Below are 55,912 nucleotides of genomic sequence, written 5' to 3' on the forward strand. Positions count from 1 at the left end.
GGCTGAGAATTGACGGCGTCTGAACACCGCCATGATATGCCGCCCCTCAGGGCATCACCAACTTTCGCGCGTTACTCTTCGCCGGTCCAGTTCTGCTCGACCACGGCCTCCATCGAGACATAGCTCGAGGTGGCGTGGATGAAGGGCAGAGTGGAGATGCGTTCGGCCATGATCTGGCGGAAATGCACCATGTCGCGCGAGCGGACCTTCAAGAGGTAATCGAAGCCGCCCGCGATCATGTAGCATTCCTCGACCTCGGCGATCAGCCGCACGCCGGCGTTGAAACGGTCCAGCGCCACCTGACGCGTATCGCTCATCTTCACCTCGACATAGGTGACATGGGTGAGCCCCAGTTTCAGCGGCGACAGGATGGCGCGGTAGCCGGTGATCAGGCCGATCTCCTCCATCTGCCGCACCCGCTGCGCCACCGGCGTTTTCGACAGACCCACCCGCTCGGCCAACTCGCTGATCGGGATGCGGGCATTGGCGACCAGTTCGGCGAGGATCTTGCGGTTGATCGGATCGTCAATGTTCATTTCGGCAAGAATCCGGCGATGTTTCAGGCGTTTCGCCTAGCACATAGGCCATCATAAGTCACATCGTCTAGCGGGCTTTGGATATTGAGGCGACGAGCCGAGGAGATGCCCCATGCCCTATGACCAGTCGATCGCCTTCCCCGCCACCACCAAATTCCAGCCCGAACCGGCGCTGCTTGACCGTCTGGTCGCCGAGGCCGCGCTGAGCCCCGAACAACGCGCCCGCATCACCACGCGCGCCGCCGATCTGGTGCGCCGCATCCGCAGCCAGGCGCGGCCCTCGCTGATGGAGCATTTCCTGTCAGAATACGGCCTGTCGACCCGCGAGGGCGTGGCGCTGATGTGTCTGGCCGAGGCGATGCTGCGCGTTCCCGACAATGATACCATCGACGCGCTGATCGAGGACAAGATCGCCCCTTCGGACTGGGGCCGGCATCTGGGCGAAGCCTCGTCCTCGCTGGTCAATGCCTCGACCTGGGCGCTGATGTGGACGGGCCGGGTGCTTGACGCCGATCAGCCGGGCATTGCCGGAACCCTGCGCGGGCTGGTCAAGCGCATGGGCGAACCCTTCATCCGCACCGCCGTCGGCCGCGCCATGCGCGAGATGGGCCGGCAATTCGTGCTGGGCCAGACCATCGATGCTGCGCTGGACCGGGCGCGCACCCGCGAGGCGCAGGGCTTCACCTACAGCTATGACATGCTGGGCGAGGCGGCGATGACGGCGGGCGATGCCGCGCGCTATGCCGCCGAGTATCGCAAGGCCATCACCGCCATTGCCGGTGCCTGCACCAAGGGTTCGGTCGAAGCCAATCCCGGCATCTCGATCAAGCTTTCGGCGCTGCATCCGCGCTACGAAGTGGCGCAGGAGGCCCGGGTGATGGCCGAACTGGTGCCGGTGGTGCTGGATCTGGCGCGGCAGGCCAAGGCCGCCGGCATGGGCATGAACATCGATGCCGAGGAACAGGACCGGCTGGTCCTGTCGCTGAAGGTGATCGAGGCGGTGCTGTCTGACCCCTCGCTGGCCGGTTGGGACGGGTTCGGCGTCGTCGTGCAGGCCTATGGCAAGCGCGCCGGCGAGGTGATCGACTGGCTTCATGCGCTGACCCAGAGGCTGGACCGGCGGATCATGGTGCGGCTGGTCAAGGGCGCCTATTGGGACACCGAGATCAAGCGCGCGCAGGTCGAGGGCTTTGCGGATTTCCCGCTCTTCACCAGCAAGACCGCCACCGATGTCAGCTATATCGCAAATGCCAAGAAGCTGATCAGCTACGGCGACCGCATCTATCCGCAATTCGCCACCCACAACGCCCAGACCGTCGCCGCGATCCTCGATCTGGCGGGCGACACCCCCTTCGAATTCCAGCGCCTGCACGGCATGGGCGAGCGGCTGCATGACATCGTGCTGACCGATACGAAAGGCCGCTGCCGCATCTATGCCCCGGTCGGCGCGCATCGCGACCTTCTGGCCTATCTGGTCCGGCGTCTCTTGGAAAACGGGGCGAACTCCTCCTTCGTGAACCAGATCGTTGATGAATCGATCCGCCCCGAGGATGTGGCCCGCGATCCCTTCGAGGCTTTGGCCGAGGCGCAGGCACCGGCCTCGCTGAAGGCCCCGGCGGCAATCTTTGGCTCGGGTCGAGTGAACGCGGCAGGCTTTGACCTGAATGACGAGGCGGCGCTGGCGCGGATCGCGGTCGCACGTTCCGGCGTTCAGGTCGAGGCCAGGGCGCTGACCATCCGCCCGGCCACCGGAACCGACGCGCCGATCACCAACCCCGCCACCGGCGAGGTCATCGGCTTGGGGATCGAGGTCGACGCTGCCACCGTCACCCGCGCGATCGAGGATGCCCAACCTTGGGACGTCGCGCCCGCCGAGCGTGCCGCCGTGCTGCGCCACGCCGCCGATCTTTACGAGGAGAATTTCGGCCCGATCTTCGCCACGCTGACCCGTGAGGCCGGCAAGACCCTCGGCGATGCCGTGGGCGAGTTGCGCGAGGCGGTCGATTTCCTGCGCTACTACGCCGCCGAGGGCGAGGCCGCGAGCGGCAGCCCGCGCGGGATCATCGCCGCGATCAGCCCGTGGAACTTCCCGCTGGCCATCTTCACCGGCCAGATTGCCGCCGCGCTGATGGCCGGCAATGCCGTGCTGGCGAAGCCTGCCGAAACCACGCCGCAGATCGCCACGCTTGGCGTGCGGCTGCTGCATCAGGCCGGCCTGCCGCAGGCGGCGCTGCAACTGCTGCCCGGGCGCGGCGCGGTGGTCGGCACGGCGCTGGCCACGGACCCGCGCATCAAGGGCGTGGTCTTCACCGGCTCGACCGCCACCGCGCGGACCATCGCCCGCAACATGGCCGAGCATCTGGACCCCGGCACGCCGCTGATCGCGGAAACCGGCGGGCTGAACGCCATGATCGTCGATTCGACCGCGCTACCCGAACAGGCGGTGCGCGATATCGTCGCCTCGGCCTTCCGCTCGGCCGGTCAGCGGTGTTCGGCCCTGCGCTGTCTCTATGTGCAGGAAGACATCGCGCCCCACCTGATCGAGATGATAAAGGGCGCGATGGATCAGCAGGTCGTGGGCGACCCGTGGTTCCTCTCCACGGATATCGGCCCGGTCATCGATCGTCGCGCGCAGGCTGGCATTGCCGATTACCTGAGTGCGAAGCGCGGCAGCATCCTGCATCAGCTCGAGGTGCCGGGGCAGGGCAGTTTCATCGCGCCGACCCTGCTGAAGGTGAACGGCATCGAGGAAATGGATCGCGAGATTTTCGGCCCGGTCCTGCATGTCGCCGCCTTCAAGGGCCGGGATCTGCCGCGCGTGGTCGAGGCGATCAATGCCAAGGGCTTCGGCCTGACCTTCGGCTTGCACACCCGCATCGACACCCGCGTGCAGGAGATCAGCGAGGCGATCAAGGTCGGCAATATCTATGTGAACCGCAACCAGATCGGCGCGGTGGTGGGCAGCCAGCCCTTCGGCGGCGAGGGCCTGTCGGGAACCGGTCCCAAGGCGGGCGGTCCGCTGTATCTCGCGCGCTTCTTCGCGCCCGAGCCCGTGGCCGAGGCCTCGTCTGCCGCTGCGCAGCCCGCTGATCTTGTGCAGCTGCAGGCCGAGATCGCCAGCGCCCGCCCGCAGAAGATCAGCGAGCGGCTGATGCCCGGCCCGACGGGCGAACTGAACCGGCTGACGCTGCTCAGCCGTGGCCCGGTGCTGTGCCTTGGTCCGGGGGCCGAGGCCGAAGCCGCGCAGGTTCGGGCCGTTACCGCCCTGGGTGGTCTGGCGATCCCGGCGGGGGGCGAGGTCAGCCCGCAGGCGCTGGCGATGATCGAAGGGCTCTCGGCGGCGATCTGGTGGGGCGATGCCGAAACGGGTCGGGCCCATGCCCGTGCGCTGGCCGGGCGCGAGGGCGCGATCCTGCCGCTGCTGGTGGCGCGCCCCGATCAGGCCCATGTCGCGCATGAGCGCCATCTTTGCGTCGATACCACCGCCGCTGGCGGCAATGTCGGTCTGCTGGCGGGCTGATGCGGCGCGGGCAGGCTTGCGGATTTCCCTCACCCGTTGAGGGAAATCCCGCATTGCCCCCGCCGCCCCGGCATGGTCATCTGCCCCCCTGCGACAGATCATGACCGGAGAACCCGATGAGCAACCAGACCAGCGACGACAAGCGCCCGCAACCCGATCCGGCCGAGGATAATGCCTTCTTCCCCTCGCCCTATTCGCTGAGCCAGTTCACCTCGCCGAAATCCAACCTCTCCGGCGCGGACTATCCCCAGCCCTATAGCGGCGGGCGCTGGAAGATCCTGATGATCGGGGCGGATGAACGCTATCTGCTGACCGACAACGGCACCATGTTCTCGACCGGCAATCACCCGGTCGAAACCCTGCTGCCGATGTATCATCTGGACAAGGCGGGCTTCCAGTTCGACATCGCCACGGTGTCGGGCAACCCGGTGAAGTTCGAGATGTGGGCCATGCCCGCGCAGGATGAGGAGATTAAGGGCCTCTTTACCAAGTACCGCGATCAGATCAAGACGCCGCTGAAACTGGCCGATGTGGTGCGCGACGCGCTTGGCCCGGATTCGGACTATATCGGTGTCTTCATCCCCGGCGGGCATGGCGCGCTGATCGGCCTGCCCGAAAGCGAGGAGGTGAAGGCAGCGCTGGAATGGGCGCAGGCGAACGACAAGTTCGTCATCTCGCTGTGTCACGGGCCGGCGGCCTTCCTGGCAGTGGGCGAGGGCAGTGACCTCTTCCGCGGCTACAAGATCTGCGCCTTCCCCGATGCGCTGGACGCCCAGACCCCGGATATCGGCTATATGCCCGGCCATCTGACCTGGAAATTCGGCGAGAAGCTGAAGGCGCTCGGCTTCGAGATCGTGAATGACGATATCTCGGGCGCGGTGCAGAAGGACCGCAAGATGCTGACCGGCGACAGCCCGCTGGCCGGGAATGCCTTGGGTCTGCTTGCCGCGAAGGAACTGCTGGACGCGGCCAAAGGCTAAGGTGGCGCGGCGCGTGGTCAGCGCGCCGCCAGCCCCCGGATCAGATACGCCGTCATCTCGGTTGCAATCGCCTCGGGCGTCTTGCCGTCGGGGCGCGGGCGATACCAGTCGGGCACGGCGTTCAGCGCGCCAAGGATGGTGCGCCCGGCCAGCGGCACATCTGGCGCATTCAGCGTGCCATCGGCATTGCCCTCGGCCAGCACCCGGCGGAACAGCGCCTCGTAGCCGTCGCGCAGGCCCTGCAACTCCTGGAACACCTCGCGCTCATGCTCGGTCGTGGGGCCGCGCATCTGGATCTCCAGCCCCTGCTTGATGCCGCGCTGGAAGCTGAGCCGGGTGATCATCACCATCACATGCGCCTCGCACATGCGCGTCAGGCGCTCGATGGCGGGCAGGGGCAGGTCGATGATCGGGTCCGCCGCCTCGAAGCAATAGCGCATGGCCTCGCGGTAGACGGCGAAGAAGATCGCGTTCTTCGAGCGGAAGTGATGGTAGACCCGGCCCTTGGTGGCGCCAAGCGCATCGGCGATGTCGTCGATGGTGGTCTTGTCATAGCCCCGGCGCATGAAGCATTCCGCCGCCGCCTCGACGATCTCGAAGCGGCTGTCGGTGGGTTCGGTCGCGCTTGCCTTCACCGCAAACTCCTCGCTCTAGGCACCGGCGAGCCCCTCGGCACTGATGATCCGTCGCAGGTCCAGTTTCGAGACCTTGCCGGTCGCCGTCATCGGCAGGCTGTCGCGGAAAACGATATGCTGGGGGATCTGCCATTTGGCAAGGCTCGCGCCCAGATGGGCGGCAATCGCCGTGCCGGTGACGTCCGATCCGGCCTCGCGCACGATGACCAGAAGCGGGCGCTCGCCCCATTTCTCGTGGCTGATGCCGATGGCGGCAGCCTGCGCCACGCCCGGACAGCCGGTCGCGGCGTTTTCCAGATCGATCGAGGAAATCCATTCGCCGCCCGACTTGATCAGATCCTTGGTCCGGTCAACGATGGTCATGGCGCCCGTCCCATCGATGCGCGACACATCGCCGGTGCGGAACCAGCCGGTGTCGTCCAGTGCGCGGGCGCTGGCCTCGGCATCGTTGAAATAGCCGGCGATGACGTTGTTGCCGCGCACCGCCAGCTCGCCCACGGCCTGCCCGTCCTGCGCGCGCGGCTGGCCGTCATCGCCCATGATCCGCATCTCGACCCCGAAGAGCCGCTGGCCCTGTGACAGCTTGCTGGCGATGCGCTCCTCCAGCGGCAGGGCGGGGCGCGGGCGGGTGACGCTGCCAAGCGGGCTCAGTTCCGTCATGCCCCAGCCATGCAGCACCGCGATGCCGAACTCGGATTCCAGCGCCCTGATCTGTGCCTCGCTGACCGCCGATCCGCCGATCAGCAGGCTGTGCAATGCGCGTGGCTTCCGGCCTCGCGCCCGCATCTCGTCGATCAGGCCCGACCAGACCGTCGGGACGCCCCAGGCGGCAGTGACCGATTCCTCGTCCATCAGCTGAAACAGGCTCGCCCCGTCGAGGCGCGGCCCGGGCATGACCAGGTCGGTGCCAGAGAGAAGCGCCGAGAAGGGCAGGCCCCAGGCGTTCACATGGAACAACGGCACCGCCGGCAGCACCCGCTGATCCGTGCCGAAGGACGTGGGCACCGCCAGCACGGCGGCCATCGCGTGCAGCACGGTCGAGCGGTGGCTGTAAAGCGCGCCCTTGGGATTGCCGGTCGTGCCCGAGGTATAGCAGAGACCCGAGGCCGCGCGTTCGGGCAGCTCGGTCCAGCCGCTGGCCGGGGGGGCGTGCCCGGCGATCAGCGCCTCATAGGCCAGCGCACCGGGCAATGCGGCGGGCGGGGTCTCGCCAAGGCAGACGAGGCGGATCCGCTTGGGCAGTTGCGGTGCAAGATCGGCGACCAGCGGGGCAAGGTCGGCGTCGAAGAACAGCACGCGATCCTCGGCGTGGTTCGCGATCCATGAAATCTGCTCGGGAAAGAGGCGGGGATTGATCGTGTGGCAGACCGCGCCGATGCCGGCGATGGCGTAATAAAGCTCCAGATGGCGGTAGCCGTTCCACGCCAGCGTCGCCACCCGGTCGCCCGATTCGATGCCCATTCCCCGCAAGGCGGCGGCAAGGCGCAGCGCCCGTTCCCGGGTCGCAACAAAGCTCTGCCGGCGCAGATCGCCTTCGACCCGGGCCGAGACGATTTCCTGATCGCCGTGAATTTCGGAAGCGTAATCAAGGATCGAGGGCACCGAAAGCGGCCGATCCATCATCAGTCCTGACAGCATCTTGAAACCTCCCAAGGTGACGCCGCGGCGGGCGTCGTGACATTCGACTTGACGACATACTACTGAGTATGTTGTATTGTGGCAAGCTTGGAGATGTTGGAGGATGGTGATGGCGGACACAGTTGCAGGATTGATCTCGGCAGAGGGCAAGGTGGTTCTGGTCACTGGCGGCGCAACCGGCATCGGGCGGATGATCGCCACAGGCTTCGTCATGGCCGGGGCGCGGGTGCTGATCGCCTCGCGCAAGGCGGCAGCCTGCGAAGCGGTGGCCGAGGAACTGAACGCCGCCGGCCATCCGGGCCATGCCGAGGGCTTTGGCGGTGACGTCGGCTCGGCTGCGGGCGTGGCCGCGCTGGCCGCCGAACTGCGCCGCCGCACCGACCGTCTGGATGTGCTGGTGAACAATGCCGGGCGCAGCTGGGGCGCGGCTTACGAGGAGTTCCCCTTTGATGCCTGGGCCAAGGTGATGGACCTGAACGTCGCGGGCCTCTTTACCCTGACCCGCGACCTGACCGACCTGCTGCGCGCGGCCTCCAGCGAGACTTCGCCCGCCCGCGTCATCAATATCGGTTCGGTCATGGGCACCGCACCGCTTGGCGGCAGCGCCTGGTCCTATGCGGCCTCGAAGGCGGCGGTGCATCAACTGACCCGCATCCTGGCCAAGGAACTGGCGCCCATGGGCATCACCGTCAATGCCATCGCGCCGGGTCCGTTCCAGTCGAACATGACCGCCTTCGCTACCGAGAGCGAGGATGGCCGGCGCGAGACTGCCGCGACCATCCCCGCCGGCCGGATCGGCACGCCCGAGGACATGATGGGCACGGCGCTTTACCTCGCCGGGCGCGGCGGCGCCTTTACAACCGGCGCCATCATCCCGCTGGATGGGGGCCTGTCGGTGCAGACCGGCCCGGATCTTTTCGAACACGCCCGCTGAACCGGCGGCAAAGGAGGCACTCATGGACTTCACGATGCGACCGAAAGCGCAGGAAATCCTCGACAAGGTGCGCCGCATGGTGCGCGACGAGATCATCCCGCTGGACCATGAATTTCTGGCCGAGGTGGGCAAGGGCGCCGACCGTTTCGCGCGCACGCCGCGGCAGATCGAAATCCTCGAGGGGCTGAAGGCCAAGGCGCGGGAACAGGGCTTGTGGAACCTCTGGCGCACGAAAGCCCTGACCGGGGCCGGGCCGGATGCCTTGACCACGGTTGAATATGCGCAGCTGGCCGAGGAAATGGGCCGGTCGCATCTGGGGGCCGAGGTGTTCAACTGTTCCGCCCCCGATACCGGCAACATGGACGTGCTGGCGCGTTTCGGCACCGAGGCGCATCAGCGCCGCTGGCTCGATCCGCTGCTGGCGGGTGAAATCCGCTCGGCCTACCTGATGACCGAGCCGGAGGTGGCTTCGTCGGATGCCACCAATATCGCGCTGAGCGCGGTGCGGGACGGCGACCATTACGTGCTGAATGGCGAGAAATACTGGGCCTCGGGCGCAGGTGATACCCGCTGCGGCCTCTACATCGTCATGGTGCTGACCGATCCAGACGGCGACAAGCACCGCCGCCACAGCCAGATCCTCGTAGATCCCGGCACGCCCGGCATCGAGATCCTGCGGGCGATGGAAATTTTCGGCCATGACGACGCGCCGCACGGGCACATGCACATCCGCTTTACCAACGTCCGCGTGCCGGCCGACCAGCTGCTGCAGACCGAGGGCGACGGCTTCCTGATCGCGCAGGGGCGGCTGGGGCCGGGCCGTATCCACCATTGCATGCGGCTGATCGGGCAGGCGGAACGCGCGCTGGACCTGATGTGCGACCGCGCGCTGTCCCGCACCGCCTTCGGCAAGAAGCTGGCCGATCTGGGCGCGAACCATGACATCATCGCGGAAAGCCGCATTGCCATCGAGCAGGCCCGGCTTCTCTGCCTCAAGGCGGCCTGGATGATGGACACCGCCGGCCCGCGCGAGGTTGCCGTCTGGGTCAGCCAGATCAAGGTTGCCGCGCCACGCATGGCGCAGCAGGTGATCGACGAGGCGATGCAGATGTTCGGCGCGACCGGCATCAGCCAGGACACGCCCTTGGCACATATGTGGATGAACGCCCGGATGCTGCGTTTCGCCGATGGACCCGATGCGGTCCATCGCCGGGTCATCGGCCGCACCGAGCTGCGCAAGCACGAGGCGGGCTAGGCCATGGCGACGCTGGATCTGGACCGCCTGTCGGATTACCTCACCGCCCGGCTGCCGGACCTGCCGCGCCTGACCGGGGCGCAGCAGTTCAGCGGCGGGCAGTCGAACCCGACCTATCTGCTCAAGGCCGGGGATCGCCGCTTTGTGCTGCGCCGCAAGCCGGGCGGGCCGATCCTGCCCTCGGCCCATGCCATCGACCGCGAGTTCCGGCTGCTGACGGCGCTGGCACCAACCGATGTGCCGGTGGCACCGGCGCTGCACTACGCGACCGACGAGACGGTCATCGGCTCGGAATTCTACCTGATGGATTTCGTCGACGGCGTGGTCCACTGGAACCCGGCCTTGCCCGAGATGGCAACGCCGCAGCGCAAGCCCGTGACCTTCGCCATGGTCGATACGCTGGCGGCGCTGCACCGGGTCGACTGGCGCGCGGCAGGGCTGGCGGATTTCGGCAAGCCCACTGACTATGCCGCCCGCCAGATCGCCCGCTGGAGCCGCCAGTTCCGCGCGACCGAGGATGGCAGCTATCCCGACATGGAGCGGTTGATCGCGCAGCTTGAGGCCAGTCTGCCCGCCGATGATGGCCGCGCCACGCTGGTTCATGGCGATTTCCGCATCGACAACCTGATGTACCGCGCAGACAGCGACGAGGTGCTGGCGGTGCTGGACTGGGAACTGGCGACGATCGGCCACCCCTTCGCCGACCTGGCCTATATGCTGATGCATCACCGGCTGCCGAATGACAGCGTGTTCCACGGTCTGGGCGGCGTCGACCGCGCGGCCGAGGGACTGCCCGGCGAGGCCCAGATCATCGCCCGCTATGCCGACAGGATCGGCATGAGCGACGCCCCGCCGCTGGACTTCTGGATCAGCCTCTCGGCCTTCCGCCTTGCCGCGATCCTCGAGGGCGTGCGCGCCCGGATCGAGGAGGGCAATGCCTCGGACCCGGAACGTGGCCGCAAGCTGATCCGCGCCATTCCCGACCTGATCGCGCTGGGGCTGAACCCCGCCGCGCCCGCCTGACGAGGAGCCGATGATGACCCTTCCTGCCGAGATGACCGTGGTCGAAATTTCCGAACCCGGCGGCCCCGAGGTGCTGCGGCAGGCCCGCCGCCCGCTGCCGGTGCCGGCACCGGGTCAGGTGCTGATCCGCATCGCCTATGCCGGGGTGAACCGGCCCGACGTGGCGCAGCGCGCCGGCGTCTACCCGCCGCCGCCCGGCGCCTCGGACCTGCCGGGGCTGGAAGCCTCGGGCCATATTGCGGCACTGGGTGAGGGCGTGACCGGCTGGACCATTGGCGAGGCGGTGACGGCGCTCTTGCCCGGTGGCGGCTATGCTGAATATGCCGTGACCGACGCCCGCCATGTCCTGCCGGTGCCCGAGGGGATGTCGCTGCGCGATGCGGCGGGCCTCTGCGAGACGCTGTTCACCGTCTGGTCGAACGTCTTTCAGCGCGGCGGGCTGCAGCCGGGCGAAACCTTCCTGGTCCATGGCGGCACCAGCGGCATTGGCACGACGGCCATCCAGCTGGCCCATGCGAAAGGGGCGCGGGTGATTGCCACCGCCGGCTCGGCGTCGAAATGCCAGGCCTGTCTGGATCTGGGCGCCGATCTGGCGATCAATTACCGCGAGACCGATTTCGTCGCCGCCGTGCAGGCCGAGGGCGGGGCGGATGTGATCCTCGACATGGTCGGCGGTGCCTATCTGCCGCGCAATATCAAGGCGCTGAAGGAAGATGGCCGGCTGGTCGAGATCGCCTTTCTCGAAGGCACGCATGGCGAGCTGGATATCCTCAGCCTGATGCTGAAGCGCCTGACCGTGACCGGCAGCACGCTGCGCCGCCAGTCCCATGACAGCAAGGCGCGCATCGCCGCCAGCCTGCGCGCCGAGGTCTGGCCGATGATCGCCAGGGGCGGTTTTGCGCCGCAGATCGACAGCGAATTTGCCCTGACCGACGCGGTCGAGGCGCATCGTCTGATGGAGGCATCGACCCATATCGGCAAGATCATTCTGAAGGTCGCCTGACCCCGCAGGGGCGGGGCGGCCGACAAGCCCCGGCAGAGGAGGCCGGGGGACTTCAATCAAAAAGGGAGAAGAGGTTATGACAACCGCACTACGCGCTTTGGGCGCGGGGATATCGCTTGCGCTTTTGCCGACCCTGTCGGCGGGGGCAGAAACCTTGAACTATGCCTATGGCTACCCGGAAAGCTCGGCCGTCGGGCTGGCGGCGGTGCGTTTCGCCGAAGAGGTCAGCCAGAAGACCGGCGGCGAGCTGACGGTGCAGCCGTTTTCCATGTCGCTTCTCAGCCTCAGCGAGACCGGGCCGGGGCTGCGCGACGGCATGGCTGATATCGGCTATGTGCTGACGCCCTATTACTCGGCCGAATACGCCACCAGCCTGTTCCTGCACGAGCTGAACCCGCTGGTGAACCTCGGCCCGCAGGATGGCACCGCGCCCCTGGCCTATACCGGGGCGATCCTTGAATATACGCTGACCAAATGCCCCGAATGCCTGTCGGAATTCGCGGCGCAGAACCAGGTCTATACCGGCGGCGGTGTCACCACGCTCTACGGGCTGCAATGCACCGAAGCCGTCGCCAGCATCGCCGACCTGAAGGGCAAGCGGGTGCGCACCGCCGGTGCCGGCTTCGTCCGCTTTGCCGAGCATTTCGGCGCGGTCGGCGTGCCCCTGCCGGTGAACGAGGTCTACGAGGCGCTGTCGCAGGGCGTTCTCGACTGTGCCATGCTCAGTGCGCCGGAACTGACCAATTACAACCTGACCGATGTCGTGACCGACATCACCCCGAACATTCCAGGCGGCCTCTTTGCCGGCGTTGCCTCGACCAATGTGAACCGCGATGTCTGGCAGCGCCTGACGGTCGAGGAGCGCGAGGCGGTGCTGTGGGGCGCCAGCCAGATGACCGCCGGCATCACCTGGAACTTCGTCACGCAAGAGGCCGAGGCGATGGCCGCCGCCGAGGCCAGGGGCATCAGCATCCATCAGCCCGACGAGGCTTCGCAGGCAGCGGTGCGCGCGTTTGTCGAGGCCGATCTGCAGACGGCGGCGGCGATTTTCCGCGATACCTACGGCGTCGCCCGCGTGGACGAGATCGCTGCCGACTTCCCGCAGATGCTGGAGAAATGGCGCGGGTTGGTTTCCGGCGTCGACTCGCATGACGCGCTGCAGAAGCTGCTTTGGGATCAGGTCTATTCCAAGATCGATCCCGCCACCTATGGCCTCTAGGCCCCTCGCCGGGCGGCACCTCGCCCGGCGCATCCCCTCGATCTGAGGATTTCCAACATGAACCCGATTGCAAAGCTCCTCTCAGGGGCGGGCGGAGCCTTGGCCGCGATTGCCGGCCTCGCCGTCCTCGCGCTGGTCTGCCATGTCACGCTGGATGTCATCCTGCGCTATGTCTTCAACGCGCCCCTGAACGGCACCATCCTCTTCGTCTCGACCTTCTACATGGTCGCCATCGCCTTCCTGCCGCTGGCGCTGGTGGAACAGGGCGACAACCATATCTCCGTCGAACTGCTGTTTGACCGGTTTCCCGGCGGGCTGCGGCGGGCGCTGATGATCCTTGGCCAAGTGCTGACGGTCATCGTCGCCAGCCTGATCGCGATCCGCAGCGGCGAGGAGGCACTTGGCAAATACGCGCTTGGCACCTTCTCGCTGGAGGGCGGGACGAAATTCATCACCTGGCCCAGCTATTTCATCCTGCCCGCGGGCTTCGGCCTGATGGCGCTGGTGGCCCTGTGGCGGCTGATCGCGGCGCTTCTTGGCATCGACAGCGGCTTTCGCGGCCATAACGAGATCGCGGCCTATATGCCGGCGGAGGAAAACCATGACTGATCTGCAGATCGCCGTTGCCTTCATCGCCGCGCTGTTCGCGCTGATCCTCGTGCGCATCCCGATCGGCATTGCGCTGATCGCGGTATCCTTTGGCGGGCTCTGGTCGATGATGGGCTGGAACGTCGCCTGGGGCGCGCTGGGGGTGATCCCGCACAGCTTCGTCTCCAGCTGGGTGTTGAGCTCTATTCCGGCTTTTCTGTTCATGGGCTTCATCTGCTATCACACCCGCATGACGCAGGGGCTGTTCCAGGCGGCGCAGGTCTGGCTGTCGGCGGTGCCGGGCGGGCTGGCCATCGCCTCGGTCTTTGGCTGCGCGGGCTTTGCCGCCGTCACCGGCTCCTCGGTTGCCTGCTCGGCGGCGATGGGCAAGATCGCCGTGCCCGAGATGATGCGGCATCGCTATGACGCCGAACTGGCCACCGGCACCGTCGCCGCCGCCGGCACCATCGGCGCGCTGATCCCGCCCTCGATCCTGATGATCCTTTACGGCATCATCACCCGCCAGCCGATCAGCGACCTGTTCCTCGGCGGGCTGGTCATTGGTGCCGTCACCATGCTGGGCTACGTGCTGATGATCTGGCTCAGGGTGCGGCTGAACCCGAGCCTTGCGCCGGGCGTCGACGAACCCGCCTCATGGTCGGAACGCTTCACCGCGCTTGGCCAGACCTGGCCGGTCTTCCTGATCGTCATCGGCGTCTTTGCCGGGTTGTTCGGTGGGGTCTTCACGCCGACCGAGGCGGGCGCGGTTGGCGCCGCGCTGTCCTGCGCCGTCGCGCTGTTGCGCCGGTCGCTGACGCTCAGGGCGGTGCGGCTGGCGGTGGCCGAGACGATCACGACCACCGCCGCGCTGATGATCATTGCCGCCGGGGCCAGCCTGCTGGCGCGCTTCCTGACGCTCTCAGGCACCGGCGCGGCGCTGTCGGACTTCATCCTCTCCTTCGAGGCTTCTGCGGTCACGCTGATGATCGGCATCGTGCTGGTCTACCTGCTTCTGGGGATGATGCTCGAGCCGGTCGGGGCGATGCTCTTGACGCTGCCCATCGTCATCCCGCTGGTCGATCATGCCGGCTTCTCGCTGATCTGGTTCGGCGTGGTGCTGACCAAGCTTCTCGAGATCGGGATGATCACCCCGCCGGTCGGGATGAATGTCTTTGTCATCAAGGGCGTGGTCGGTGATCTTGCGAAACTGTCCAGCATCTTCAGGGGCGTGATGTGGTTCGTGCTGGTCGATCTGCTGATCGTCGGTCTCTGCATCGCCTGGCCCGATCTGGTGCTGTTCCTGCCGGCGCTGGCGGCGGGGTAGTCGGGGCGCTTGCGTTTGGGGTGATTGCCGCAGATGGTGCGCCGATCAGCCCGAGCGGAGCCGCCAGATGACCGAAACTCCCAACAAGCTGGCGCGCCGCTATCCGACGCTTGCCGAGGCGACGCGGGTCTGGGCGCGGGTCGCCGCCCTGTCCTTTGGCGGGCCGGCGGGGCAGATCGCGGTGATGCACCGCATCATCGTCGAGGAGCTGCGCTGGATCGGCGATGACCGGTTCCTGCATGCGCTGAACTTCTGCATGCTCTTGCCCGGACCCGAGGCGCAGCAGCTGGCCACCTATATCGGCTGGCTGATGCACGGGGTGCGCGGCGCGCTGATCGCCGGGGTGCTGTTCATCCTGCCGGGCGTGGCCTCGATCATGGCGCTCAGCTGGATCTATGCGATCTGGGGCAATGTCGGCCTTGTCTCGGCGCTGTTCTTCGGCCTCAAGGCGGCGGTGCTGGCGATCGTGTTGCAGGCGCTGGTGCGGGTGGGCAAACGGGCGCTGAAGAACAATGCCATGCGAGCCATCGCCGCCCTGTCCTTCCTGGCGATCTTCGCCTTTGGCGCGCCCTTCCCGCTGATCGTGGCGGGCGCGGCGCTGATCGGCTGGCTGGGCGCCAAGGCCGGGATCGCGGCCTTTGCAGCGGGCGGCGGTCATGGCGCGGTGGGCGGCGCGCATATTGACGATGCCGGGACGCTGCTGGGCGAAGAGACCCGGATCATGCCAACGGCCGAGCGGCGCGGTGCGCTGATCGCCGGGCTGGCGGCGCTCGTCCTGTGGCTTCTGCCGGTCGGGCTTTTGCTGGCCCTTGCGCCCGGAACCGTCTTTGCCGACATCGCCGGCTTCTTCTCGAAGATGGCGGTGGTGACATTCGGCGGTGCCTATGCGGTTCTGGCCTATGTCGCGCAAGAGGCCGTCGGCACCTATGGCTGGCTGGCGCCGGGCGAGATGCTGGATGGGCTCGGCATGGCCGAGACGACGCCGGGGCCGCTGATCATGGTGCTGCAATTCGTCGGCTTCATGGGCGCATGGCGCGAGACCGGCAGCCTCATGGGCGGCACGGTGGGGGGATTGCTCGCCACCTGGGTCACATTCGCCCCCTGTTTCGCCTGGATCTTCCTCGGCGCGCCCTGGATGGAGCGGCTGCGCGAGAACCGGGCGCTCAGTTCGGCGCTGACGGCGGTGACGGCGGCGGTGGTGGGGGTGATCCTGAACCTGGCGATCTGGTTCGCCATCCATGTCATCTGGCGCGAGGTCATCCGCATCGAGGCAGGGCCGCTGTCGATGGAACTGCCGGTCCTTGGCTCGATCAACTGGGCGGCGGCCATGCTTGCGGCCTGCGCGATCGTCGCGGTCTTCCGGCTGAAGCTCGGGATGCTGACGGTGCTGGGGGCCGCTGCTTCGGCGGGGATCGGGCTCTCCCTGGCGGGGCTGACGGGGTAGGGCGCAGGTGCGCATCGCTGCCCTCGGGCCTTGGTGTCGAAGGGTTTTCCTTGGTCTTCGGCTGTTGCAGGACGCACCGGGCTTTGCTTTAGTCGCGTGGCGCAATAGTTCCTTTCGACATGAGTGAAGACAGCCTCGCCCGCATTCTGCTGCAGATCCTATCCTCGGTGCGCCTGCGCAAGGCGCAGGCGCTGCTGTATTTCCTGCTGGCCGATCAGGGCGGGGTCCATCGCTCGGACAAGATCATCGACCTGTTCTGGCAGGAATCCGACCAGCAGAAGGCCTCGTCCTCCTATCGGCAGGTGATCCGCCACATCCGCCGCGAGCTGGACGCCACGCAGGAGATCTCGCTGGAAACCGGCTTCGGCGCGGTGTCGCTGCGCCTGCCGGGCGGGTTTTCCTTTCAGAACGAGGTCGCGACCGGGTTGGCGGCGGCGGGTTGGAGCGAGGAGACCGCCGAGATCCTGCGCGAATTCATGGGTTATACCCTGCGGCTCGAGGGGCTGAGCTCGTCCTTCGACAGCTGGCTGGTGATCACCCGCAACAACCTGCTGTCGCTGTTGCGCAAGACGCTGGACGAGCGGATGAAGACGACCGATGGCGCGCGGCTGGCCGAGTTGCGCGCGCCCGCCGAATTCGCGCTGGGGCTGGAGCCTGCGAACGAAACCGCCGTGCGCATCCTGATGACGCTGGACTGGCAGTCGGGTCACTCGACCCGGGCGATCGAGCGGTACAATCTGCTCTATGCCCATCTGGACGAGGAATACGACCAGGAGCCGGAACCCGAGACCATCGAACTGCTGGCCGCGATCAAGCTGAGCCCGGCGGCAGGGGCGGTGCAGAAGCAGGTGGTCAACCGCCGCCCCGAGGTCTCGCTGAGCGTGGGGCTGATGCCGGGCGAGGGTATTCCCGCCGAGATGGTCAGCTTTGGCACGGTGCTCTTCTCGGATATCCGGATGCGCATGGGGCGGTTCCGCGAATGGCGCGTGCTGGACGACGAGGGGACCGAGACCGCGCAGGCCCGCGTCACCCTGCGCCCGATCTATGCCCTGCAGGCCTATCGCCTCTTCATCGAGGTGCAGCGCGGCACCGACCGGCAACTCCTCTGGTCCGAGATGATCGAAAGCCCCGAGAGCGATTGGGAAAGCAAGGCCCGCCGGCTGCTGTCGAACATCGCCAACGCCCTATCGGTGGTGGTCTCGGACCGCTCGCTGTCGGAATCCGGCGCGCATATCTATGACCGCTGGCTGAAGGCGCAGACGCTGCTGGACGATTGGTCGCCGCAGACCGAAAACGCGGCGATGGTGATGCTGGAAGAGATCACCCGCGAGGCGCCGCGCTTTGGCCCCGCCCATGCCGAACTGGCGGGGGCGCTGAATGTGCGTCATGTGCTTCTGCCCGGCACCCGCCCCAGCGACGAGGTGAACCAGCGCGCCCTGCACCATGCCATCGTTGCCGTCTCGATCGACCCGCTCGACACCCGCGCGCATCGGGTGGTGGCATGGTGCTATTGCCACAAGCGCGAATTCGGTCTGGCCGAGTTCCATTTCGACCAGTCGCTGAACCTCAACCGCAGCAACCCGCTGACGCTGGCCTCCTGCGCGCTCGGCTTTGCCTTTGCCGGCAACCCGGGCCGCGCCGCCAGTCTCGTGGCCGAGACCAAGGCCCATGCGGCGGTGATGGAGCCGTTCCACCTGATCTACCTCGCCGCCGCCGATTACCTGCTGGGCGACTATCAGGCCGCCGCCGAGGAATGCAGTCGCGGTGGCGGGCTGATGCCCACGGTTGGCGGATGGCATAGCCTGTCGCTGTGGAAACTGGGGCAGGAGAAAGAGGCCGTGCAGCGCCTGCGCGACTACACCGCCGAGATCCGGGGCCTCTGGCGCGGATCGGCCGAGCCGACGGATGCGCGCATCCTCGACTGGTTCGGCAATTGCTTCCCGCTGCGCGACGCCGCCGCGCAGGCCGATCTGCGCGCCACGCTGGAGCGGGTGGCCCAGACCGCCGCCCTCGCGGGCTAGCGGCACATGTTCGTCGCGTAGATCCCGACCGAGCGGTAGAAGGCCCGGAGCGGGCTTTTCATGATCTCGTTCTTCACGTCATCGGCCGCGCCGCCGCCGCCATCGTTGAACACGCCCCGCGCCTTCAGCGTCTCGGCCATATGGGTTTCCAGCGCGTCCTGCAGCGCCTGCGTCCAGCCCGGTTCTGCCTTGGCCGCGAATTCCCGCGTCATCTGCAGGATCTCGTCCTTCATGCTCGCCAGCATCAGCGCCCGGTCCAGTTCATAGGACAGCGGTGGCCGGAACCCGTCCGAGCTGCCCTGGTCCTGCAACTGCTTGTCGGTGATCTCGAGCGTCTGGTCCGAGGGCACGACGAGGATGCGGGTGTTGCGGTCGGGCTTCTTCTGCCGGCGCTTGCGGCGTTCGAATTCGATCCGGACATCGGTATTGTCGAGGATCGCGGCGCGCTCGTCATCGCTCAGCGCCGCGCCGCCGCTCTGGACCGAGAAATCCTGCACCATCAGCGCGTGCCGGACCTGGTCTTCCAGCTTGTCCAGCTCGGCCGGTGGCAGGCCGCCCGGACCCAGTTTCGACAGACGGACCATCAGCTTGCCGATGAATTCCACGTTCAGCGGCTGGCCGTCGCCGCCCTTCTGGTCGTCGATGCTGCCATCGCCATGCAGGTAGAAGGCCGCCTGATCGACCTCGCTGCCGACGATCACGTATTGGTTGCCGCTCATCTGGATTACCCCTTTCTCACAGTAGCGATCAGTTCAAGCATGGTGGCCGGATGCGGCAGGCCCTGCGCGCCCCGGCTGCCGGTGGTCAGTTGCACCCGCGCGATCGAGCCCTCGATCGACCCGCGCAAAAGCGCGCTGCCCAAGGGGCCGAACCCGCCGTTGACGCCATGCAACTGCGCCTCGATCATCAGCGTCTGGAACAGTGGGCCCCATTCGATCATCTGGGTCGTTACCGTCACCGGCGAGGCGGGAAAGCGGGTGTTGAATTCGGGGGTGATCGTCCCCGCCGCCAGCCGCGCGGGCCAGGGCGCGGGCAGTTTCGCGATGGCGGCCTCGATCCGGTCATTACCGGCGCGCAGCGGTTCGGCCTCGCGGGCCGAGTCCGCATCCATGGCGATCACGGCCGCGGCGGTGGCGGGGTGTCGCAGTTCCGGGGCGACGCTGGCCGAGAGCCCGGTTTTCGGCCCGCCAGGCTTGGCCCCGAAGAACAGGTCCCAATCGATGCTCCAGTCCAGCTCGGCCTCGCTGTGGTCGAACCCCGTCCTCAGCATCGCGCGCAGGTTATGGGTGCCGCTGCGCCCGAGGTGATAGCCGGCCAGCGGCAGGGCATGGAAAGCGCGGAAGAGCCCGTGCAGCAGCGTCGCCTCGTCCAGGTGCCATTCGTCGGGCAGGGTGGGCAGGGCCGCGATCTCGGGATGCAGGAAGCGGGGCAGGATGTCGCCCGTGACGATGCCATGCCAGACCCGCACCGCATGGTTGCGCACCGCCACGTAGGCGGGGAAGGGTCGCATCCCTTCGGCCATCAGTCGGCGGGCGCAGAGGTTGTGGAACTGCATCCAGGCCACCGACAGCTCGTGCAGCATCAGCGAATCCCGGTTGCGCTCGTCATAAAGCGCGCGCAGCGGCTGGCGGTCGCCGCCCGGCGCGCTGTCTGCCGGAAAGCGATAGACCCGCGCCAGCCGCGCCCCGGGCGTCAGCCGGAACAGCATCTGGTCGGGGTCATAGACATGCGACAGCATCGTCGGCCCTGGCCCGTAGATGGTTTCCAGCGTCAGCGGGTTGTCGATCAGGTTATAGCGCCGTGGCCCCAGCACCGAGACCGCGCCGATGACCTCGCCCCTCGTGGAATGGGGCACCGCCGACAAGGGCACGCTGCAACCCATGTCGTGACCCATCAACTGGCCGAGATAGGTATAGCCCGAGGGGATATGCGCGCTGGCCTCAAGGCAGGCGCGGCGCCAGGCCGGATCGGCGCGCAGCAGGAATTCGGGCCGCTGGCGTGGCACCGGCGTCACCGGGTCCGGCGTGCCGATGACCGGCGCGGCAGCGGCAGAGCGCGCGGCGCTCGGGCGCTGCGACGGGGGCGGTGCCGGGTCGATGGGGGCCGGGCTGCAGCCGAAACGGCAATTGGCCAGTGGGTCGGCGGGGCCGGGATCAAGCGTGTCGGTCATGCGTCCTTTTCCTTGTCCCGCCTCGTGGCTGCGCCCATCTGCGCAATCTACATGAAAGGCACGCCGGTCCGGTCATTGAAAATCGGCACCGGCAGGTCGGGCTGGCACAGCCAGACCGCGATGGGGCCATCGGGCGGGGTAATGTCACGTTCGGTCAGTGCGGTGCCAAGCCAACATTCCGACGTGGACCCGGTCGCAGCCGTGTCGGTCGCGGCGGGCGTTACCGGCGGCAGCGATGGCAGCAGTGCCGGGCTGCGGCGGGCATAGGTGGCGATGCGCTCCTGCGCCGGATGCGGGTGCCCGAGGTCCAGCCGGCGCGCGGCCAGCAGTTCCATCAGGTTCATCTCCATCAGGAACAGCTCGCGCAGCGCCTTTTGCGCCGCCTCGACCGGGTCGGTGGCGCAGCCATAGCCGATCACCGGATCCTGCCCCTCGGGGCTGATGCTGCGGCAGACCATCACCGCCGGCTGGTCCGGCCGGGTCTCGATCTGCCACCAGCCGGTGCGCCGCTTCAGCGCCGCGCCAAGCCGGGCGATGGTGACCATGCCGGGCAGCCCGGTCGAGGCCAGCCAGCTGTCATCCAGCGGACGGGCCGGCACCTCCTCCAGCCACCATCGCGCCACCGCCCGGCGTTCGAAGGCCTCGAGCCGCGCGGAACGGCGGGCCGTCTCGGGTTCGACATGCGCGGCGAGCCCGTCGCGCAACGGGTCAAAGCCCGCGCGCAGCGCCGCCGGCAATGCGCTCAAGGCCTGGATTTCCGCGGTTTCCCCCAGACAGCGCTGATAGGCGGCCTCGCGCCCGCGCCCGACGCCACTGGCGGTCCCGCCCGTGGTCAGCGCCTGGAGAATCACGGCATTCGGCGCGAAGAAGCTCTCGCGCCAATCGAATCGCTGCCAGGTCTTGGCAAGATCGCTGGTTTTACTCATCAAACTGATCATCTGCTTCTTCTGCCCTGGTGTCGGGTTGGATGCCCTGAGCCCAGAGTAGAAAAAGCGGCGTGATCTGCCTGTGAATTTTTTTCGGTGTCAGACGTCAGCGGACGGGGATCACCCCAGCTTCTTCGCCACCAGTTCGTTCACCGCCGCCGGGTTGGCCTTGCCGCCGGTGGCTTTCAGCACCTGGCCGACGAACCAGCCGGCCAGTTTCGGGTTGGCCTTGGCTTTCTCGACCTGGCCCGGGTTGGCGGCGATGATCTCGTCCACGGCCTTCTCGATGGCGCCGAGGTCGGTCACTTGCTTCATTCCGCGCGTCTCGACGATCTGGGTCGGGTCGCCGCCTTCGGTCCAGAGGATCTCGAACAGGTCCTTTGCGATCTTGCCCGAGATGTCGCCCTTGGCGATCAGGTCGATCACGCCGCCCAGTTGCGCGGCCGAAACCGGCGAGGTCTCGACGGTCAGCCCTTCCTTGTTCAGCCGGCCGAAGAGTTCGTTGATCACCCAGTTCGCGGCCATTTTGCCGTCGCGGCCCTGCGCCACGGCCTCGAAGTAATCGGCATTCTCGACCTCGGCGGTCAGCACGCCGGCGTCGTATTCCGAAAGGCCCAGAGCCTCGACGAAGCGCGCCTTCTTGGCGTCGGGCAGTTCCGGCATGTCGGCGGCGATGCCGTCGACCCAGGCCTGCTCAATCTCGAGCGGCAGCAGGTCGGGATCGGGGAAATAGCGGTAGTCATGCGCCTCTTCCTTCGAGCGCATCGAACGGGTCTCGCCCTTGTCGGGATCGTAGAGGCGGGTTTCCTGCGTGACCTTGCCGCCATCTTCCAGGATGGCGATCTGGCGGCGGGCCTCGTAGTCGATGGCGGCCTGGATGAAGCGCAGCGAGTTCATGTTCTTGATCTCGCAGCGGGTGCCCAGATGGCTGAAATCCTGCGTCTCCTGATAGCGCTCATAGGCGCCGGGCGGGCAGACCGAGACGTTCACGTCGGCGCGCAGGTTGCCGTTCTGCATATTGCCGTCGCAGGTGCCCAGATAGCGCATGATCTGGCGCAGCTTCGAGACATAGGCCGCTGCCTCTTCCGGGCCGCGGATGTCGGGGCGGCTGACGATTTCCATCAGCGCGACGCCGGTGCGGTTCAGGTCGACGAAGGACATGGTCGGGTCCATGTCATGGATCGACTTGCCGGCATCCTGTTCCAGGTGGATGCGCTCGATGCGGACGCGGCGGGCGACGCCCGGACCCATGTCCACGATCACCTCGCCCTCGCCGACGATGGGGTGGTAAAGCTGGCTGATCTGGTAGCCCTGCGGCAGGTCGGGATAGAAATAGTTCTTGCGGTCGAAGGCCGAGCGCAGGTTGATCGCCGCCTTGATCCCCAGACCCGTTTTCACCGCCTGCGCCACGCAGAATTCGTTGATGACCGGCAGCATCCCCGGCATTGCGGCATCGACGAAGGCCACATGGCTGTTCGGTTCCGCGCCGAAGCCGGTCGAGGCGCCCGAGAAAAGTTTCGCGTTCGACGAGACCTGGGCGTGAACCTCCAGCCCGATGACCAGTTCCCAATCCTGCTTGGCGCCGGAAATGACTTTCGGCTCGGGGGCGGTATAGGAGAGATGGTCGAGCATGGCGGGCCTCGTTTTGCTTTCGCCGGTATTTACGGCAGGGGCGGCAGGGCGGCAAGGGCGGCTGTCGCGGGGGTGGTTCGGGCCGGTTTGCGCGCAGCCTTGCCGGTCGGGCCGTTGGATCGGCAAGTTCTCGCCCAGTTTTGATAAGTCACGAAAACTCGAGCGATTCCGGCGTTTGCGGTTGGGACCGGATCGGCTAGCGACAGGATAACAGCAACAACCCTGTCGAGCCTCATGCCGTCCCTGACCAAGCTTTTCGCCCCGCTTGCCCTTTGCCTTGCCGTTGCCGGATGCAACAGCGCAACTACCGGAACCGATGCGGGGGCGAACATGCTGCTGCCGGTGACGGCGCCGAAGGGGGCGATTGCGGCCCCGGCTGCGGCGCAGGTGTCGATGCGCTGGGGCGATCGCAAGGGGTCGGAGGCCTGGACCAAGGCCACGCTGGCGGCGCTGGAGCGTGAGGGCGTGCAGATGGTCTCGCAGGTGCCCGGCGATATTGCGACCTATTGCCCGGCCTATGCCGAGCGCGGGCCCGAGGGGCGTCGCGCCTTCTGGGCCGGCCTGTTGTCGGCGGTGGCCAAGCACGAAAGCACCTATAATCCGCAGGCCAGCGGTGGCGGCGGCAAATGGCTGGGGCTGATGCAGATCTCGCCGGCGACCTGGAACCATTACGGCTGCACCGGCAAGATGATGGACGGGGCCGACAACATGGCCTGCGCCGTCAAGATCATGAGCCGTCAGGTCGGCCGCGACAATGCGGTGGCGCGCGGTGGCGACGGCTGGCGCGGTGTGGCGCGGGACTGGGCACCGATGCGCAATGCCAGCAAGCGCGCCGATATCGCCGCCTGGACCAGCAAGCAGAATTACTGCCAGTCGCCGGTTTGACCGCCGAAGGGCAGGCCGAGGGCCTGCGCGTTTTCGATAAGATCATCAGCGATCGCGGGTCGCGCTATGCCGTCAGCGGCGGTGTGGCGCGCGACCGTGACGAGGCCCTGGCGCTGATCACCGCGCTGAAGCGGCAGAAGCGATTCGCCAAGGCCACCCATAACACCTGGGCCGCGATCCTGGCGGGCGAGCCGGTGAAGGATGATGACGGCGAATCCGGTGCCGGCGCGTTGATTCTGCAGATGCTGGAGCGCGCCGGGCTGACCGATCACGTCGTGATCGTCACCCGCTGGTATGGCGGCAAGCATCTGGGCGGCGACCGCTTTCGCCATGTCGCCGATGCGGTGCGGCATTATTTCTCGCAGACCGGGCTGGGTTAGACCGGATTGCCCGAATGCGTCTGGCCTTGGCCGGGCCGCGCGCTAGAATGGTCTGGAATACCAGACGGGGGATTTCATGGATTTCATGACGAAGGTCGCCGAGGTCGTCGGCGGGGTGATGGTGCAGCTGCGCAAATCCTCGGCGCCGAAGATCGCGGCAGTGGGGGCCACGCCCGAGATCCCGGATGCGAAGAAGCAGGGCATCATGACGCTGAAGATGCCGACGGCGCGGGGCTGGGACAAGGGGCATAAGCCGCAGACGGCACCGGGGCTCAAGGTGAATGCCTTTGCCGAAGGGCTGGCCCATCCGCGCTGGATCGAGGTCTTGCCCAATGGCGACGTGCTGGTGGCCGAGGCGCTGCAGGAAGAGCGCCCGCCGCGCGACCTGATGGACCGGGCGATGGTCGGCACGATGAAGCGCGCGGCGGCGGTCGGCAAGAGCGCGAACCGCATCTCGCTGTGGCGCGACCGCGACGGCGATGGCGTGGCCGAGATTCGCCATGATTTCCTGACCGGGCAGCGCCAGCCCTTCGGCATGGCGCTGGTCGATGGCACCTTCTATGTCGGCAATACCGACGGGATCGTCGCGTTCCCCTATGCCGAGGGCGCGGATCGGATCGAGGGGAAAGGCCGCAAGCTGGTCGATTTCAAGCCCGGCGGTCACTGGACCCGCAGTCTGATCGTCTCACCCGACCGGCAGCGGATCTATGCGGGCGTCGGTTCGCTGAGCAATATCGGCGATCAGGGCATGGCCGAGGAGGAAGGCCGCGCCTCGATCTGGGAACTGGATCTGGCCAGCGGGCAGGCGCGCGAATTTGCCACCGGACTGCGCAATCCGGTTGGCCTTGCATGGGAGCCGCAGACGGGTGCGCTCTGGACCGTGGTGAACGAGCGCGACGGGCTGGGCGACGAGACGCCGCCGGATTACCTGACCTCGGTGACGGATGGCGGCTTCTATGGCTGGCCCTATAGCTATTGGGGTCAGACCGTCGATGACCGGGTGGCGCAGGATGCCGCGCTGGTCGCCCGCGCCATCACCCCGGATTACGCGCTTGGCGGGCATACGGCCTCGCTTGGCCTCTGCTGGATGCCCGAGGGCACCTTGCCGGGCTTTGGCGCCGGCATGGTCATCGGCCAGCATGGGTCGTGGAACCGCTCGACGCTCAGCGGTTACAAGCTGATCTTCGTGCCCTTTGCGGGTGGCCGGCCCTCGGGTCCGCCGCGCGACATCCTGTCGGGCTTCCTGTCGCCGGACGAGAAATGGTCCTATGGCCGGCCGGTCGGCGTGGTGGTGGGGCCGGATGGCAAGTCGCTGTTGATGGCCGATGACGTCGGCAATGTAATCTGGCGGGTGACGGGGGCGTAAGTCGCCCCTCAGACCAGCCCTCCTCAGACCAGAACGGCCGACCAGTCGAAGGTCCGGATCATCCAGTCGGCGATGCGGTTGACGCTGCCTGTGGCGATGAGGGCCGCGAAGAGCAGAAGCAGCAGGCCCGAGGCGCGTTCGGTGTGGCGCAGAAGGGTGCGGTGCCGGGCGATCCAGCCCAGCACCGGCGCGGCGAAAGCTGCTGCCAGCACGAAGGGCAGGGTCATGCTGAGCCCGAAGGTTGCCAGAAGGCCGACCCCGCGCATCAGGCTGTCGCTGCCCGAGGCGATCAACAGGATCGCGGCCAGCGAGGGGCCGACGCAGGGCGACCAGCCAAAGCCGAAGGCCAGCCCGACGAGATAGCCGCCCAAGACACCGCGCTGCCGGGGTTCGGCCCCGATCCGCGCCTGCCGGTCGAGGGGCGCGAGCCGCAGGGTGCCCAAGAGATGCAACCCAAGGACGGCCAGAACCGCCGCCGCGACATAGGAGAGCGGCTGGCGGTAATCGGCAAAGGCGCGGCCAAGCGTGGTTGCGCCGAGACCGAACAGCAGGAAGATGCTGGTCACACCAAGGGCGAAGGCAATCGCGCCACCGATCAGGCGGCGATGCGCGCGCGGTTCGATCGCCTCGCCGTTCCGCAATTCCCCAACTGAAACCCCGCCGAGGTAGCCGAGATAAAACGGCAGCATCGGCAGGATGCAGGGCGAGGCAAAGGCCAGAAGCCCGGCCAGCGCGGCGCCCAGAAATCCGATATCCGGCATGGCGTCCCCCTTCAGGCCGGAACGGCGGGTGAGGGGTGGCGGATGGTCAAGCTTGCATTCCGGCCGGTCGCAGCGTGGCCAGGGTGGCGCTGTAATGCTCGCCAAGCAGCCGGCAGGCCAGATCGGCATCGCGCGCCAGTGCCGCGTCGAGCAGTGCCTGATGCTCGGCCACCGCGCCGTCGCGCCGTGCCGGATTGGAGTTGATGTTCAGCGAGATGTTCCGATAGCGCACCGCCTGAACCATCATCGTGGCGCAGAAGCCCTTGAGCCAGGCCGAGGCGCAGCGGCTGATCAGCACCCGGTGAAACTCGTTGTGGCGGATGTCCCATTCCTCGGAAATGCGGGTGGCAACCTCGGGTCCAAGGCGGCGCGAACTGCGGGCGAGGCGGTGGCAGGCCAGCACCAGATCCTCTTCCCATTGCTCGTCGCCAAGGGCTATGGATTCTCGCAGCGCCAGCGTTTCCAGCAGGATGCGGGTGCGCACCAGCTCGGCCAGGTCCTCGATCACCAGCGGCGAGACGAAGAAGCCCCGCTGGCTGCGGCGCTGGACCAGCCCCTCGGCCGAAAGCCGGTTCAGCGCCTCGCGCACCGGAACCGCGCCGATGCCATAGCGGTCCGAGACGGTTTCGATCTGCAGCTTGGCATCAGGCATCAGGTTGCCCAGCAGGATGTCGCGGCGAATGCGATCATAGGCCTGTTCGGACAGGCTGCGCGAATCCTCGGCAAGGCTTTCCTGGGCTTCGTTCATGGCGATGCTCCGATCCGTTCTCCTGCCCGGGCAGGGATACGCCCGCGTGTTGGTCGCGCCGTTCTGGCACAGCTCGGGATCGGTCGCAATTCCGACGCGCCATGTTGCAACCGGGGAGGCTGCGGATGCGCGCCGCGGGCGCAGGATCGCGCCAGGCTAACCGGTTATTTCGGAACGGCAAAAAAATATACGTTCGATCAATTAGTGAATGGGAATATCTGGAACTTGGTGCATGATCGGGAGGAGAGACGGACCAGTGGGGGGATTCGGTCCGTCTCTCGACCATCCACGACAAAGCTGCCGCTGTCGCGGCGCAAGCTCGCGACCGGCTTCGGCCTCTTCTTCGTCTGCCTGAACTTCTTCTCGGAATTGCTGGCGGGCTGATCCCCTCCTGCCGCTATTGCAGCGGCAGGCGGTTTTTCACATGCCGATGCGCCAACTGCCGGGCCAGCCGGCCCTTGGGCACCGGACGCGCCATCTGCCGGATGGCATCGGGCGTCGGGTCGGCCAGTTCCGGGAAGATGGCAAGCACCTCGTCCAGCGCCGCGCGGTCCAGCGATTTCAACGCCTGCGGCCCGGTATGCAGCGATTCCGCCTCGAGCCCGTTGGCATAGACGATCTCGTGCTGGTCGAAGAGGATGTGGAAATATTCCACCTCGTCGAAGTCAGCCAGCGCCTCGACCCCCGGCAGTTCCAGAAGGTGCTTGACCGCGACCAGAACCTCGTCCTCGCCGAACATCCGTTGGGCGATGCGCGAGCGCACCAGAACCCGATGCTGCGGCGAGAGCGAGAGGTCGCGCGAGGGCAGGCCCTCGCCAAGCGCGCCGGCGCGGATGCGGATCGGGCTGATCGCCAACGTATCCTCGCCGCGGTCATTGGCGAAGGCCCGCGAGCCGATCCAGCGGATCGGCTTGAACCCGTTGTCGCGGGTGCGGATCATGTCGCCGGCCTTCAGTGCCTCGACCGGCTGCGGGCCGGTCAGGGTCTCGATCAGGCTGCCGCGGGCGAAGCAGATCGGCAGGTTCTCGATTTCCTGGAAATTGACCGTGTAGATATTATCTTCGTCGTCGATGACCTGGAAGCTGCCCCGCCAGGACATGCCCGGGCCACTAGCCTCATCCAGGGTCTTCCTCATCGTGCCGAGGACAAACCTGAGCCCGTCCCCAAGCACGATGGAATCGTAATCGTCGACATCGCCGGACGCGGTCGAGCCGGTGCCACCATTGATGGTGAAGGGCCCGGCGGTGCCATCGGCGGTGGTCAGGGTGAAGGTGTCGCGATCGTCACCGCCCTGGGCCTGATCGCTTGCCCCTACGGTGATCTGGTCATTGCCGATGCCGCCGTCCAGCTGGTCGCTGCCGGTCCCGCCGTCGAGGATGTCATTACCCGCGCCGCCATTCAGCTGGTCGCTGCCGGCCCCGCCATCCAGCTGGTCATTATCCTCGCCGCCGTTCAGGATGTCGTTATCGGCCCCGCCCAGAAGTGTGTCATTGCCGGTGCCGCCGTTCAGAATGTCGCCGCCGATGCCGCCATCAAGGCGGTCAGCGCCCGCGCCGCCGGTCAGGACATCGCCGCCCGCGTCGCCCTGAAGCGTGTCATCGCCGGTGCCGCCATCCAGCTGGTCGTCACCGGCCCCGCCCGCGAGCGTGTCGTTATCGGCGCCGCCATCGATTGTATCGTTGCCGGTGCCGCCGTCGATATTGTCAGTCCCGGCCCCGCCGGTGATCGAGTCGTTCTCGCCGCCGCCGGCGATCGAGTCGTTGCCGATACCGCCGTCCAGTCGGTCAGCCCCGGCGCCGCCGTCAAGCGTGTCGTTGCCACCACCGCCGAGCACTGTGTCGTTGCCCGCGTCGCCAAACAGCTGGTCATTGGCATTGTCATCCGAGGTGACCGTCGGCGTTACGGTTCCGCTTGTCGCGTTCGTCGCGAGGCCCGCGACATCGAAGCCCGCGATGTAGTCGTTCCCGCTGCCGCCGCGGATCGTGTCGGCCCCATCGCCGCCTTCGATCGCGTCGTCGCCCTCGTCTCCGTGCAGCGAGTCGGTGCCGATACCTCCGGCAAGGGTATCATTGCCAAGGCCGCCGTAGACGGTGTCGTTGCCGGCCTCGTTGTCGACGTCGACATAGGTGAGGTCGTTGCCATCGCCGCCATAGATCAGGTCATCGCCGGTCTCGCCCTGCAGCGTGTCGTCGCCAGCGCCACCGTAAAGCGTGTCGGCGTCGGCACCGCCGCCGAGACGGTCGTTGCCGTCATTGCCCAGAAGCGAGTCGTTGCCTTCATCGCCCCAGAGCGTGTCATTGTCGAGGCCGCCGTCGATGGTGTCATTTCCCCCGTCGCCGGTAATGGTGTCGTTGCCGGCACCCCCGGTGATCGAGTCATCGTCCGCGCCGCCGGCAATGGAATCATTGCCGATACCGCCGTCCAGCCGGTCAGCCCCGGCGCCGCCGTCAATCGTGTCGTTGCCGCCACCGCCGAGCACGGTGTCGTTGCCCTCGCCGCCATAAAGCTGGTCATTGGCATTGTCGTCCGAGGCGACCGTCGGCGTTACGGTTCCGCTTGTCGCATTCCCCGCGAGGCCCGAGACATCGAAGCCCGCAATGTAGTCGTTCCCGGTTCCTCCGTAGATCGTGTCGGCCCCATCGCCGCCTTCCAGCGCGTCGTTGCCCTCGTCTCCGGTCAGCAGATCTGCGCCGAGTCCTCCGCCCAGGGTATCATTGCCAAGGCCGCCATTGATGGTGTCGTTGCCTGCCTCGTTGTCGGGGCCGAAACTGGAGACGTCGTTGCCATCACCACCAACGATCAGGTCGTCGCCGAGTTCGCCCGACAGCGTGTCGTCGCCAGTGCCACCGAGAACCGTGTCGGCGCCGCCGCCGCCGGATACACGGTCGTTGCCGCCACCCCCGAAGACGATGTCGCTGCCGTCGCCGCCAAACAGCTGGTCATTGGCATTGTCATCCGAGGCGACCGTCGGCGTTAAGGATCTGTTTGACGCGCTCCCCGTGAGGCCAGAGACATCGAAGCCCGCGATGTAATCGTCCCCGCTGCCGCCGTAGATCGTGTCGGCCCCATCAGCGCCTTCGATTGCGTCGTTGCCCTCGTCTCCGGACAGGAAGTCATTGCCGAGACCTCCGCCCAGGGTATCATCGCCAAGGCCGCCATAGACGGTGTCGTCACCGGCCTCGTTGTCGGCGCCGACAAAGGTGACATCGTTGCCATCGCCGCCAAAGATCTGGTCGTTGCCGGCCTCACCCGACAGGGTGTCGTTGCCAGCGCTGCCATAGAGGCTGTCGTCACCCGTACCGCCCCAGAGCTGATCGTCATTAGCACGCCCGTCGAGGGTGTCATTGCCGCCAAAACCGAAGATCGTGTCACTGGAATTGCTGTTAGCCGCGGGGCTAAGGCTATCGGCACCGTCGGTTCCATTAATAACTGGCATAGCGCTTCTGTCCTTGACCGCTGGCTCTTGCGCCGGACCATATCGTATCGCCCATGTCAGGCCAATGATTTCCGTCGAAGTATAGCCAAATGGGTAGGTCGTAGAGTGGTGTTTTCGTTCAGCTTCTGTCCTTTTGGACAGGTGCGCATCGCAGATCGGGTGCCGGCGCGCATCGCGCCTGTTGCAGATGCGCACGCCATGCAGAATCTGCAACGCTGCTTTTCCCCGATAGCGCTCGACATTGCTGCGCTGCGGCATATTTTTCTTCGGTATACCAGCCAGAGATTCCCCCCGATGACCACCGAGACCCGCAGCCTGCGTCCCGCGATCCTTGCGCTTGCCCTTGGCGCCTTTGCCATCGGCACCTCGGAATTCGCCGCCATGGGGCTTCTGCCCTATTTCGCCGCCGATCTCGGCCTGACCGAGCCCGAGGCCGGACATATCATCAGCGCCTATGCGCTTGGCGTGGTCATCGGTGCGCCGCTGACGGCGATTGCCGGGGCAAGGCTGCCCCGCCGGCGCTATCTGGCGGCGCTGATCGGCTTCTATGCGGTGATGAACCTGCTGGCCGCCGTGCTGCCGGGCTTCTCGGCGCTGGCGATCACCCGCTTTCTGGCCGGGGTGCCGCATGGCGGTTTCCTCGGCGTGGCGATGCTCTACGCCGCCGATGCCCTGCCGCGCGAACAGCGGGCACGGGGGGCGGCGCAGGTGCTGCTGGGTCTGACCGTCGCCAATATCGTCGGCGTGCCGCTGGCCGGGGTGCTGGGGCAGGAGATCGGCTGGCGCTGGGGCTTTGCGCTGCCGGGCCTGCTGGGGCTGATCTCGGCCTGGGCAATCCTGAAGCTGGCGCCGCGCGTCGGTGGCAACCCGAATGCCCGACCGCTGGACGAGCTTGCGGCGCTGCGCAACCCGCGCGTGCTGTGGCTGCTGGCCGTCGGCTCGATCGGTTCGGGCGGCATGTTCGCCGTCTATTCCTTCCTGACCGCCGCCATCATGGCCACGACCGATGCCCCGGCCTGGGCGATCCCGGCGGCGCTGACCATGTTCGGCATCGGCGGCACCATCGGCACCTGGGGCGCCGGCCGGCTGACCGAGATCTGGGGCACGGCGCGGACCGCCTATGCCAGCCTTGCCGCCATGGCGCTGACGCAGTTCTTTGCCGCGCAGGCGGTGGGCAGCTGGCCGCTGATGGTCTTGTCGTCGTTCCTTCTGGCGCTGGCCGCCTGTCTCTTCATCCCGCTGCAGACGCGGCTGATGGATGTGGCCGGGCGCGCGCAGAACATGGCCTCGGCGATGAACCACGCCGCCTTCAATGCCGCCAATGCGCTGGGGCCGCTGCTGGCGGGGATGGCGCTTGCCGCCGGCTGGGGCTGGCAATCCTCGGGCTATGTCGGCATGGCGCTTACGGCGCTGGGGGCGGTGATCCTGACGCTTGCACTTTGGCAAGAGCGGGCAGGCGCGGCTCGGGCAAGGACTGCATGATGACCCGGCGCGAGCGACTGGCAAACTCGCGCCGCCAGGTGATGAAGGTGACGAAAGCCGCCGCCGCCATCAGCGCCCAGGGCCCGGCCAGCCAGGTCAGCGCACCGATGGCGTAATAGACGCTGCGCAGCCCGGCATTGAAGCTGCGCGCGGCGGTGATGTTCAGATCGGCCGCCTGATCGGCACGGGGCAGGGCGGCAGGATCGCTTGGATCATCGGGCACCGAGGCCATCAGGATGGCGCAATAGCCGAACAGCCGATGCGCCCAGACAAATTTCAGGAAGGCGTTGACCACGAAGGCCATCGGCAAGAGCAGCTTGATCTCCCACAGGATCGAGGTGCCCTGGCCCAGTTCCAGATCCTGCGCCAGACCGCGCAGCTGGTCGGTATTGCCGATCAGCGCCAGCGCCCCGCCGATGCCGATCATGCAGGCCGAGGCGAAGAAGGCGGTGCCCTCGCGCAGGCTGGTCAGCACGTTGCCATCGAAGATGCGCGGATCGCGGCTGACGAAATGGCGCATCCATTCGCGGCGATAGCGCTTCATCAGCACCGAGACCGAGGGCTTGCCCTGCGGCGGATGCTCGGTGAACCAGCCGATGCCGAGCCAGCCGGCGAACAGCAGGATCAGCGCGATCAGGTCGGTGCGGCTCATCGCCTGCGTCAGAATGAATTCCAGTCCCATGCCTTCGTTCTAGGCAGGGTCGCAGGGGTTTGAAAGCCCCTGCGTCCGATCGCCTGCAGCAGGCCCGGATGCGTCAGCCGCAGGTATTGCTGCAGGGCACCTGTTCGCGCGAAACGACGATGCCGGTATAGGTGTCCACTATTTCATTGAAACAGGACCCGCCGATCTGCACGTTTCGCAGCAGCATCCGCTCGTCCAGAAAGCGCTGGCACTGGGTGATGATCTGGTACTGCTGCGCAAGGGTGATCGCGGGCTGATCGTCCGGCACCTGTTCGGCGATGGGGCCAAGGGTCATGCGCGCTTCGGTCTGCCGGGCTTCTGCCGTCATCGAGACGAGCCGCCCCAGCAGCGGCGCTGCCGAGGCTGTGGCCGGCGGCTCGTTCTGGGCCAACAGGCGTGCGGTCTCGATGATCTCATAGGCTCTCTTGCCGTCTTGCGTGACCAGCCTGATCAGGATGTCGCCGCTGTCGCAGATCAAGCTTTCGACGCTGGAGGTTCCGGCCGGCACCAAGGGGGCGGGCGTGGCGAGGCAGCCGAGGTTGCGGTTGATCCGGCTGGTCCGCGCCAGCGCCTCGGCCATGGTGATCTTGGACCGGTCGAGGTCGTTATAGAACGCGCGAAGACTGTCGACCCAGTCCGGCACGGCGGTCAGCAGCAGGGCGGCGGCGGTGGGATAGAGGAACATCCACTGCCACCAGCGGCGCGGTTCGCGATCGGGGGGCGGGTCAGCGGGCTTGGCTGGCGGCGCGACCGGGGCAGGGCCGACAGCAGGGGCGGGGTCTTGAGACATGGCAGCACCTATCGGATGTGAAAGCAGAAGCTTCAGTTGGATCGGGGCGCTGGAATGACATTATTATATTAATTCCGATTATATTTTAATTCAATATTTCTTTTACAATTCGAGATTGCATTTAAATGCGATCAGATAAACCCGGCGCTGCCGGGCCGGTGCTTGAATATCACCGATGACTGCCTACCTCTGTGCTGTCGGATGGCAGGATCTGCGCCGGCACCATGCCCGCCCGGAAACGGGGGGTTAAAACTTGCATCGCTTTGAAAGGATGTTCCCTATGCGTAACTTCGATCTGACGCCGCTCTACCGCGCCTCGGTCGGTTTCGACCGCCTGGCCGATGTCATGGACCGCACGCTGTCGGCCGACCTGGCCCAGACCAGCTATCCCCCCTACAATATCGAGAAGACCGGCGAGAATACCTACCGCATCTCCATCGCCGTGGCCGGTTTCGCCGCTGACGACCTGTCGGTCGAGGTGCGCGACGCCGCGGTGATCGTCGCCGCCCGCAAGGCCGAGGAAGACAGCAGCCGCACCTACCTGCATCGCGGCATCGCCACCCGCGCCTTCGAGCGCAAGTTCACCCTGGCCGACCATGTTCGCGTCGAGGGCGCCAGCCATGTCGACGGGATGCTGCATATCGACCTGGTCCGCGAGATCCCCGAGGCGCTGAAGCCCCGCCAGATCGCCATCGAGAAGCTGGACAGCCGCAAGGTGCAGAAGCTCGACGCGTAAGCGCTGTTGAAGAGGCTGGGGGCTGTCCGCCCCCAGACCCCCGAGGATATTTCAGCCAAGATGAAAGGGCGGCCTTCGGGTCGCCTTTTTTTGTCAGAGCCTGCGGCGGGCGCGCAGCGCGGCGGTGATCGTGCCGTCGTCGAGATAGTCGAGCTCGCCCCCGATCGGCACGCCCTGCGCCAGCCCGGTGACGGTGACGCCGGTGCCTTCCAGCGCGTCGGCGATGTAATGGGCGGTGGTCTGGCCATCGACCGTGGCGTTCAGCGCCAGAATGACTTCGGAGACTCGGTCACGTGCGATGCGGTCGATGAGGGCGGGGATGCCCAGGTCTTCGGGCCCGATCTCGTCCAGCGCCGACAGTGTGCCGCCCAACACGTGGTAGCGGCCCTTGAAGGCATGGCCGCGCTCCAGCGCCCAGAGATCGGCCACGTCCTGCACCACGCAGATCTCGCCGGTGGCGCGGGCCGGGTCGGTGCAGATCGCGCACTCGTCGTGGTCGGTGATATTGCCGCAGGTCAGGCATTCGCGCGAGTTGCTGGCGACGCTGTCCAAGAGCGCCGAAAGCTGCGCCATCTGGCCCTGCCGTTTGCGGATCAGGTGCAAGACGATGCGCCGGGCCGACCGCGGCCCGAGGCCGGGCAGCCGGCCCATCAGCGCGATCAGCGCCTGGATGTCGTCGCTGCCCTCGGCCATTCTGGTTCTAGAAGGGCAGTTTCATGTCGGCGGGCAGGCCCAGTTCCTGGGTGATGCGCGACATTTCCTGCTGGCTGCGATCCTGCGCCCGGCGCTGCGCGTCCTTGATGGCGGCAAGGATCAGGTCCTCGACCAGTTCCTTTTCCGAGGCGACGAAGATCGAGGGATCGATCTCCAGCGCCGTCAGCTCGCCCTTGGCCGTGGCGGTGGCGCGCACCAGCCCGCCGCCGGATTCGCCCTGGACCTTGATGTTGTCCAGATCGTCCTGCAGCCGCTGGACCTTGTCCTGCATGTCCTTGGCCGCCTGCATCATCTTGGCCATGTCGCCCAGACCGCCCAAACCTTTCAGCATCTCTATACCTCGTCCTCGAAGGGATCCCATTCCTCGACCTCGGCGATGACGCCATCGGTCGTCTCATGGGATGTAGCCCCGGCTTCCGCCGTTTCAACCGGGTCCGGGGTCACGATCCGGGTGATCGCGGTGATCCGGGCGGCGGGGAAGGCGCCGAAGACCGCCTGCACCACCGGGTTCTCCATCGCCTCGGCCTGATCGCGGGCCTTCTCGGCCTCGCGGGTCTCGGCGATGGTCGGCGCGCCGCCGTCATTCACCACGCTGACGCCCCAGCGCTGGCCGCCGGTCCAGCCGCGCAGCCGCTCGGCCAGACGCTGTGCCAGGTCGCGGGGGGCATTGCCGCGCGGCTCGAACTCGATCCGACCGGGGCCATAGCGGACCAGCGCCACGTGGTTTTCCACCTGCGTCAACAGGATCATGTCGCGCATCCGCCGGATCAGCTCGATCACCGAGGCGAAATCGGGATAGGCGGCAAAGGCCTCGGGCGCGACCGCCAGCGCCACCGCCTGACCCGAGGGCTGCATCGCAACCGGCGCGGGACGTGCGCTGGCGCGCGGGGCCTGACCGTTTCCGGCACCGGCCCCCTGAGTCCGTCCGAACTCGCCCGCCGCCTGCGCTTGCTGGACCTTGCGGATCAGCGCCTCGGGGTCGGGCAGGTCGGCCACATGGGTCAGACGGATGATCGCCATCTCGGCCGCCATCATCGCGTTCGGCGCGGCCGAGACTTCCTCCAGCGCCTTCAACAGCATCTGCCAGAGCCGCGTCAGCACCCGCATCGGCAGGTCTTGCGCCAGTGCCTGACCGCGCCTGCGCTCATCGGGGGCGACGGTCGGGTCCTCGGCGGCCTCGGGGGTGATCTTCACGATCGAGACCCAATGGGTGATCTCGGCCAGATCGCGCAGCACCGCCACCGGGTCGGCGCCATCGGCATATTGCGCGCCCAGCTCGTTCAGCGCCGCTGCCGCATCGCCGCGCAGGATCATTTCGAACAGGTCGATCACCCGCCCGCGATCGGCCAGACCCAGCATCGCGCGCACCTGTGGCGCCGTCGTCTCGCCCGCACCATGGCTGATCGCCTGGTCGAGAAGGCTGGTCGCGTCACGGGCCGAGCCTTCTGCGGCGCGGGTGATCAAGGCCAGCGCGTCATCGGTGATCGAGGCGCCCTCGGTCCCGGCGATCTTCTGCAACAGCGCGATCATCACCTCGGGCTCGATCCGGCGCAGGTCAAAGCGCTGGCAACGCGACAGCACGGTGACTGGCACCTTGCGGATCTCGGTGGTGGCGAAGATGAACTTCACATGCGGGGGCGGTTCCTCCAGCGTCTTGAGCAGCGCGTTGAAGGCGCTGGTCGAGAGCATGTGCACCTCGTCGATGATGTAGATCTTGTAGCGCGCCGAGGCCGCCCGGTAATGCACCGATTCGATGATCTCGCGGATATCGCCGACGCCGGTGCGCGAGGCGGCGTCCATTTCCAGCACGTCGACATGGCGGCCCTCGCTGATCGCCACGCAATGCTCGCACTTGCCGCAAGGCTCGGTCGTCGGGCCGCCGGTGCCGTCGGGACCGATGCAGTTCATGCCCTTGGCGATGATCCGGGCGGTGGTGGTCTTGCCGGTGCCGCGGATCCCGGTCATCACGAAGGCCTGCGCGATTCGGTCGGCGGCAAAGGCGTTCTTCAGCGTACGCACCATCGCGTCCTGTCCGACGAGATCGGCAAAGGTCTCGGGCCGGTATTTCCGTGCCAGCACCTGATAGTTCTGTTCGCTCTCGCTCATGCCCGCCCCGTTTCTGCCGCGCCACTCTAGCCGGGCGCTGAGGGGGCGGCAACCGCCGGAGGATGGCTCAGGCTGCCGCCAGCCCCGACAGGCGCTGGTGCAGATCCTCGCGCCTCAGACCCTCCTTCGACCCGCCGGCCACGACCGCGCCGCGCTCCATCAGCGCGAAGCGGTCGCCAAGATCCCAGGCAAAGTCGAAATACTGTTCGACCAGCACGATGGCCATCTCGCCCTGGTCGCGCAGCGCGGCGATGACCTGGCCGATCTGGGCGATGATATTCGGCTGGATGCCCTCGGTCGGCTCGTCCATCAACAGAACGCGCGGCCGGATCACCAGCGCGCGGGCGATGGCCAATTGCTGCTGCTGGCCGCCCGACAGGTCGCCGCCTCGGCGATGGGCCATCTCGGCCAGAACCGGGAAGCTGTCGAAGATCTCGTCCGGCACCTTGCGCGACCCGCGCGGCAGGCAGCCAAAGCCGGTCTCGAGGTTCTCGCGCACGCTGAGCATGGGGAAGATCGCTCTCCCCTGCGGCACGTAACCCACGCCGCGCCGCGCCATCTCCTGCGCCGAGACCCGGCCCAGCCTCTCGCCCATCAGCCTGAGCTCGCCACCCGAGCGCGGATGCCGCCCGGCCAGAAGGTTCATCAGCGAGGTCTTGCCCACGCCGTTATTGCCCATGACACAGGTCACTTGCCCGGGCTCTGCGGTCAGCGAGACCCCGTGCAGGACCTGCGACCCTCCGTAATGCAGGGTAACGTTCTCGGCTTCGATCATCTTCAGCGCCCCAGATAAACCTCGATCACCTCGGGATTGGCGGACACATGGTCCAGCGATCCCTCGGCCAGAACCGCGCCCTGATGCAGCACGGTCACCTTGCAGCTCAGCCGCCGCACGAACTCCATGTCGTGCTCGACCACCACCACGGCGCGGGTCTCGGCCAGACGGCGCAAGAGCGTCGTGGTCTGCTCGCGCTCGGCCAGCGTCATACCCGCCGCCGGCTCGTCGACCAGCAGCAGGCGCGGTTCCTGCGCCAGAAGCATCCCGATCTCCAGCCATTGCTTCTGACCGTGGCTCAACTCGCCCGCCTTGTGATCCAGCCGCTGCGCCAGACCGACCTCGCCGGCCAGCTCGGCCACCCGCGCGACGCTGTCGGGGGTGGGTTTCCAGCGCATCACCCGGAACGGGCCGCGCGGGGCCTTCAGCGCCATGGTCAGGTTTTCCGCGACCGTCTGGTCCTCGAACACCGTCGGGCGCTGGAACTTGCGGCCGATGCCGGCGCGGGCGATCTGCGCCTCGCTGAGCTTCAGCAGTGATTGCGAGCGTTCGCCCCACAGCACCTGCCCGCTATCGGGGCGGGTCTTGCCGGTGACGATATCCATGAAGGTGGTCTTGCCGGCGCCATTGGGGCCGATCACCGCCCTGAGCTCGACCGCGCCGATGTTGAACGACAGGTTGTTGATCGCCCGGAACCCGTCGAAGGTCTTGGAGATGCCGTTCACTTCCAGAAGCGCGGTCATGCCTCGGCCTCCTTTTCGCGCAATGCACCCAGATCCGGGCCAAGGTCGCGCCCGCGCCGGTTCGGCATGCGGAACCCCTTCACCGCGTCGATGATCGAGGACAGCCCGCGCGGCGCGAACAGGGTGACGCAGACGAAGGCCAGCCCCAAGAGCACCTGCCACCAGTCGACCCATTTCACCGTATAGAGGCCGAGGTTCAGGTCGGGCGCCCGCCCGCCGGTGAACCAGCTCGACAGCAGCGAGACGACCACCGCGCCGATCACCGCGCCATAGAGCCGCCCGCGCCCGCCGATCGCCACCCAGACCGCCAGGTAGATCGAGGCGATGGGGGCCAGTTCCGCCGGGTTGATGATCCCTGCCTGCGGATAATAGAGCGCGCCGGCAATGGCGCAGATCATCGCCGTCAGGGTGAAGACGGTCAGCTTGTAGCCCTCGACCGAATAGCCGAGAAACCGGACGCGGCTTTCATCGTCGCGGATGGCGCGGATGACGCTGCCGAACTTGCCCGACACCAGCCACGCGGCCAGCAGATAGGCCAGTGCAAGGGCCGCGGCCGAGGCCCAAAGAAACCAGACCGACAGGTCGGATTGCGGCACATGGGTCAGGCCGGGGATGTTCTGCAAGCCCGAGAGCCCGTTATTGCCGCGAAAGCCGCTGTCGTTCTGGTAAAGCCACAGCGCCAGAGCCAGCGTCATCGCCTGCGTCAGGATCGACAGGTAAACCCCGTTCACCCGCGAGCGAAAGGCGAGCCAGCCGAAGAGGAAGGCGAAGACCCCAGGCACAGCGAGGACCAGCAGCAGTTGCAGCGGCAGGCTGCCGGCAAAGCTCCAGGTCAGCGGCAATTCGGCCGATCCGACCACGCCGAAGATCTGCCCGGCAATGCCGTCGCTGATCTCGGTCGGCGTGGGCGGGATCGGCGCATTGGCCAGCGTCGCCGCGACGATCTCGCCGGTGCGGGCATACATCAGCCATTGCCCGATCATGTAGCCGCCAAGGGCGAAGAAGGCCATGTGCCCGAGCGACAGGATGCCGGCATAGCCCCAGACCAAGTCCATCGCCAGCGCGGCCAGCGCGAGGCACAGGGTCTTGCCAAGGGTCTTGACCATCGAGGTCGGGACCGCGCCCGAGCCGTAAGCCTCGGACATCAGGGTGACGGTCAGGGTAAAGACCGCCAGCACGGCGAGGAAGATCAGCACGGAAGGGTTCTTGCGGATGAACATGTCTCAGGCCTCTGCCGCGCGGCCTTTTTGCGGCATGATGCCGCGCGGCCGGAACTGGATGAAGATGATGATGAAGAGGATCATCCAGGTCTGCGCCGCCAGCGTATTGCCTGGGTTCAGCACCTCGATCCCCTTCTGCAGCCCGCCGATCAGCGCGGCGCCTGCCAGCGTGCCCCAGATATTGCCGACACCGCCGACCACGACGGTCATGAAGCTTTGCACGATGTAATCGCTGCCGAGTTCCGACGTGACCTTGGCGAACAGCCCGATGGCCACGCCGGCGATTCCGGCAATGCCCGAGCCGAGACCGAAGGTCATCATGGCGATGCGGTCAGGGTTGATCCCCATGCTTGCCGCCATGCCCGGGTTCTGCGTCACCGCCCGGACCTGCAACCCCAGCCGGGTGCGCTTCATGATGACAAGGAACAGCCCGAGGAACAGAAGCGCGAGGACGAAGATCGCAACCCGGATCGAGCTGATCGAGACGGTTTCGCCAAAACTGATCGAACCCTCCAGCCAGGCTGGCGCGGTCAGCGGGCGTGCCTGCGTGCCGAAGATGTTCTTGGCGATCTGCTGCAGCGCGATGGACACGCCGAAGGTCGCCAGCAGCGTCTCCAGCGGCCGTTTCGCCAGATGGCGGATGACCAGACGGTAGAGCAGCACGCCCGCGAGGAAGGTGACGGCAAAGGCGGCGGGCAGGGCCACGACCAGCGACAGGGTGCGGTCGACGATGACCGTCTGCACCACGTAGCCGGTATAGGCGCCCATCATGATGAACTCGCCATGCGCCATGTTGATGACGCCCATGACACCGAAGGTGATGGCAAGGCCGATGGCGGCAAGAAAATAGATCGAGGCCAAGGACAGCGCATCCAGCGTCAGGTCGGCGGCCTGTGCCATCCCTTCGCGTGTCTGCATCCCGCGCAGCGCAGCACGGGCGGCACTGGTGATCTCTGGGTTCGGCTCGGCATAGAGATCGGCGAAACGGTGGGTCTCCAGCGCCTGTGTGACCTCTTCGGCGGTGGCGATGGGGGCGACGGTGCCGGCCGCCGCCAGCGCGGCATAGGCGTCATCGCGGCGCGCGGGATCGGACTGCTCTGCCACCGGCACGCCGCCGACCTGACCCTCGGCCAGATGGGCCGCCAGCACGGCCTTGACCTCGGCATTGCCGGGGCGCGGTGGCGCCAGCCCGGCATCGACCAGCAAGGCATAGGCCTCGGCGCCGGGCAGGGCGTCGCTGCCCGGCGACAGTTCCTCGGCGATATTGGCATCCTCGGGCAAGCTTGCCGCCGCCACCCGGCGGGTTGCCAGCAGCGGGTTCAGCACGGCCTGGAAATCGGCGCTGGTCTCGGAGCCGAAACTGTCGATGGCCGCAAGCCGAGCCTCGGGGTTCTCGTCGTAACCGATGGTCAGCAGCCGGGTCAGCCGGTCCCGCCGTGCGGCCAGCGCCGGGTCGGTTTCCGGCGCGGCCTCGCGCAGCGCCTGCAACTGGCTGGCGTCGGGCTGGCGGGCAATCGCCTCCAGCGCGGCGCGGCGGCGGGCGGGGTCGGGATCGGTCAGCTGGAACTGCACCAGCGCCGCCGAGATCAGCCCGCGCACGCCGGAATTGGGTTTCAGCGCCTTGGCCTCGCCCGGAACGATCGCGCCGGTCGCGGCATCCCGCGCCGTCTCGCCGTCCAGAATGACGAAGCGGTCATCCACGAGACCAAGCCGCCGGTCGGCCCAGGCTTCCAGCACCGGACCGGCTTCAGGACCGGCGGCGGCCAGCGCCTCGATCACCGGACCGATGGTCTGGCGCGAGGGCTTTAAGATCTGGTTACGATGGGTCGTGAGCACGGACGCCAGATCCTGCGCGAAGGCCGGGGCAGCGAAGAGCAGCAGCAGGGAGAGAAGAAGATGGCGCATGGGGTTCCGTCCGCAAATGGGTCGGGCGCGGCGGGTTCAGCCGCGCCCCGTTGCCGTCAGTAGTTCGACTGAACCTGCACGCAGCTGTTCGTCTGCGTGTTCCACATGCCGCAGTCCTTGCCCGGCCAGTCGGCATCCAGCACTGCGCTTTCCGGCAGGAAGTCGGTCCAGGCATCGCCCGCCACCGGCTCGGTCTCGCTGACGATGTCGAACTGACCATCCTCGCGGATCTCGCCGATCAGCACCGGCTTGGTCAGGTGGTGGTTCGGCAGCACCTGCGCGGTCGAGCCGGTCAGGTTCGGCACCTCGATGCCAACGATGGCATCCAGCACCGCATCGGTATCCGTCGAGCCGGCCTTTTCCACCGCCGCGACCCAGGCGTTGAAGCCGATCATCGTGGCCTCCATCGGGTCGTTGGTCACGCGGTCCTCGCCCATCTTCGCCTTCCACTCGGCGATGAAGGCGGCATTGGCATCGCTCTCGGCGGTTTCAAAGTAGTTCCAGGCCGCCAGGTGGCCGACGAGGTTCGCGGTATCGAGACCCGACAGCTCTTCCTCGCCGACCGAGAAAGCCATGACCGGGATATCGTCAGCAGAAACCCCCGCCGCCGCCAACTCCTTGTAGAAGCCGACATTGGCATCGCCGTTGATGGTCGAGACCACGCCGACCTTCTTGCCATCCTTGCCAAGCGCCACCACGTCGGCGACGATCTTGGACCAGTCGGAATGACCGAAGGGGGTGTAGTTGACGAAGATATCCTCAGCCGCCACGCCCTTGCCCTTCAGATAGCTCTCGAGGATCGTGTTCGTGGTGCGCGGATAGACGTAATCGGTCCCGAGCAGCGCCCATTTCTCGACGCCCAACTCGTCGGTCATGTACTCCACCGCCGGGATCGCCTGCTGGTTCGGCGCGGCGCCGGTATAGATCACGTTCTTCGAACTTTCCTCGCCCTCGTATTGCACCGGGTAGAAGAGCAGCCCGTTCAACTCCTCGATCACCGGCAGCACCGATTTGCGGCTGACCGAGGTCCAGCAACCAAAGATCGCATCGACCCCCTGGTCCGAGATCAGCTCGCGCGCCTTTTCCGCGAACAAGGGCCAGTCCGAGGCCGGATCGACCACCACCGCCTCGATCTGCTTGCCCAACAGCCCGCCCTTGGCATTCTGCTGCTCGACCAGCATCAGGACCGTGTCCTTCAGCGTGGTCTCGGAAATGGCCATCGTTCCCGACAGCGAATGCAGCACGCCGATCTTGATCGTGTCGTCCTGCGCCCATGCCGCCCCGGCAAGAGCCATCATCGCGCAGCCGCCCAGCAGGCCCGTCATCACTCGCGTCATTTTTCGTCCCCAGAGTATTGGCCGCAGACATCCCGCCGCTTTCCCCTGCCGGGGCGCGGTGATAATGTGACGCGGCAACCTTGTTGCACCCGTGCGGCGGTGTCGTTTCCAGGCGTTCGCCGCCGCACACTTCCGGTCGGTTCCGACCTTTCGCATCTGCAGAAAAACCGCTGGCTTCACCGAGGGCAACGGCTTGCTGCGGCTTTTCATCGCCCTGCCGGGTGCTGCCGCATTTCGCGCCACGGCAGCCCGGCGCTGGTCAAGAAGCAGGCAGCAGGTCTATCCGCGCGGCGTCAGCCCACCCTCGCGGATCAGGAAATCGGCAATCGCCTCGACCCCCTGATCGTGGCGCAGCGCGGCCATGACCACCGGCCGTCCCGCGCGCGAGGTCCGCGCGTCGTGCTCCAGCAGATCGGTATCGACGCCCACATAGGGGCCAAGATCGGTCTTGTTCACCACCAGCAGGTCCGAGCGCGCCAGCCCCGGACCCTTCTTGCGCGGAATGTCCTGACCCGCCGCCGTGTCGATGACATAGATGGTCAGGTCGGCCAGTTCCGGCGAGAAGGTCGCGGCCAGGTTATCGCCGCCGGATTCGATCAGCACCAGTTCCAGGTCGGGAAAGGCGGCGTTGAGATCGGCGATGGCGGCCAGGTTGATGCTGGCGTCCTCGCGGATGGCGGTATGGGGGCAACCGCCGGTCTCGACGCCGCGAATGCGCTCGACCGGCAGCACCTGCGCCCGCATCAGCGCCTCGGCATCCTCGCGGGTATAGATGTCGTTCGTCACCACCGCCATCGACAGGCGCGGGGCGAGGCTGCGCGCCAGTTTCTCGGTCAGCGTGCTCTTGCCCGCGCCGACCGGGCCGCCGATGCCGACGCGAAGGGGTCCATTGCTCATGTCCTGAAGATCCTTGTTTCCATGCACTCGTGGCGGGCCTGCGCGATCTCGGCACCGACGGCGCAGCCACCCAGATCGGCCTCGTCGGCGGTTTCCGCGCGCAACGCCAGTTGCAGGATCAGCGGCGAGAGCCCGGCCAGCACCCGCTGGCCCTCGGTCTGCCCCAAGGGCAGGAACCGAACCGCCGCCTGCACCAGAGCCAGCACCTGACCCTGCAGGTAAAGCCCGATGATCTCGGCGCGCGGCAGCCCCAGCCCGGCACAGGCCCGCCCGACCGCGACCGGCAGGGCCGTGGGGGTTTCCGGCGTTCCGGTCAGCACAGCCGCCACCCGCGCAAAAGCCGCGCCCTGTTCCAGCGTTTCGGTCAGCCGCTCCCCCGTCAGGCACAGCGCCCGCGCCAGATCGTCCAGCGCCGCGTGGTCCGCCTCCGGCCGCAGCGACAGGGACAGGATCACCGCATCCGACCAGCCCGCGCCATGTTCCAGTACATCCCCGATCCAGCGGGCCAGCGACGCGCCATCCTGCACCGCGCCCGTATCCATTGCCCATTCCAGCCCCTGCGCATAGGCGAAGGCCCCGGTCGGAAAGGCAGGGGACAGCAGCTGAACCGCCAGCAGGCGGCCCCCGCTATCGACCGTTTCAGTGGGAATGGCCGAAGGTCCGTCCATGACCGTAAGCGCCTCCCTCGGGGCGGAAGGGGGCGAAACTGCGGGTGATCCGTGCGCCCAGTTGCGCCAGCATCGCCTCGAGCACCGGATCGGCCCGGATGACCAGATGATCGCCATGCAATTCGCAGGGGCAATGGCGGTTGCCGATATGCCAGGCGAGGCGGGGCAGATCGCCCTCGATCACCAGCACCTGCTCACGCGCCTCGATCACCTCGACCGCGCGGCCATCGGCCAGCGCAAAGGCGGCGCCGTCGGGCAGGCTGACCGCCTGCGGCAGATCGACGAGGAAGCCCGCGCCCGCATCCGTCACCAGCCGCTTGCGCCTCAGGCAACGGCCCTCGTAGTCCAGCACCACCCGGCCCGCCACGGCCCGGCCATGGCCGGATTCGAGCACCTCGCCCGCCACGCCCAGATCTTCGGGTTTCTCTTTCGTCAAAATATCCATGCCGACCTCAGAACAGGAAATAGCGTTGGGCAAGGGGCAATTCCGCCGCCGCTTCGACGGTCAAGAGCACGCCATCGGCCCTGACCTCGTAGGTTTCGGGATCAACCTCGATCAGCGGCGTCGCATCGTTCAGCCGCATGTCGGATTTGCCGATGCCGCGCGTCCCCTCGACCGCGATCATCGCCTTGCCAAGGCCCTCGCCGCAGCCCCGCTCAAGCCCGGCCTTCGAGACGAAACTGACCGACGCCGACTGGCAGGCGCGGCCAAGTGCGCCGAACATCGGGCGGGACTGCATCGGCTGCGGCGTCGGGATCGAGGCGTTCGGGTCGCCCATCTGCGCCATGACGATCTGCCCGCCGATCAGCGACATCTCGGGCTTGGCCCCGAAGAAGGCCGGGTGCCAGATCACCAGATCGGCGCGTTTTCCAACCTCGACGCTGCCGACATGGGCGGAAATGCCATGCGCCACCGCCGGGTTGATGGTGTATTTCGCGACATAGCGCCGGGCGCGAAGGTTGTCATTCGCGCCGGCCTCACCCTCCAACCGCCCGCGCTGGACCTTCATCTTGTGGGCGGTCTGCCATGTGCGGGTGACGACCTCGCCCACGCGCCCCATGGCCTGACTGTCAGAAGAGATGATCGAGAACGCCCCCAGATCATGCAGGATATCCTCGGCGGCGATGGTCTCGCGGCGGATGCGGCTTTCGGCGAAGGCGACATCCTCGGGGATCGAGCGGTCGAGGTGATGGCAGACCATCAGCATGTCGAGATGCTCTTCGATCGTATTCCGCGTGTAAGGCCGCGTCGGGTTGGTCGAGGACGGGATGACGTTCTGCGAGCCGACCACACGGATGATGTCGGGGGCATGGCCGCCGCCTGCGCCCTCGGTGTGATAGGCATGGATGGTGCGCCCGCCGATGGCCTTCAGCGTGTTCTCGACAAAGCCAGACTCGTTCAGCGTGTCGGTATGGATCATCACCTGCACATCCATCCGCTCGGCCACCGACAGGCAGCAATCGATGGCGGCGGGGGTGGTGCCCCAGTCCTCGTGCAGCTTCATGGCGCAGGCCCCGGCACGCACCTGCTCCTCCAGCGCCTCGGGGCGCGAGGCATTCCCTTTGCCGGCCAGCCCGATGTTCATCGGCAGGCTGTCGGCGGCCTCGAGCATCCGGCGGAGATGCCAGGGCCCCGGCGTGCAGGTGGTGGCCAGCGTGCCATGGGCCGGGCCGGTGCCGCCGCCGATCATCGTGGTGATGCCGGAATGCAGCGCGTCCTCGACCTGCTGGGGGCAGATGAAATGGATGTGGCAGTCGATCCCGCCTGCCGTGACGATGCGGCCCTCGGCGGCGATGATCTCGGTGCCGGGGCCGATGATCAGGGTGACGCCGGGCTGGGTGTCGGGATTGCCGGCCTTGCCGATGCCGGCGATCATCCCGGTGCGAAGGCCGATATCGGCCTTGTAGATGCCGGTATGGTCAAGGATCAGCGCATTGGTGATGACCGTGTCCATGGCCCCATTGGCGCGGCTGATCTGGCTTTGCCCCATGCCATCGCGGATCACCTTGCCGCCGCCGAACTTCACCTCTTCGCCATAGATGGTCAGGTCGCGCTCGACCTCGATGACCAGATCGGTATCGCCAAGGCGCACTCGGTCGCCCGTGGTCGGTCCGAACATGTCGGCATAGGCGGCGCGCGAGATTTCAACCGGCATCGTCGAGTGCCCCCATGACTTGCGCATTGAAGCCCCAGACCGCCCGCGCCCCGGCATAGGGGATCAGCCGCACCTCGCGGCGCTGGCCGGGTTCAAAGCGGATGGCGGTCCCGGCGGCGATGTCGAGGCGCATCCCGCGCGCCGCCGCCCGGTCGAACTCAAGCCCGGCATTGGTTTCGGCGAAATGGTAATGGCTGCCGACCTGCACCGGCCGGTCGCCGGTATTGGCGACCATCAGCGTGATTGCCGGCCGGTTGGCGTTCAGGGTCAGCTGCCCCTCTGCGGGCATGATCTCTCCGGGGATCATGGCTCAGCCCGCCAGACCGAGGGCCAGACCGCCAAGCGCGGTGCCCGCGCCCAGAACCCGCAGGCTGAGGCTGGGGATCACCCGGCCCGCCGCGATGCCCACGATATGCAGCGCCATCGTGGCTGCGGCAAAGCCCATCGCATAGATCGCCAGCCCGCTTGCCGGTCCCTCGGCCCCATGCGCCCAGCCATGGGCAAAACCAAAAACCGCGGCCATCGCCGCCATCGCGGAGAGGGGTAGGCGCAGGGCGAAAGCCACCAGCGCACCGAGGATGATGACCGAGGCTAGGATCACCGGCTCGACCGCCGGGAAGCCGATGCCCGCCGCGCCCGCGACCCCGCCGGCCAGCATCGCGCCGACGAAGGTGACGGGCAGCAGCCACAGTGCCCGCCCGCCCGCTTGCGCGGCCAGAAGGCCAAGCGCCACCATGGCCAGCAGGTGATCGGCGCCGCCAAGAGGATGGGCGAAGCCGGTGGCAAGGCTGCCGGTCTCGTGGCCGGCATGGGCCAGCGCCATGCCGGGGGTCAGGGTCAGCAGCAGGGGAAGTAGGCGTTTCATGATCGCTCCTGTCAAAATGGGTTCAGCGAATGGGATGATGCACGGTCACCAGCTTTGTGCCATCGGGAAAGGTGGCCTCGACCTGCACCGTCTCGATCATCGCGGGGATGCCAGCCATGCAATCCTCGGCCCGGATCACCTGCGCCCCGGCGGCCATCAGATCGGCGACGCTGCGGCCATCGCGCGCGCCCTCGACGACGAAATCGGTGATCAGCGCGATCGCCTCGGGGTGGTTCAGCTTGACCCCACGCGACAGCCGCCCGCGCGCGACCATGGCGGCGAGGCTGATCAGCAGCTTGTCTTTTTCGCGTGGCGTCAGGTTCATCGTGTTCTCCTAGTTCTGCCAGACCCGGGGCAGCGCGCCCGGTCGCAAGGTCTCGATCAGGCGGATCATCTGCCGGCGCAGCGGCCAGGCATCCGGCGCAAGGGCGCGCAGCACCAGCCGACCGGGCAGGGCCGAGGCGGCGGCGGTGACGCCCGGTTCATCCAGTTGGGCGCGCAGCGCGGGCAGGGCATCGGCGGCATCGGGGGCGATGAGCAGCAGCACCGCCATGGCGCGCATGCCGTTGAGCAGCGCGGGGTTCCCGGCGCGCGTCAGCGCGTCGTCAGTCAGCCGGAACGGATCGAGCAGCACCAGCCGCCCCTCGCGCCGGATCACCCGCCGGTCGGTAAGGCGCAACTGCCCGACCACTTCACCCATCGCGGCGCGGCCCAGCACCACGGTCTCGATGCCCAGAAACCGGGCCTCAGCGCCCAACTCCACCCGCGTCTCACGCGCGAGCCCGGCGCCGTTGAACAGGATCGTCTCCTGCGGCAGCCAGTCCAGTTCCGCGCTCGGTCCCAGCACCAGATCAACCCGCGCCACGGCCACCGGCCCATCGGCGCGATAGGCACGCTCGGCGGTCTGGGTGGTCGCCACCGCCCTCGTTCCGGCCCCGAGTTCCACCCGGTAAGCCAGCCGGTCGCCCGAGGTCAGCCCGCCCGAGGTGTTCAGGAACACGACCTCGGGCCGGTCGCCATGCGTGCGCGGCAGCATCGCCTTGGCCGAGCCGGACTGTCCGAGGTCAAGGATCCGGCCCCGGTCCAGATGGACAAGGGCCGAGCCATGGCTGCGTTGAAGGGCGGGGGCGTCGAACATGCCCGAAGGTTAGGCACGGGGCGAGCGCGGTCAAAAGGGGCGCACCGCCTGCGCGGAAGTCCCGTTCACCAAAACGGGGCGGAGTGCCTGCAATCGCGGCAATCCGCCCGAATTTCGGGCAGGGGGCGGATCAGGCGGTCTTGATCTCCGCTAGCCCCAACTCTTCGATCATCGCATCGCGCATGACGAATTTCTGCGCCTTGCCGGTCACGGTCATCGGCAGTTCGGGGCGGAAGCGGACATAGCGCGGCACCTTGTAATGCGCCATCAAGCCCTTGGCAAAGCTGCGGATATCCTCTTCCGTGGCGCTGGCGCCCGGCTTCAGAACGATCCATGCGGCGACCTCTTCGCCGTATTTCTCGTCGGGCACGCCGAAGACCTGCACCAGCTGCACCGCCGGATGCTGGAACAGGTATTCCTCGATCTCGCGCGGATAGATGTTCTCGCCGCCCCGGATCAGCATGTCCTTGACCCGCCCGACGATGTTGCAAAAGCCCTCTTCGTCGATCACCGCCAGATCGCCGGTCTGCATCCAGCCCTCGGCATCGACGGCTTCGGCGGTTTTCTTCGGCTCGTTCCAATAGCCCTTCATCACCGAATAGCCCCGCGTGCAAAGTTGCCCGGTGGTGCCGACCGGAACGGTCTGGCCCTCGCCATCGATCAGCTTGACCTCGAGATGGGGATGGATGCGCCCGACCGTGGTCACGCGCTTTTCCAAGGGATCATCGGTATGGGACTGGAACGAGACCGGCGAGGTCTCGGTCATGCCATAGGCGATGGTGACTTCCGCCATATGCATCTGGCTGACGACGCGCTTCATCACCTCGATCGGGCAGGGCGCGCCGGCCATGATGCCGGTGCGCAGGCTGTTGAGGTCGTGATGGTGGAAGCGTTCGGTGTCCAGCATGGCCGAGAACATGGTCGGCACGCCGTAAAGCGCGGTGCAGCGCTCGGCCGCGATGGCGGTCAGCACCTGCTCGGGGTCAAAGCCCTCGCCCGGAAAGACCATGGTCGCGCCTTTGGAAACGCTGCCCAGCACCCCCATGACCATGCCGAAGCAATGGTAGAGCGGCACCGGGATGCACAGCCGGTCCTCGGGCGAGAAGCCCATGGTGCGGGTGACGAAATGGCCGTTGTTGACGATGTTGCGATGGCTCAGCGTCGCGCCCTTGGGCAGGCCGGTGGTGCCCGAGGTGAACTGGATGTTGATCGCGTCACCGGGTGACAGCACCGCGCTGATCCGGTCGAGCCGGGCGGTGTCGGCAGGGGTTGCGGCGATCTCGGCGAAGTTCAGCATCCCGGGGATGTCGGTGCCGTCCCCCATGCGGATGACCATGCGCAGATCGGGCAGGCGTTCGGCCATCAGCGCGCCGGGCTGGGCGGTGTCGAGTTCAGGCGCCAGTTGCCGGATCATACCCAGATAGTCCGAGCTTTTGAACCGGTCTGCCAGCACCAGCGCGCGGACGCCGACATGGCGCAGCGCATAGTCCAGTTCGCCCACGCGATAGGCCGGGTTCACGTTGACCAGAACGGCGCCGATCCGGGCGGTGGCGAATTGCGTCAGCACCCATTCGGGTCGGTTCGGCGACCAGATGCCGACGCGGTCGCCCCGCGTGATGCCGAGGTTGAGAAGCCCCGTCGCCAGCCGGTCCACCGCCGCGCCGAACTCGGCATAGGTCAGGCGCAGCCCGTGTTCGGGAAAGATCAGCGCCTCGCGGTCGGGATGTGCGGCCATCGCCCCTTGCAGCAATTCAAAGATGGTTTCCTCGCGCAGGGGGCTGTCGACCGGCCCGGCGACCCGGCTTTCCGCGGCGCTGACCGGCGCCTCCTGATAGATGCTCATTGCCTTGTCCTTTCAGCGATTGGCCGGGCGCGCCGCGCCTCAGGCCGGTGTCCATGAATAGATCGCCAGCCCGACCCATAACGCCGCGCCGATCAGCGGTGCCAGCCGATGGGCGAGGGGCGGCAGGCGCAACCGGATCCAGCGGCGCGGGCTCGGCTGGCGGCGCATCAGCCAGACGCGGCAGGCGAGGATCACATGGGTGATCGCCAGCGCCGAGAAAAGCCAGAAGCTCTGGATGTGGAAATCGCGGGTGGCGGGGCTGGCGGCAAGGCGTTCGGGCACGAAAGGGACCCGGTTCGGCAAGCCCCACCAGACCGGCGCATAGCCCCAGCCCGGTCCCATGCCATGCAGGATCGGCCCTGACACCGGAATGACGAACGCCCCCACCATCAGCCCCCAGAAGACCACCCGGTCAAGCACCGGCGCCCAGCCCACCCGGCCCGTCGGCACCGCCCGCCGTCGCCAGGGCCGCAAGGCGATGGCGAGGCCGGGAACGAGGAACAGCATCGCCAGTCCGACGGTCTTGTGCAATCCATAAATGGTGACCGTCCAGGCCGCCTCGCGCCCCGCCGCATAGGGCAGCAGGTTGCCATATTCGCTGATCCCGATGGCCAGAACCAGCCCGGGGGCGAGAATCCAGTGGAAGGTCCGCTCGGCCAGTCGCAGGAACCTGCGCCCAGACCCCGCAGGGCGTGCCGCAGCTTGCGCGGGGTTTCGTGTCGTTCCCTGATTAGTCACGATATTTCAATGTCTTGAACGATTTCATAAGCGATCCCGCACGCAGGTTTTCGTTGACGTAGCGTCGCCCTGCCGCTAACCGTTGAACGGGGGGAAATTGGTGATGGACAGCCCGTGGATCATCTCGGGTCCCTTGACGGCGGTCGAGGCGATCACGACCGGGGGCGTGGCCTCTGACTGTCGATCCGACGGCACCATGCCCCTGCGCGATTTCGTTGCCAGCCTTGAGCGCATGGCCTCGGGTCTGGTCGATCCGGCGGCGATCTGGCGTGCCGGCGAGGTGATGGACCTGGCCCATCTCAGCGCGGTCGGCGTCGCGGTCGGGGCGGCGCCCACGCTTGGCGCGGCGCTGCGCTGTTTCGTCAGCTATTTCGGCACCGTGCAATCGGCCACCTCGCTGGATCTGGAACAGGACGGCGACCTGGTGCGGGTGCGCTACCGCGTGCTGGACGAGGATATCTGGCCCCGCGCAGCCGATGCACAGCTGACGCTGGGGCTGGTCGCGGGCATGGTCAGGCGCTTTGCCCCCGATGCCGACCGGGCGCTGTCGGCCGAGCTTGAGGACAGCGACTGCCGCTCGGCCCGGGCGATCTCGGCGCATCTGTCGCGGCCGATCCGGGGTGGCACCGACAATGCGCTGATCTTTCCGGCGCGGCTGATGGATCGCGGTCCCCGGCGGGTCGAGGCGGCGCCGGCCACCGATTTCCGCGATGCCATTCAGGCGCTGGACCAGCATCTGAGGAAGGTCCGGGTGAACCAGCCGGTAAGCGACCGGGTGATCGACCTGCTTCTGCGCCGCATGGGGCAGGCGGCGGCGGATCAGGATGCCATCGCCCGCGCCATGGGCATGTCGCGCCGCACGCTGCGGCGCAAGCTCGAGGGCGAGAACAGTTCCTTCCACGAACTGAACGAGATCTGCCGCCGCAATATCGGCCGGGCGCTGCTGACCCGCAGCGAGCTGCCGATGATCGAGATCGCGCTGCGTCTTGGCTATTCCGATCATACCGCGTTCTCGCGGGCATTCTCGCGCTGGTTCGGCATGTCGCCGCGCGACATCCGCAAGGCGGCGGGGTCGGGTCCCAGCACCACCACCTGATCGAAGGCGAGATCGCGGGCCGGTCCGGCATGCGCGATGACAATGATGGTGCGGTCCGGGAACGTCTTCAGGATGGCATCCAGAATGGCGCGGGCGGTGGCCGCATCGACCTCGGACAGGCATTCATCCAGCACCAGCACGCGGAAGGGCAGCATCAGCGCACGGGCCAGCGCGATCCGCTGACGCTCGCCGCCTGAAAGATTGCGACCGGCCTCGGTCAGCGGGGTCTCGGCGGGCAGGTCGATGGCGGCGAGGGTCAGGGCGTGGGCGATTTGCGCATCGCTGGCCTCGGGGTTCGTAAGGCGCAGGTTCTCGGCGATGGTGCCGCGAAAGAGCGTGGCGGATTGCGGCACAACGGCGACCGTGCGGCGCAGGGCCAGCGGGTCCAGCCCGGCCACATCCTCGGCGTCGAGATAGACCCGCGCGCCCGTTGCCGGAGCTGACAGCCCCGCTGCCAGATGGGTCAGCGTCGATTTGCCGATGCCAGAGGGTCCGTCGATCAGCACCCGCGAAGCGGCGGGGATGGTCAGATCGACCGGCAGGTGCTTCCCCGTCCGCCCGCGCGCCTGAACGAAGCGCAGTGCGCCGGGACCGGGCGCGGGCGCGCGGCCGCCGCGCTCGTCCATGCCGGGACCAGCCAGCGCGTTCAGCCGCGCGAGCGCCACCTGTGCCTGTGCCTGCGCGTGGTAGAGACCCAGAAGGTTCTGCAACGGCCCGGTCATCATGCCCACATAGCTGAGAAAGGCGATCAGCGCGCCGACCTGCCATTGCCCCGTCACCACCAGCCAGCCGCCGCCCAGCAGGATGCCGACGCGGACCAGCGCGCCGGTGATCTGCGGCACGGCGCTGACGAATTCCGACCAGCGGCGCTGGCGCATCAACAGCGCAATCTGGCGCGCCTGCAGCGGCGCGAAACCGGCGGCGCGCAGGGGCTGCGCCCCCAGCGTGCGCAGCGTGGTCAGCCCGGAAAAACCCTCGGCGAGATAGGAGGAGACCTCGCCCCGGTTGCTGCGGATCTCCTCTGCGCGCTGCCTCGTGCGCGGGCGTGCCCAAGTCAGGAAGGCGAGGTTCAGCGGTGCGGCCATCAGCGGTATCAGCGCCAGCCGCCAGTCGAGCACGAACAACATCACCGTCCCGCCGACCAGCCGGAACACCGACGACGCTGCCGCCAGCACGGTATCAAAGCCGAAACGCTGGATCTCGGCCGTGTCGCCATCGACCCGCGCCATGGCCTCGCCAAGCGTCAGCGGCGGTTGATCAGGGCGGCGAAACAACAGCGCATCAAGTATCCGCCCGCGCAGGTCCACCAGCATCCGGGCCGAGAAGTGCAGGTGCATCAGGCTGTTGCCCACGGAACCGGCGAGGATCACCAGCCCCACGGCAAAGGTCAGCGCGGCATAGTGCAGAACCGCCAGCCAGTCCTGCGCCAGAAGCCCCTGATCGATCAGCAGCTTTGTGAGCCAGGGCGGGACCAGCGCCACCAGTGCTGCAACCAGCGATCCCGCCAGCACGATGCCGATGCCCGGCAAAGCGCGGGACAGAACCGGCACCAGCCAGGGCCGCGCCGCGCCGCCAAAGACGCCGCGCAGCAATTGCGCGGCCAGTCCGTCGCGGACACTCATCGGGCGGCGGCCCGGCGGCGCTCGGGGCCGATATGGCTTGCGCGGGCGGCCAGCCAGTTGAAGGGATCGCCCTGCGCCTCGTCCAGATGCGCGGCCAGATGCCCGGCGACGCGGGCGGCGGCGAGGCTGGCACCGCCCATGCCCGTTCCGCCCTGTTCGGGCGAGGCGCACCAGGCGCCGATGATGTTTCCGGGCAGCAAGGACAGGTCATGCCAGCCACAGCGCGCATCGCCGGTGGCGGCGATAACGCCCGGATAGGCGGCGGGCCAGCAGGGCGCGCCACGGGCCGGCGAGGCGGCGACGAGGATGCACCGGGTGTGCACAGCCTGTGCACAGGCCGTGCACAGGACGGCACGATCGGCGGCAAGCCCAAGGCTCAACAGGATCAGGTCGCAATCCTTTGACAGCCAGTCCACCGCACGCGCCACGCGATCCGCGCTGGTCACTGGCCGGTCATCGAACACCTGCGCATGGCGCAGCCGAACCCCGGGCGCGGCGCGCAGGACCATCGCGGCGACGGCGCTGCCATGCCCCAGTCGGTCGGGGCGGGCCAGGCCATCGCCCTCGGCATGAAAGGCGCGCGCATCCTGCATCTGGCCGGCGGGACCGCCGCTGTCCACGATACCGATCAGGGGCGCGCGCGCCGCCATCTCACTCGTCCCGCTGGAACACGCGGGTCGAGGCCAGCGAGATCGAGGCGCCATCGGGCATCAGCACCTCGCCCTTGCGCTCCAGCGTCTCGGCATCATAGGCGGCCACATCGCCCATCGCCCCGCCCAGGTAGACGGTCTTGCCATCGCTCGAGACGTTCACCGAGTAATAGCTGTGCGGCAGCGGCACCCGCTTGATCGGCTTCGAGGTGGCAAGGTCGAAACTCGAGAGGTTGTTATAGGCGGCATAAAGCCGGTTCTTGTCGGTCGGGCTGACCGCCGAGGAGAAGTAGAAGATATCGGCGACCTCGACCTCCTGCATCTTCAGCTCGCCGGTGGTCAGGTCCTGCGTCAGCATCCCGGTGCGGAAGGCGGTGGGATCGCCCGGCAGGTCCAGCCGCGCGGCATAGAAGGGGGTCGAGATCACATCGGCCTGCTCGAATTGCGACCAGGCGTCCAGCACGTCTGGCTGCGAATATTTCTCGGTCTCCCAGCCATGGATCGGCTTTTCCTCGATCTGCTTGCCGGTGGCGTCGAAGACATACATCTTGCGCCCCATGCCGAAGATCTTGGTCCCGTCCGTGGACCAGGCCAGCAAACCGATCTGCCTCGGCGCCTCGACCGTGGATTTCAGCGCCCCGGTCTCGGCGTCATAGAAGGCGAGCCGCGAGGGCTGCACCTGGAACTCGTCGGCCAGCATCTTCACCGGGCTCTGGAACACCACCAGCGTCTTGCCATCGGGCGACAGGTCCATGCCGAACATGCCCTTCACCCGCTCGTCGGCGCTGGTCATGTCGATGCGGTTCACCGTCTCGCCCGAGACCAGGTCGACGATGGCGATGCTTTCCAGCTTGTTCATCATCACATAGGCGCGCGTGCCTTCGGCATTCACCACGGGCAACTGCGGGACCGGACCGGCGTTTTCCAGCGTGATCACCTTGTCGATGGCCATGGCCTCGGCATCGACGATGACCAGCTTGTCGGGCCGCGAGGGCACAATCAGGTAATCCTTGGCCATGGCAGGCAGGGCAGTGGCCATCAGCGCGGCAAGGGCGGTGGCGATCTTGGCGGGGCGGAGCGTCATGGTCACACCTTGCTTTCGGGGAAGACGGATTGCAGCTGGCGCCAGTCCTTGTGGACATCGGCGGCATCATCGGACCAGTTCGGATAGGTGTTCATGGTGTCGGCCACCTGCGCCGGCCACCAGCAGGGATCAGCGCAGCCATAAAGATCGGCCTCCATCGGCTGGCACAGGTTGCCGACGCCGCCAAAGGCGTCGATCTCCCATCCCGGATCGAAGGAGGTGGTGCAGCCGACCATGGAGT

General features: G+C 67.1%; 51 protein-coding genes (1 of these 51 cut by a window edge). 17 read left to right on the forward strand and 34 right to left on the reverse strand.

Going from position 1 to position 55,912, the window contains the following annotated elements; genetic code table 11:
- Positions 1 to 71: 71 nt before the first annotated feature.
- Positions 72 to 536: an Lrp/AsnC ligand binding domain-containing protein gene (locus Q1A36_RS06275; protein ID WP_299841127.1), complete on the reverse strand. Its 465-nt coding sequence runs from the start codon at positions 534 to 536 to the stop codon at positions 72 to 74.
- Positions 537 to 648: 112 nt separating this feature from the next.
- Here Q1A36_RS06275 and putA point away from each other — a divergent pair, with 112 nt between their 5' ends.
- Both putA and hchA read left to right on the forward strand, forming a co-directional pair.
- Positions 649 to 4,056, forward strand: coding sequence for a bifunctional proline dehydrogenase/L-glutamate gamma-semialdehyde dehydrogenase PutA (gene putA, locus Q1A36_RS06280; protein WP_299841129.1), 3,408 nt, complete (start codon positions 649 to 651; stop codon positions 4,054 to 4,056).
- 116 nt (positions 4,057 to 4,172) lie between these two features.
- Positions 4,173 to 5,036 (forward strand): glyoxalase III HchA, encoded by an 864-nt coding sequence (gene hchA / locus Q1A36_RS06285; protein WP_299841131.1) that lies wholly within the window; start codon positions 4,173 to 4,175, stop codon positions 5,034 to 5,036.
- Positions 5,037 to 5,053: 17 nt separating this feature from the next.
- Here hchA and Q1A36_RS06290 read toward each other — a convergent pair whose 3' ends face one another.
- Positions 5,054 to 5,671: a TetR/AcrR family transcriptional regulator gene (locus tag Q1A36_RS06290; RefSeq protein WP_299841132.1), complete on the reverse strand. Its 618-nt coding sequence runs from the start codon at positions 5,669 to 5,671 to the stop codon at positions 5,054 to 5,056.
- 15 nt (positions 5,672 to 5,686) lie between these two features.
- Complete coding sequence (locus Q1A36_RS06295; protein WP_366141549.1) at positions 5,687 to 7,291, reverse strand: long-chain fatty acid--CoA ligase; 1,605 nt, start codon at positions 7,289 to 7,291, stop codon at positions 5,687 to 5,689.
- A 127-nt stretch (positions 7,292 to 7,418) separates the two neighbouring features.
- Here Q1A36_RS06295 and Q1A36_RS06300 point away from each other — a divergent pair, with 127 nt between their 5' ends.
- From Q1A36_RS06300 to Q1A36_RS06340, 9 genes are all read left to right on the forward strand, one after another.
- Positions 7,419 to 8,243, forward strand: a complete 825-nt coding sequence (locus tag Q1A36_RS06300) for an SDR family NAD(P)-dependent oxidoreductase (RefSeq protein WP_299841134.1) — start codon at positions 7,419 to 7,421, stop codon at positions 8,241 to 8,243.
- 22 nt (positions 8,244 to 8,265) lie between these two features.
- Positions 8,266 to 9,498, forward strand: coding sequence for an acyl-CoA dehydrogenase family protein (locus Q1A36_RS06305; RefSeq protein ID WP_299841136.1), 1,233 nt, complete (start codon positions 8,266 to 8,268; stop codon positions 9,496 to 9,498).
- 3 nt (positions 9,499 to 9,501) lie between these two features.
- Positions 9,502 to 10,521 carry a phosphotransferase family protein gene (locus Q1A36_RS06310; RefSeq protein WP_299841138.1) on the forward strand — a complete coding sequence of 340 codons (1,020 nt, stop codon included), beginning with the start codon at positions 9,502 to 9,504 and terminating at the stop codon, positions 10,519 to 10,521.
- A 13-nt stretch (positions 10,522 to 10,534) separates the two neighbouring features.
- Positions 10,535 to 11,524 carry an NAD(P)H-quinone oxidoreductase gene (locus Q1A36_RS06315; RefSeq protein WP_299841140.1) on the forward strand — a complete coding sequence of 330 codons (990 nt, stop codon included), beginning with the start codon at positions 10,535 to 10,537 and terminating at the stop codon, positions 11,522 to 11,524.
- Positions 11,525 to 11,600: 76 nt separating this feature from the next.
- The gene (locus Q1A36_RS06320) at positions 11,601 to 12,743 is read left to right on the forward strand and encodes a C4-dicarboxylate TRAP transporter substrate-binding protein (RefSeq protein WP_299841142.1); all 1,143 of its coding nucleotides are present in this window, start codon (positions 11,601 to 11,603) and stop codon (positions 12,741 to 12,743) included.
- Positions 12,744 to 12,800: 57 nt separating this feature from the next.
- Positions 12,801 to 13,352 carry a TRAP transporter small permease gene (locus tag Q1A36_RS06325; RefSeq protein ID WP_299841144.1) on the forward strand — a complete coding sequence of 184 codons (552 nt, stop codon included), beginning with the start codon at positions 12,801 to 12,803 and terminating at the stop codon, positions 13,350 to 13,352.
- The gene (locus tag Q1A36_RS06330; protein WP_299841146.1) at positions 13,345 to 14,655 is read left to right on the forward strand and encodes a TRAP transporter large permease; all 1,311 of its coding nucleotides are present in this window, start codon (positions 13,345 to 13,347) and stop codon (positions 14,653 to 14,655) included. Before Q1A36_RS06325 ends, Q1A36_RS06330 begins: the two co-directional genes overlap by 8 nt.
- A gap of 67 nt (positions 14,656 to 14,722) precedes the next feature.
- Positions 14,723 to 16,099 carry a chromate efflux transporter gene (chrA, locus tag Q1A36_RS06335; RefSeq protein ID WP_299841149.1) on the forward strand — a complete coding sequence of 459 codons (1,377 nt, stop codon included), beginning with the start codon at positions 14,723 to 14,725 and terminating at the stop codon, positions 16,097 to 16,099.
- A 119-nt stretch (positions 16,100 to 16,218) separates the two neighbouring features.
- Entirely contained in the window at positions 16,219 to 18,120 is a 1,902-nt protein-coding gene (locus Q1A36_RS06340; protein ID WP_299841151.1) for a BTAD domain-containing putative transcriptional regulator, read from the forward strand.
- Here Q1A36_RS06340 and Q1A36_RS06345 read toward each other — a convergent pair.
- From Q1A36_RS06345 to gatB, 4 genes are all read right to left on the reverse strand, one after another.
- Complete coding sequence (locus Q1A36_RS06345) at positions 18,117 to 18,839, reverse strand: hypothetical protein (protein ID WP_299841153.1); 723 nt, start codon at positions 18,837 to 18,839, stop codon at positions 18,117 to 18,119. The genes Q1A36_RS06340 and Q1A36_RS06345 overlap by 4 nt on opposite strands.
- A gap of 5 nt (positions 18,840 to 18,844) precedes the next feature.
- Positions 18,845 to 20,290 carry a hypothetical protein gene (locus tag Q1A36_RS06350; protein ID WP_299841154.1) on the reverse strand — a complete coding sequence of 482 codons (1,446 nt, stop codon included), beginning with the start codon at positions 20,288 to 20,290 and terminating at the stop codon, positions 18,845 to 18,847.
- A gap of 47 nt (positions 20,291 to 20,337) precedes the next feature.
- Positions 20,338 to 21,216 (reverse strand): YcaO-like family protein, encoded by an 879-nt coding sequence (locus tag Q1A36_RS06355; RefSeq protein WP_299841156.1) that lies wholly within the window; start codon positions 21,214 to 21,216, stop codon positions 20,338 to 20,340.
- A 120-nt stretch (positions 21,217 to 21,336) separates the two neighbouring features.
- Positions 21,337 to 22,848, reverse strand: a complete 1,512-nt coding sequence (gatB, locus tag Q1A36_RS06360) for an Asp-tRNA(Asn)/Glu-tRNA(Gln) amidotransferase subunit GatB (protein WP_299841158.1) — start codon at positions 22,846 to 22,848, stop codon at positions 21,337 to 21,339.
- A 234-nt stretch (positions 22,849 to 23,082) separates the two neighbouring features.
- Between gatB and Q1A36_RS06365 the strand changes: the two genes are divergently transcribed.
- The 3 genes from Q1A36_RS06365 to Q1A36_RS06375 all read left to right on the forward strand — a co-directional run bounded on the left by Q1A36_RS06365 (position 23,083) and on the right by Q1A36_RS06375 (position 25,479).
- Positions 23,083 to 23,733 carry a lytic transglycosylase domain-containing protein gene (locus tag Q1A36_RS06365; RefSeq protein ID WP_299841160.1) on the forward strand — a complete coding sequence of 217 codons (651 nt, stop codon included), beginning with the start codon at positions 23,083 to 23,085 and terminating at the stop codon, positions 23,731 to 23,733.
- Between the two features lie 23 nt (positions 23,734 to 23,756).
- Positions 23,757 to 24,113: a YigZ family protein gene (locus tag Q1A36_RS06370; RefSeq protein ID WP_299841610.1), complete on the forward strand. Its 357-nt coding sequence runs from the start codon at positions 23,757 to 23,759 to the stop codon at positions 24,111 to 24,113.
- A gap of 76 nt (positions 24,114 to 24,189) precedes the next feature.
- Complete coding sequence (locus Q1A36_RS06375; protein WP_299841162.1) at positions 24,190 to 25,479, forward strand: sorbosone dehydrogenase family protein; 1,290 nt, start codon at positions 24,190 to 24,192, stop codon at positions 25,477 to 25,479.
- A gap of 23 nt (positions 25,480 to 25,502) precedes the next feature.
- On the opposite strand, the gene Q1A36_RS06380 is transcribed toward Q1A36_RS06375, so the two are convergent.
- The 3 genes from Q1A36_RS06380 to Q1A36_RS06390 form a co-directional block, all read right to left on the reverse strand.
- Complete coding sequence (locus Q1A36_RS06380) at positions 25,503 to 26,240, reverse strand: cytochrome c biogenesis CcdA family protein (RefSeq protein ID WP_299841164.1); 738 nt, start codon at positions 26,238 to 26,240, stop codon at positions 25,503 to 25,505.
- Positions 26,241 to 26,286: 46 nt separating this feature from the next.
- Positions 26,287 to 26,988 (reverse strand): GntR family transcriptional regulator, encoded by a 702-nt coding sequence (locus Q1A36_RS06385; protein WP_299841166.1) that lies wholly within the window; start codon positions 26,986 to 26,988, stop codon positions 26,287 to 26,289.
- Positions 26,989 to 27,385: 397 nt separating this feature from the next.
- A complete protein-coding gene (locus Q1A36_RS06390) occupies positions 27,386 to 30,424 on the reverse strand; it encodes a Hint domain-containing protein (RefSeq protein WP_299841168.1) in 3,039 nt (1,012 codons plus the stop codon).
- Positions 30,425 to 30,718: 294 nt separating this feature from the next.
- On the opposite strand from Q1A36_RS06390, the gene Q1A36_RS06395 reads away from it, so the two are divergent.
- Entirely contained in the window at positions 30,719 to 31,906 is a 1,188-nt protein-coding gene (locus Q1A36_RS06395) for an MFS transporter (RefSeq protein ID WP_299841170.1), read from the forward strand.
- Here Q1A36_RS06395 and Q1A36_RS06400 read toward each other — a convergent pair.
- Complete coding sequence (locus tag Q1A36_RS06400) at positions 31,827 to 32,588, reverse strand: DUF599 domain-containing protein (RefSeq protein ID WP_299841172.1); 762 nt, start codon at positions 32,586 to 32,588, stop codon at positions 31,827 to 31,829. The two genes, Q1A36_RS06395 and Q1A36_RS06400, sit on opposite strands and share 80 nt — an antisense overlap.
- Positions 32,589 to 32,661: 73 nt before the next feature.
- Entirely contained in the window at positions 32,662 to 33,378 is a 717-nt protein-coding gene (locus Q1A36_RS06405; RefSeq protein ID WP_299841174.1) for a hypothetical protein, read from the reverse strand.
- 280 nt (positions 33,379 to 33,658) lie between these two features.
- On the opposite strand from Q1A36_RS06405, the gene Q1A36_RS06410 reads away from it, so the two are divergent.
- Positions 33,659 to 34,114, forward strand: coding sequence for an Hsp20 family protein (locus Q1A36_RS06410; protein WP_299841176.1), 456 nt, complete (start codon positions 33,659 to 33,661; stop codon positions 34,112 to 34,114).
- Positions 34,115 to 34,207: 93 nt separating this feature from the next.
- Here the strand turns inward: Q1A36_RS06410 and recR are convergent, their stop codons facing one another.
- The 18 genes from recR to Q1A36_RS06500 all read right to left on the reverse strand — a co-directional run bounded on the left by recR (position 34,208) and on the right by Q1A36_RS06500 (position 51,219).
- Positions 34,208 to 34,807, reverse strand: coding sequence for a recombination mediator RecR (recR, locus tag Q1A36_RS06415; protein ID WP_299841178.1), 600 nt, complete (start codon positions 34,805 to 34,807; stop codon positions 34,208 to 34,210).
- 7 nt (positions 34,808 to 34,814) lie between these two features.
- Positions 34,815 to 35,159, reverse strand: a complete 345-nt coding sequence (locus Q1A36_RS06420) for a YbaB/EbfC family nucleoid-associated protein (RefSeq protein ID WP_101751406.1) — start codon at positions 35,157 to 35,159, stop codon at positions 34,815 to 34,817.
- Between the two features lie 2 nt (positions 35,160 to 35,161).
- A complete protein-coding gene (locus tag Q1A36_RS06425) occupies positions 35,162 to 36,934 on the reverse strand; it encodes a DNA polymerase III subunit gamma/tau (protein ID WP_299841181.1) in 1,773 nt (590 codons plus the stop codon).
- 67 nt (positions 36,935 to 37,001) lie between these two features.
- Entirely contained in the window at positions 37,002 to 37,709 is a 708-nt protein-coding gene (gene urtE / locus Q1A36_RS06430; RefSeq protein WP_299841183.1) for an urea ABC transporter ATP-binding subunit UrtE, read from the reverse strand.
- A 2-nt stretch (positions 37,710 to 37,711) separates the two neighbouring features.
- The gene (gene urtD, locus Q1A36_RS06435) at positions 37,712 to 38,452 is read right to left on the reverse strand and encodes an urea ABC transporter ATP-binding protein UrtD (protein ID WP_299841185.1); all 741 of its coding nucleotides are present in this window, start codon (positions 38,450 to 38,452) and stop codon (positions 37,712 to 37,714) included.
- The gene (gene urtC, locus Q1A36_RS06440) at positions 38,449 to 39,672 is read right to left on the reverse strand and encodes an urea ABC transporter permease subunit UrtC (RefSeq protein ID WP_299841187.1); all 1,224 of its coding nucleotides are present in this window, start codon (positions 39,670 to 39,672) and stop codon (positions 38,449 to 38,451) included. Before urtC ends, urtD begins: the two co-directional genes overlap by 4 nt.
- 3 nt (positions 39,673 to 39,675) lie before the next feature.
- Positions 39,676 to 41,577 (reverse strand): urea ABC transporter permease subunit UrtB, encoded by a 1,902-nt coding sequence (urtB, locus tag Q1A36_RS06445; RefSeq protein WP_299841189.1) that lies wholly within the window; start codon positions 41,575 to 41,577, stop codon positions 39,676 to 39,678.
- Between the two features lie 56 nt (positions 41,578 to 41,633).
- Positions 41,634 to 42,902 (reverse strand): urea ABC transporter substrate-binding protein, encoded by a 1,269-nt coding sequence (gene urtA / locus Q1A36_RS06450; protein ID WP_299841191.1) that lies wholly within the window; start codon positions 42,900 to 42,902, stop codon positions 41,634 to 41,636.
- A gap of 291 nt (positions 42,903 to 43,193) precedes the next feature.
- Positions 43,194 to 43,811, reverse strand: a complete 618-nt coding sequence (gene ureG, locus Q1A36_RS06455) for an urease accessory protein UreG (RefSeq protein ID WP_299841193.1) — start codon at positions 43,809 to 43,811, stop codon at positions 43,194 to 43,196.
- Positions 43,808 to 44,479, reverse strand: coding sequence for an urease accessory UreF family protein (locus Q1A36_RS06460; protein ID WP_299841195.1), 672 nt, complete (start codon positions 44,477 to 44,479; stop codon positions 43,808 to 43,810). The genes ureG and Q1A36_RS06460 overlap by 4 nt, the downstream gene beginning before the upstream one ends.
- A complete protein-coding gene (locus Q1A36_RS06465; RefSeq protein ID WP_299841197.1) occupies positions 44,451 to 44,924 on the reverse strand; it encodes an urease accessory protein UreE in 474 nt (157 codons plus the stop codon). The genes Q1A36_RS06460 and Q1A36_RS06465 overlap by 29 nt, the downstream gene beginning before the upstream one ends.
- 7 nt (positions 44,925 to 44,931) lie before the next feature.
- Positions 44,932 to 46,635: an urease subunit alpha gene (gene ureC, locus Q1A36_RS06470; RefSeq protein WP_299841199.1), complete on the reverse strand. Its 1,704-nt coding sequence runs from the start codon at positions 46,633 to 46,635 to the stop codon at positions 44,932 to 44,934.
- A complete protein-coding gene (locus Q1A36_RS06475; RefSeq protein WP_299841201.1) occupies positions 46,625 to 46,942 on the reverse strand; it encodes an urease subunit beta in 318 nt (105 codons plus the stop codon). The genes ureC and Q1A36_RS06475 overlap by 11 nt, the downstream gene beginning before the upstream one ends.
- A gap of 3 nt (positions 46,943 to 46,945) precedes the next feature.
- Positions 46,946 to 47,500 carry a HupE/UreJ family protein gene (locus Q1A36_RS06480; protein WP_299841203.1) on the reverse strand — a complete coding sequence of 185 codons (555 nt, stop codon included), beginning with the start codon at positions 47,498 to 47,500 and terminating at the stop codon, positions 46,946 to 46,948.
- 22 nt (positions 47,501 to 47,522) lie between these two features.
- Entirely contained in the window at positions 47,523 to 47,825 is a 303-nt protein-coding gene (locus Q1A36_RS06485; protein ID WP_299841205.1) for an urease subunit gamma, read from the reverse strand.
- A gap of 9 nt (positions 47,826 to 47,834) precedes the next feature.
- Positions 47,835 to 48,638 (reverse strand): urease accessory protein UreD, encoded by an 804-nt coding sequence (locus tag Q1A36_RS06490; RefSeq protein WP_299841206.1) that lies wholly within the window; start codon positions 48,636 to 48,638, stop codon positions 47,835 to 47,837.
- Between the two features lie 130 nt (positions 48,639 to 48,768).
- Positions 48,769 to 50,481, reverse strand: a complete 1,713-nt coding sequence (locus Q1A36_RS06495; RefSeq protein ID WP_299841208.1) for an AMP-binding protein — start codon at positions 50,479 to 50,481, stop codon at positions 48,769 to 48,771.
- Between the two features lie 39 nt (positions 50,482 to 50,520).
- On the reverse strand, positions 50,521 to 51,219 hold the full coding sequence (locus Q1A36_RS06500; protein ID WP_299841210.1) for a cytochrome b/b6 domain-containing protein: 699 nt from the start codon (positions 51,217 to 51,219) through the stop codon (positions 50,521 to 50,523).
- 103 nt (positions 51,220 to 51,322) lie between these two features.
- On the opposite strand from Q1A36_RS06500, the gene Q1A36_RS06505 reads away from it, so the two are divergent.
- The gene (locus tag Q1A36_RS06505) at positions 51,323 to 52,315 is read left to right on the forward strand and encodes an AraC family transcriptional regulator (RefSeq protein WP_299841212.1); all 993 of its coding nucleotides are present in this window, start codon (positions 51,323 to 51,325) and stop codon (positions 52,313 to 52,315) included.
- Here the strand turns inward: Q1A36_RS06505 and Q1A36_RS06510 are convergent.
- The 4 genes in view from Q1A36_RS06510 to qhpC are tightly spaced (at most 2 nt apart) and all read right to left on the reverse strand, a layout consistent with a single transcriptional unit that may run on beyond the window.
- Complete coding sequence (locus tag Q1A36_RS06510) at positions 52,219 to 53,937, reverse strand: ABC transporter ATP-binding protein (RefSeq protein WP_299841214.1); 1,719 nt, start codon at positions 53,935 to 53,937, stop codon at positions 52,219 to 52,221. The two genes, Q1A36_RS06505 and Q1A36_RS06510, sit on opposite strands and share 97 nt — an antisense overlap.
- Positions 53,934 to 54,587, reverse strand: a complete 654-nt coding sequence (locus tag Q1A36_RS06515) for a S8/S53 family peptidase (RefSeq protein ID WP_299841216.1) — start codon at positions 54,585 to 54,587, stop codon at positions 53,934 to 53,936. Before Q1A36_RS06515 ends, Q1A36_RS06510 begins: the two co-directional genes overlap by 4 nt.
- A 1-nt stretch (position 54,588) precedes the next feature.
- A complete protein-coding gene (gene peaD, locus Q1A36_RS06520; protein ID WP_299841218.1) occupies positions 54,589 to 55,671 on the reverse strand; it encodes a quinohemoprotein amine dehydrogenase subunit beta in 1,083 nt (360 codons plus the stop codon).
- A 2-nt stretch (positions 55,672 to 55,673) separates the two neighbouring features.
- Positions 55,674 to 55,912: the 3' portion of a quinohemoprotein amine dehydrogenase subunit gamma gene (gene qhpC, locus Q1A36_RS06525; protein WP_101751427.1), read on the reverse strand. Its footprint extends 88 nt past the window's final position; the window shows 239 of its 327 coding nt (coding positions 89–327); the start codon falls outside the window, past its right edge; its stop codon occupies positions 55,674 to 55,676.

Source organism: uncultured Paracoccus sp. (genome assembly GCF_947487305.1).
Taxonomy (GTDB): domain Bacteria; phylum Pseudomonadota; class Alphaproteobacteria; order Rhodobacterales; family Rhodobacteraceae; genus Paracoccus.

Excerpts from the sequence above, each read along its gene's own strand:
- Q1A36_RS06275 (WP_299841127.1), bottom strand. The coding sequence starts at position 536 with ATGAACATTGACGATCCGATCAACCGCAAGATCCTCGCCGAACTGGTC.
- putA (WP_299841129.1), top strand. The coding sequence starts at position 649 with ATGCCCTATGACCAGTCGATCGCCTTCCCCGCCACCACCAAATTCCAG.
- hchA (WP_299841131.1), top strand. The coding sequence starts at position 4,173 with ATGAGCAACCAGACCAGCGACGACAAGCGCCCGCAACCCGATCCGGCC.
- Q1A36_RS06295 (WP_366141549.1), bottom strand. The coding sequence starts at position 7,291 with ATGGATCGGCCGCTTTCGGTGCCCTCGATCCTTGATTACGCTTCCGAA.
- Q1A36_RS06300 (WP_299841134.1), top strand. The coding sequence starts at position 7,419 with ATGGCGGACACAGTTGCAGGATTGATCTCGGCAGAGGGCAAGGTGGTT.
- Q1A36_RS06305 (WP_299841136.1), top strand. The coding sequence starts at position 8,266 with ATGGACTTCACGATGCGACCGAAAGCGCAGGAAATCCTCGACAAGGTG.
- Q1A36_RS06310 (WP_299841138.1), top strand. The coding sequence starts at position 9,502 with ATGGCGACGCTGGATCTGGACCGCCTGTCGGATTACCTCACCGCCCGG.
- Q1A36_RS06315 (WP_299841140.1), top strand. The coding sequence starts at position 10,535 with ATGACCCTTCCTGCCGAGATGACCGTGGTCGAAATTTCCGAACCCGGC.
- Q1A36_RS06320 (WP_299841142.1), top strand. The coding sequence starts at position 11,601 with ATGACAACCGCACTACGCGCTTTGGGCGCGGGGATATCGCTTGCGCTT.
- Q1A36_RS06325 (WP_299841144.1), top strand. The coding sequence starts at position 12,801 with ATGAACCCGATTGCAAAGCTCCTCTCAGGGGCGGGCGGAGCCTTGGCC.
- Q1A36_RS06330 (WP_299841146.1), top strand. The coding sequence starts at position 13,345 with ATGACTGATCTGCAGATCGCCGTTGCCTTCATCGCCGCGCTGTTCGCG.
- chrA (WP_299841149.1), top strand. The coding sequence starts at position 14,723 with ATGACCGAAACTCCCAACAAGCTGGCGCGCCGCTATCCGACGCTTGCC.
- Q1A36_RS06340 (WP_299841151.1), top strand. The coding sequence starts at position 16,219 with ATGAGTGAAGACAGCCTCGCCCGCATTCTGCTGCAGATCCTATCCTCG.
- Q1A36_RS06345 (WP_299841153.1), bottom strand. The coding sequence starts at position 18,839 with ATGAGCGGCAACCAATACGTGATCGTCGGCAGCGAGGTCGATCAGGCG.
- Q1A36_RS06350 (WP_299841154.1), bottom strand. The coding sequence starts at position 20,290 with ATGACCGACACGCTTGATCCCGGCCCCGCCGACCCACTGGCCAATTGC.
- Q1A36_RS06355 (WP_299841156.1), bottom strand. The coding sequence starts at position 21,216 with ATGAGTAAAACCAGCGATCTTGCCAAGACCTGGCAGCGATTCGATTGG.
- gatB (WP_299841158.1), bottom strand. The coding sequence starts at position 22,848 with ATGCTCGACCATCTCTCCTATACCGCCCCCGAGCCGAAAGTCATTTCC.
- Q1A36_RS06365 (WP_299841160.1), top strand. The coding sequence starts at position 23,083 with ATGCCGTCCCTGACCAAGCTTTTCGCCCCGCTTGCCCTTTGCCTTGCC.
- Q1A36_RS06375 (WP_299841162.1), top strand. The coding sequence starts at position 24,190 with ATGGATTTCATGACGAAGGTCGCCGAGGTCGTCGGCGGGGTGATGGTG.
- Q1A36_RS06380 (WP_299841164.1), bottom strand. The coding sequence starts at position 26,240 with ATGCCGGATATCGGATTTCTGGGCGCCGCGCTGGCCGGGCTTCTGGCC.
- Q1A36_RS06385 (WP_299841166.1), bottom strand. The coding sequence starts at position 26,988 with ATGAACGAAGCCCAGGAAAGCCTTGCCGAGGATTCGCGCAGCCTGTCC.
- Q1A36_RS06390 (WP_299841168.1), bottom strand. The coding sequence starts at position 30,424 with ATGCCAGTTATTAATGGAACCGACGGTGCCGATAGCCTTAGCCCCGCG.
- Q1A36_RS06395 (WP_299841170.1), top strand. The coding sequence starts at position 30,719 with ATGACCACCGAGACCCGCAGCCTGCGTCCCGCGATCCTTGCGCTTGCC.
- Q1A36_RS06400 (WP_299841172.1), bottom strand. The coding sequence starts at position 32,588 with ATGGGACTGGAATTCATTCTGACGCAGGCGATGAGCCGCACCGACCTG.
- Q1A36_RS06405 (WP_299841174.1), bottom strand. The coding sequence starts at position 33,378 with ATGTCTCAAGACCCCGCCCCTGCTGTCGGCCCTGCCCCGGTCGCGCCG.
- Q1A36_RS06410 (WP_299841176.1), top strand. The coding sequence starts at position 33,659 with ATGCGTAACTTCGATCTGACGCCGCTCTACCGCGCCTCGGTCGGTTTC.
- recR (WP_299841178.1), bottom strand. The coding sequence starts at position 34,807 with ATGGCCGAGGGCAGCGACGACATCCAGGCGCTGATCGCGCTGATGGGC.
- Q1A36_RS06420 (WP_101751406.1), bottom strand. The coding sequence starts at position 35,159 with ATGCTGAAAGGTTTGGGCGGTCTGGGCGACATGGCCAAGATGATGCAG.
- Q1A36_RS06425 (WP_299841181.1), bottom strand. The coding sequence starts at position 36,934 with ATGAGCGAGAGCGAACAGAACTATCAGGTGCTGGCACGGAAATACCGG.
- urtE (WP_299841183.1), bottom strand. The coding sequence starts at position 37,709 with ATGATCGAAGCCGAGAACGTTACCCTGCATTACGGAGGGTCGCAGGTC.
- urtD (WP_299841185.1), bottom strand. The coding sequence starts at position 38,452 with ATGACCGCGCTTCTGGAAGTGAACGGCATCTCCAAGACCTTCGACGGG.
- urtC (WP_299841187.1), bottom strand. The coding sequence starts at position 39,672 with ATGTTCATCCGCAAGAACCCTTCCGTGCTGATCTTCCTCGCCGTGCTG.
- urtB (WP_299841189.1), bottom strand. The coding sequence starts at position 41,577 with ATGCGCCATCTTCTTCTCTCCCTGCTGCTGCTCTTCGCTGCCCCGGCC.
- urtA (WP_299841191.1), bottom strand. The coding sequence starts at position 42,902 with ATGACGGGCCTGCTGGGCGGCTGCGCGATGATGGCTCTTGCCGGGGCG.
- ureG (WP_299841193.1), bottom strand. The coding sequence starts at position 43,811 with ATGAGCAATGGACCCCTTCGCGTCGGCATCGGCGGCCCGGTCGGCGCG.
- Q1A36_RS06460 (WP_299841195.1), bottom strand. The coding sequence starts at position 44,479 with ATGGACGGACCTTCGGCCATTCCCACTGAAACGGTCGATAGCGGGGGC.
- Q1A36_RS06465 (WP_299841197.1), bottom strand. The coding sequence starts at position 44,924 with ATGGATATTTTGACGAAAGAGAAACCCGAAGATCTGGGCGTGGCGGGC.
- ureC (WP_299841199.1), bottom strand. The coding sequence starts at position 46,635 with ATGCCGGTTGAAATCTCGCGCGCCGCCTATGCCGACATGTTCGGACCG.
- Q1A36_RS06475 (WP_299841201.1), bottom strand. The coding sequence starts at position 46,942 with ATGATCCCCGGAGAGATCATGCCCGCAGAGGGGCAGCTGACCCTGAAC.
- Q1A36_RS06480 (WP_299841203.1), bottom strand. The coding sequence starts at position 47,500 with ATGAAACGCCTACTTCCCCTGCTGCTGACCCTGACCCCCGGCATGGCG.
- Q1A36_RS06485 (WP_299841205.1), bottom strand. The coding sequence starts at position 47,825 with ATGAACCTGACGCCACGCGAAAAAGACAAGCTGCTGATCAGCCTCGCC.
- Q1A36_RS06490 (WP_299841206.1), bottom strand. The coding sequence starts at position 48,638 with ATGTTCGACGCCCCCGCCCTTCAACGCAGCCATGGCTCGGCCCTTGTC.
- Q1A36_RS06495 (WP_299841208.1), bottom strand. The coding sequence starts at position 50,481 with ATGAGCATCTATCAGGAGGCGCCGGTCAGCGCCGCGGAAAGCCGGGTC.
- Q1A36_RS06505 (WP_299841212.1), top strand. The coding sequence starts at position 51,323 with ATGGACAGCCCGTGGATCATCTCGGGTCCCTTGACGGCGGTCGAGGCG.
- Q1A36_RS06510 (WP_299841214.1), bottom strand. The coding sequence starts at position 53,937 with ATGAGTGTCCGCGACGGACTGGCCGCGCAATTGCTGCGCGGCGTCTTT.
- Q1A36_RS06515 (WP_299841216.1), bottom strand. The coding sequence starts at position 54,587 with ATGGCGGCGCGCGCGCCCCTGATCGGTATCGTGGACAGCGGCGGTCCC.
- peaD (WP_299841218.1), bottom strand. The coding sequence starts at position 55,671 with ATGACGCTCCGCCCCGCCAAGATCGCCACCGCCCTTGCCGCGCTGATG.